Annotated in this window: 39 protein-coding genes and 1 other annotated feature; of the genes, 12 read left to right on the top strand and 27 right to left on the bottom strand. The window is 30.9% G+C overall.

Annotation, left to right across the window (positions count from 1 at the left end):
• Positions 1 to 344: 344 nt before the first annotated feature.
• From argB to BR82_RS0106790, 7 genes are all read right to left on the bottom strand, one after another.
• Entirely contained in the window at positions 345 to 1,208 is an 864-nt protein-coding gene (argB, locus tag BR82_RS0106825) for an acetylglutamate kinase (RefSeq protein ID WP_024721288.1), read from the bottom strand.
• A 12-nt stretch (positions 1,209 to 1,220) separates the two neighbouring features.
• On the bottom strand, positions 1,221 to 2,444 hold the full coding sequence (argJ, locus tag BR82_RS0106820) for a bifunctional glutamate N-acetyltransferase/amino-acid acetyltransferase ArgJ (protein ID WP_027089574.1): 1,224 nt from the start codon (positions 2,442 to 2,444) through the stop codon (positions 1,221 to 1,223).
• A 12-nt stretch (positions 2,445 to 2,456) separates the two neighbouring features.
• Positions 2,457 to 3,494: an N-acetyl-gamma-glutamyl-phosphate reductase gene (argC, locus tag BR82_RS0106815; protein ID WP_024721286.1), complete on the bottom strand. Its 1,038-nt coding sequence runs from the start codon at positions 3,492 to 3,494 to the stop codon at positions 2,457 to 2,459.
• Positions 3,495 to 3,538: 44 nt separating this feature from the next.
• Positions 3,539 to 3,752 (bottom strand) — a binding site (T-box leader).
• A gap of 150 nt (positions 3,753 to 3,902) precedes the next feature.
• Positions 3,903 to 5,996 carry a peptidoglycan D,D-transpeptidase FtsI family protein gene (locus tag BR82_RS0106805; RefSeq protein WP_027089573.1) on the bottom strand — a complete coding sequence of 698 codons (2,094 nt, stop codon included), beginning with the start codon at positions 5,994 to 5,996 and terminating at the stop codon, positions 3,903 to 3,905.
• Between the two features lie 106 nt (positions 5,997 to 6,102).
• Positions 6,103 to 7,713, bottom strand: coding sequence for a hypothetical protein (locus BR82_RS0106800; RefSeq protein WP_027089572.1), 1,611 nt, complete (start codon positions 7,711 to 7,713; stop codon positions 6,103 to 6,105).
• Positions 7,706 to 8,419 (bottom strand): ABC transporter ATP-binding protein, encoded by a 714-nt coding sequence (locus BR82_RS0106795; RefSeq protein ID WP_024721284.1) that lies wholly within the window; start codon positions 8,417 to 8,419, stop codon positions 7,706 to 7,708. Before BR82_RS0106795 ends, BR82_RS0106800 begins: the two co-directional genes overlap by 8 nt.
• A gap of 144 nt (positions 8,420 to 8,563) precedes the next feature.
• Positions 8,564 to 9,673, bottom strand: a complete 1,110-nt coding sequence (locus BR82_RS0106790; RefSeq protein WP_027089571.1) for an AI-2E family transporter — start codon at positions 9,671 to 9,673, stop codon at positions 8,564 to 8,566.
• A 160-nt stretch (positions 9,674 to 9,833) separates the two neighbouring features.
• Here BR82_RS0106790 and BR82_RS0106785 point away from each other — a divergent pair, with 160 nt between their 5' ends.
• The 6 genes from BR82_RS0106785 (at position 9,834) to BR82_RS0106755 (ending at position 15,777) form a co-directional block, all read left to right on the top strand.
• Positions 9,834 to 11,045 (top strand): argininosuccinate synthase, encoded by a 1,212-nt coding sequence (locus BR82_RS0106785; RefSeq protein WP_024721280.1) that lies wholly within the window; start codon positions 9,834 to 9,836, stop codon positions 11,043 to 11,045.
• Between the two features lie 40 nt (positions 11,046 to 11,085).
• Positions 11,086 to 12,474 (top strand): argininosuccinate lyase, encoded by a 1,389-nt coding sequence (argH, locus tag BR82_RS0106780; protein ID WP_027089570.1) that lies wholly within the window; start codon positions 11,086 to 11,088, stop codon positions 12,472 to 12,474.
• Between the two features lie 92 nt (positions 12,475 to 12,566).
• Positions 12,567 to 13,259: a VanR-ABDEGLN family response regulator transcription factor gene (gene vanR, locus BR82_RS0106775; protein ID WP_027089569.1), complete on the top strand. Its 693-nt coding sequence runs from the start codon at positions 12,567 to 12,569 to the stop codon at positions 13,257 to 13,259.
• Positions 13,252 to 14,337 (top strand): sensor histidine kinase, encoded by a 1,086-nt coding sequence (locus BR82_RS0106770; RefSeq protein WP_024721277.1) that lies wholly within the window; start codon positions 13,252 to 13,254, stop codon positions 14,335 to 14,337. The genes vanR and BR82_RS0106770 overlap by 8 nt, the downstream gene beginning before the upstream one ends.
• 100 nt (positions 14,338 to 14,437) lie before the next feature.
• Positions 14,438 to 14,962, top strand: a complete 525-nt coding sequence (locus BR82_RS0106765; protein ID WP_027089568.1) for a VanZ family protein — start codon at positions 14,438 to 14,440, stop codon at positions 14,960 to 14,962.
• 113 nt (positions 14,963 to 15,075) lie between these two features.
• Positions 15,076 to 15,777: a C39 family peptidase gene (locus BR82_RS0106755; RefSeq protein ID WP_024721276.1), complete on the top strand. Its 702-nt coding sequence runs from the start codon at positions 15,076 to 15,078 to the stop codon at positions 15,775 to 15,777.
• 71 nt (positions 15,778 to 15,848) lie between these two features.
• Here the strand turns inward: BR82_RS0106755 and BR82_RS0106750 are convergent, their stop codons facing one another.
• The 7 genes from BR82_RS0106750 to hflX form a co-directional block, all read right to left on the bottom strand.
• Positions 15,849 to 16,100 (bottom strand): DUF3781 domain-containing protein, encoded by a 252-nt coding sequence (locus BR82_RS0106750; protein ID WP_027089567.1) that lies wholly within the window; start codon positions 16,098 to 16,100, stop codon positions 15,849 to 15,851.
• 100 nt (positions 16,101 to 16,200) lie between these two features.
• Positions 16,201 to 21,033, bottom strand: coding sequence for an alpha-L-fucosidase (locus BR82_RS15340; protein ID WP_051592773.1), 4,833 nt, complete (start codon positions 21,031 to 21,033; stop codon positions 16,201 to 16,203).
• Between the two features lie 308 nt (positions 21,034 to 21,341).
• Complete coding sequence (locus BR82_RS0106740) at positions 21,342 to 22,160, bottom strand: MurR/RpiR family transcriptional regulator (RefSeq protein ID WP_027089566.1); 819 nt, start codon at positions 22,158 to 22,160, stop codon at positions 21,342 to 21,344.
• Between the two features lie 3 nt (positions 22,161 to 22,163).
• Positions 22,164 to 22,907: a metallophosphoesterase gene (locus BR82_RS0106735; protein ID WP_051409448.1), complete on the bottom strand. Its 744-nt coding sequence runs from the start codon at positions 22,905 to 22,907 to the stop codon at positions 22,164 to 22,166.
• A 330-nt stretch (positions 22,908 to 23,237) separates the two neighbouring features.
• Positions 23,238 to 24,227, bottom strand: a complete 990-nt coding sequence (gene argF / locus BR82_RS0106730; protein WP_027089565.1) for an ornithine carbamoyltransferase — start codon at positions 24,225 to 24,227, stop codon at positions 23,238 to 23,240.
• Between the two features lie 54 nt (positions 24,228 to 24,281).
• The gene (locus BR82_RS0106725; RefSeq protein WP_024721270.1) at positions 24,282 to 24,467 is read right to left on the bottom strand and encodes a hypothetical protein; all 186 of its coding nucleotides are present in this window, start codon (positions 24,465 to 24,467) and stop codon (positions 24,282 to 24,284) included.
• A 13-nt stretch (positions 24,468 to 24,480) separates the two neighbouring features.
• Positions 24,481 to 25,707, bottom strand: a complete 1,227-nt coding sequence (gene hflX, locus BR82_RS0106720) for a GTPase HflX (RefSeq protein ID WP_027089564.1) — start codon at positions 25,705 to 25,707, stop codon at positions 24,481 to 24,483.
• A 124-nt stretch (positions 25,708 to 25,831) separates the two neighbouring features.
• Between hflX and BR82_RS0106715 the strand changes: the two genes are divergently transcribed.
• The 4 genes from BR82_RS0106715 (at position 25,832) to BR82_RS0106700 (ending at position 28,758) form a co-directional block, all read left to right on the top strand.
• Complete coding sequence (locus tag BR82_RS0106715; RefSeq protein ID WP_027089563.1) at positions 25,832 to 26,746, top strand: nucleoside recognition domain-containing protein; 915 nt, start codon at positions 25,832 to 25,834, stop codon at positions 26,744 to 26,746.
• A gap of 108 nt (positions 26,747 to 26,854) precedes the next feature.
• Positions 26,855 to 27,244, top strand: coding sequence for a Fur family transcriptional regulator (locus BR82_RS0106710; protein ID WP_024721268.1), 390 nt, complete (start codon positions 26,855 to 26,857; stop codon positions 27,242 to 27,244).
• 24 nt (positions 27,245 to 27,268) lie between these two features.
• Positions 27,269 to 27,853: a rubrerythrin gene (gene rbr / locus BR82_RS0106705; protein ID WP_034864345.1), complete on the top strand. Its 585-nt coding sequence runs from the start codon at positions 27,269 to 27,271 to the stop codon at positions 27,851 to 27,853.
• 206 nt (positions 27,854 to 28,059) lie between these two features.
• On the top strand, positions 28,060 to 28,758 hold the full coding sequence (locus BR82_RS0106700; protein ID WP_027089561.1) for a restriction endonuclease: 699 nt from the start codon (positions 28,060 to 28,062) through the stop codon (positions 28,756 to 28,758).
• On the opposite strand, the gene BR82_RS0106695 is transcribed toward BR82_RS0106700, so the two are convergent.
• From BR82_RS0106695 to aroE, 4 genes are read right to left on the bottom strand one after another with little or no spacing between them, the layout of a single operon-like run.
• Positions 28,748 to 29,398 carry a TIGR01906 family membrane protein gene (locus BR82_RS0106695; protein ID WP_027089560.1) on the bottom strand — a complete coding sequence of 217 codons (651 nt, stop codon included), beginning with the start codon at positions 29,396 to 29,398 and terminating at the stop codon, positions 28,748 to 28,750. The two genes, BR82_RS0106700 and BR82_RS0106695, sit on opposite strands and share 11 nt — an antisense overlap.
• Positions 29,388 to 29,897 (bottom strand): tRNA (cytidine(34)-2'-O)-methyltransferase, encoded by a 510-nt coding sequence (locus BR82_RS0106690; RefSeq protein WP_027089559.1) that lies wholly within the window; start codon positions 29,895 to 29,897, stop codon positions 29,388 to 29,390. Before BR82_RS0106690 ends, BR82_RS0106695 begins: the two co-directional genes overlap by 11 nt.
• Positions 29,897 to 30,484, bottom strand: coding sequence for an RdgB/HAM1 family non-canonical purine NTP pyrophosphatase (gene rdgB, locus BR82_RS0106685; RefSeq protein WP_027089558.1), 588 nt, complete (start codon positions 30,482 to 30,484; stop codon positions 29,897 to 29,899). The genes BR82_RS0106690 and rdgB overlap by 1 nt, the downstream gene beginning before the upstream one ends.
• Positions 30,481 to 31,353, bottom strand: a complete 873-nt coding sequence (gene aroE, locus BR82_RS0106680) for a shikimate dehydrogenase (protein WP_027089557.1) — start codon at positions 31,351 to 31,353, stop codon at positions 30,481 to 30,483. The genes rdgB and aroE overlap by 4 nt, the downstream gene beginning before the upstream one ends.
• Before the next feature lie 125 nt (positions 31,354 to 31,478).
• On the opposite strand from aroE, the gene BR82_RS0106675 reads away from it, so the two are divergent.
• Complete coding sequence (locus BR82_RS0106675) at positions 31,479 to 32,294, top strand: Cof-type HAD-IIB family hydrolase (RefSeq protein WP_027089556.1); 816 nt, start codon at positions 31,479 to 31,481, stop codon at positions 32,292 to 32,294.
• A gap of 37 nt (positions 32,295 to 32,331) precedes the next feature.
• Here the strand turns inward: BR82_RS0106675 and BR82_RS0106670 are convergent, their stop codons facing one another.
• The 3 genes from BR82_RS0106670 to BR82_RS0106660 all read right to left on the bottom strand — a co-directional run bounded on the left by BR82_RS0106670 (position 32,332) and on the right by BR82_RS0106660 (position 35,142).
• Complete coding sequence (locus tag BR82_RS0106670; RefSeq protein WP_027089555.1) at positions 32,332 to 33,084, bottom strand: MurR/RpiR family transcriptional regulator; 753 nt, start codon at positions 33,082 to 33,084, stop codon at positions 32,332 to 32,334.
• A gap of 13 nt (positions 33,085 to 33,097) precedes the next feature.
• The gene (locus BR82_RS0106665) at positions 33,098 to 33,832 is read right to left on the bottom strand and encodes a metallophosphoesterase (protein WP_027089554.1); all 735 of its coding nucleotides are present in this window, start codon (positions 33,830 to 33,832) and stop codon (positions 33,098 to 33,100) included.
• Between the two features lie 551 nt (positions 33,833 to 34,383).
• Positions 34,384 to 35,142, bottom strand: coding sequence for a formate/nitrite transporter family protein (locus tag BR82_RS0106660; RefSeq protein WP_027089553.1), 759 nt, complete (start codon positions 35,140 to 35,142; stop codon positions 34,384 to 34,386).
• A 236-nt stretch (positions 35,143 to 35,378) separates the two neighbouring features.
• On the opposite strand from BR82_RS0106660, the gene BR82_RS0106655 reads away from it, so the two are divergent.
• Positions 35,379 to 37,283 (top strand): NAD(+) synthase, encoded by a 1,905-nt coding sequence (locus BR82_RS0106655; RefSeq protein ID WP_027089552.1) that lies wholly within the window; start codon positions 35,379 to 35,381, stop codon positions 37,281 to 37,283.
• A gap of 231 nt (positions 37,284 to 37,514) precedes the next feature.
• On the opposite strand, the gene BR82_RS15335 is transcribed toward BR82_RS0106655, so the two are convergent.
• The 6 genes from BR82_RS15335 to BR82_RS15330 form a co-directional block, all read right to left on the bottom strand.
• Positions 37,515 to 38,000, bottom strand: a complete 486-nt coding sequence (locus tag BR82_RS15335; protein WP_051592772.1) for a hypothetical protein — start codon at positions 37,998 to 38,000, stop codon at positions 37,515 to 37,517.
• A gap of 1 nt (position 38,001) precedes the next feature.
• On the bottom strand, positions 38,002 to 38,289 hold the full coding sequence (locus BR82_RS16785) for an ImmA/IrrE family metallo-endopeptidase (RefSeq protein WP_084300738.1): 288 nt from the start codon (positions 38,287 to 38,289) through the stop codon (positions 38,002 to 38,004).
• Positions 38,290 to 38,298: 9 nt separating this feature from the next.
• Positions 38,299 to 38,601: a hypothetical protein gene (locus BR82_RS0106640; protein WP_147590221.1), complete on the bottom strand. Its 303-nt coding sequence runs from the start codon at positions 38,599 to 38,601 to the stop codon at positions 38,299 to 38,301.
• Between the two features lie 454 nt (positions 38,602 to 39,055).
• Positions 39,056 to 40,675, bottom strand: coding sequence for a chaperonin GroEL (gene groL, locus BR82_RS0106635; RefSeq protein ID WP_027089550.1), 1,620 nt, complete (start codon positions 40,673 to 40,675; stop codon positions 39,056 to 39,058).
• A 12-nt stretch (positions 40,676 to 40,687) separates the two neighbouring features.
• Positions 40,688 to 40,948, bottom strand: a complete 261-nt coding sequence (locus BR82_RS0106630; protein WP_024721253.1) for a co-chaperone GroES — start codon at positions 40,946 to 40,948, stop codon at positions 40,688 to 40,690.
• A 204-nt stretch (positions 40,949 to 41,152) separates the two neighbouring features.
• Positions 41,153 to 41,825, bottom strand: a 673-nt coding sequence (locus tag BR82_RS15330) for an LPXTG cell wall anchor domain-containing protein (protein ID WP_034864342.1), incomplete at its 5' end; no start/stop codon positions are given.

Raw genomic sequence — 41,825 nt, 5'->3', positions numbered from 1 at the left:
CAATCAATATACGAGCAGGTAATAAGCGATTACGAGTAAAATTTGAGATTGGATCATGGCAGAAGCACTGAATCCCTTCAAGAGTAAAATCGATAGATTGATTGAGAATCTTTTTGATCTTTTTTGGTGAATAGTAGATGTTTGAATTTGAATGTTTCATCATATGTAATACCTCCTAAAAAATACATCTACTAAAAAGGGCTAGTAATGAATATTTTGCTATTCATTACTAGCCACACGATTCTCACTATTTGTCAATAGCTAAATAAAAAAGTCTCTTTAAATTACATTAAAGAGCTTTTTCAGTATTTTAATGCCTAACTTAATGACATTGTCTGATGAGATTACTTTTTTATTTCAGTTCCAACACCATTAGTAGTAAAAATTTCAACTAACAAACTATGTTCCATTCTACCATCTAAAATATGGACTTTATTTACATCATTTTGTACTGCATCAATACAGTTTTGTAACTTAGGAATCATTCCTCCTTGAATAATTCCTGATTCAAATAATACTTTTGCTGAAGCGGTATTAATTTTAGAAATCAAAGTTTTAGGATCATTAGGGTCTTTCAATACCCCTTCAATATCAGTTAAAAAGACTAGTTTACTCGCCTTTAAAGCACGAGCAATAGCAGTTGCCACATCATCAGCGTTAATATTATAAGCATTATATTTTTCATCTAAACCGATCGTTGAAATAATTGGAGTATAACCATTCATCAATAACGTTTCAATCAAATCAGTATCAACTGCTGTGATCTTACCTACCCAGCCAATATCTTCACCTTTAGAAAAATGTTTTTCAACAGTAAGCATATTACCATCTTTACCTGATAACCCGACAGCATGCGTACCAATTCTTTCCATATGCTGTACCAGTCCTTTATTCAACTTTCCAGATAGTACCATTTCTGCAACTTCTAAAGTTTCTTTAGTAGTAACTCTTAAACCATTTTTAAATTCACTTTCAATACTAACCTTATTTAACCAAGTATTAATATCTTTTCCCCCACCATGAACTATTACCGGCTTGATTCCAACTGATTTTAATACTGCGATATCTTTTAATACTGACTGTTTGATAACTTCATTTGTCATCGCACTGCCACCATATTTAATAACAACTGTATCTCCAGCAAATTTTTGAATATAGCTTAGCGCATCAACTAATACTTGAGCTTTATTTTGTTCTCTTGTATGCACTTAAATTCCCCCTTACGAACGATAATCAGCATTGATCTTAACATAATCATAAGTTAGATCACAACCCCATGCTGTTGCTTTAAAATCACCATTATGAATATCAATAATTGCTTTAACTTCACTACTTGATAATATCTTGGTTGCTTTTTCTTCACTATAATCTGTTGCCATTCCCTTAGATACTAACTGCAACTGACCAAATTCACTAGCAACACTTAAGTCCACATCATAAGGATCAAATTCTTCACCAGAATACCCCATTGCACATAATAATCTTCCCCAATTAGCATCATTACCATAAACAGCTGTCTTTACTAACGGTGATGTACAAACACTTTTAGCAATCACTTTAGCCTGTTTAATACTGCTGGCACCATGAACTTGTACCTCCAATAATTTAGTAGCTCCTTCGCCATCACCAGCAATAGCTTTAGCTAGATATTCATTAACATAATATAAAGCTTCTTTAAAAATTTGATAATCTTCATCTTCATTAACGATTTCTTTATTATTAGCTAAACCATTAGCTAATAATAAGACAGTATCATTTGTTGAAGTATCCCGATCTACAGATACCATATTAAAAGTATCAGGAATTACTTCTTTTAAAGCCTTATTTAATAACTCTTTAGAAATATTACAATCAGTTGTAATAAACCCTAACATCGTCGCCATATTAGGATGAATCATCCCTGAACCCTTACAACAAGCACCCAAAGTAACTTTCTTTCCATCAAGTTTAATTTCCACTGCAAGATGCTTTGGTTTTGTATCTGTCGTCATAATTGCTTCAGCTACGATCATACCAGCCTCTTCACTATCACTTAACAATGATTTTACTTGTGGTATACCCGCGATAATTTTATCCATCGGTAACTGTTTACCAATTACCCCAGTTGAACAAATCAAAACTTCTTCTTTTTCAAAACTAAAATTATCAGCTACGCTTTTAGCGAACTCTTCATTATACTTCATTCCCTCATCACCAGTACAAGCATTAGCAACACCACTATTGATTGCAACAACTCTTGCATGATCATAGTTCTCTACGATCATCTTATCCCATACTACCGGTGCCGCCTTAACAATATTTTGTGTAAATGTACCGACTGCTTTAGCATCGACTTGACTATAGATCAACGCTAAATCTTTTTTCTCTTTTTTTATACCAACATGGGCTCCTGCTCCAAAAAAACCAATTGGCGAAGTCACTGTTCCATTATCAATTATTTTCATTATCAAATCCCCCTATAATACCGCAGGCGCTAAAAGCAACCCAGCTTTTTCATCAAGTCCAAACATGATATTCATATTTTGAATTGCTTGACCAGCCGCCCCTTTTACTAAGTTATCCATTGCTCCCATCATAATAATTCGATTAGTCCGAGAGTCGATCTTATAATTAATATCAACAAAATTACTAGCTTTAACATTTCGAACTTCTGGTAAAACTCCAGAATTTAAAACTCTTACAAAATACTCATCATCATAACATTGATAAGCCTTAGCTACATCTTCTTTACTAACTCCGGCTTTTAATTTTGCATAAGCAGTTACTAAAATACCACGATTCATCGGAACTAGATGAGGCGTAAAGTTCAATAATACTTCCTGATTACAAGCATAACCTAACTGTTCTTCAATTTCTGGGGTATGACGATGACTCGCAACCCCATATGCTTTAATACTTTCATTTACTTCACAATATAAGTTAGCCACTTTAGCGCCACGTCCCGCGCCACTAACACCACTTTTAGCATCAATGATCAATGTATCCATATCGATCAATCCTGCTTTGGCTAACGGATAGATTGTTAAGATCGAGCATGTTGGATAGCAGCCTGGATTTGCAATCAAACGCGCTTTTTTTATTTGTTCACGATTAATTTCACACAATCCATATACAGCTTCTTTGATAAATTCTGGAGAAGCATGTTCGATTCCATACCACTTTTCATAAGTATCTACATTTTTAATTCGATAATCAGCACTTAAATCAATCACTTTTACTTTACTTAAAACATTTTCATTAACCATCTTTGCACACACTCCCTGAGGTGTTGCAAAAAACACAACATCAACATCATCTAAATAATCTTCGATGTTTTCATCAACACATTTTTGATCTAACAGCTTAAAATAACTAGCATAAACAAAACTATATTCTTGATCAGTGTATGTCCTTGATGAAACCCACTTAATTTCAACTTCTTTATGTGTTAATAAAAATCGCACTAACTCACATCCCCCATATCCGGTTGATCCCACAATTCCTACTCTAATCATTTTTTAGTCCTCCACTTTCTTTAATATAAAAAAACGTCTCTTAAACAAGAGACGAAATTAACCGCGTTACCACTCTATTTATCATAAGTTGACCCTATGATCTCTTTCATCGTTAAGGGTGATTGCCCGAAAGTGATACTCTAAGTTCCCACTTTCCTCTCGTAAATGCGCTTCATTTTGATTAGACTGCCAATCTTCCACCCACATCAGCTCGCTAAAAATCGTCATCAAAACTACTCTTTTAGTCATCGAGTTTGGTTACTATTATATTACTAAAAAATATTTTGTCAAATAAAAATTGAATTTCTTTCTTGATTTAAAATAATTCTTTAACTCTAATAAAAAAAACTTATTATTTATAAATGTGAAGATCCTTGATATATAAGAATCTTCACATTATTCTAAAACTTAATTTAAACCATACTTTTCTACATATTTATCAATTATCTGCTGTGAAATCAACGGTGCTGAACTGCTGCCTCCATTCGATGCTGTCGTTTGTCGTATCGCGATACAGGCAAAGGCTACGATTGGTTCAGAGTTTTCATCTGCCTGGATATATCCGATCTGTAAATGGTTTGGATAATCGGTCTCTCCTGTTCCTGTATAATCTTCAGCAGTCCCCGTTTTTGCATATGTCACATAGGATTTACTGCTCCAGTAAGAATTACATGTCCCGTTTGTTCTTGTTACACAGGCTCTCATTCCCTGTTTGATTTGGCTAAAAGCCGTCGTTTGACTAGATACATCATCTAACACTTCTGTTTTAACTGTATAGTTGGCATTTGCCAATCCATCAGCATCTGTTACATATGAATCTAAAAATAAATGTGGTTTGATTCTCTTTCCACCGTTTGCTAGTGTGCAGGCATACTGTGCTAACTGGATATTTGTATATGTATCATATTGTCCAATCGAAGCATCTAATAAATACCCTCCAGTTCGCTTGCTTCCTCTATATCCAAACGCTTCGTTAGGAATATCGATCCCTGTCTTTACTCCCAAGCCTAATTCTCCAAGATCTCTTCTTAAGGTTTCAAAAGCTTCATCATTGATCTTTAGCGGTCCATCATATACGTAGTTTGCTCCTCCTAACAGCATCGCTATTCTAAACATATAAACATTTGATGAGTATGCTAGAGCATCTATTTCATTGATCAGTCCTAAATCTCGATGTGATTTCTTCTCTTTCGTTCCTTTGATCTTGATTGGTTCATCCATAAAGGTCGTCCCTGGTGTTATCACCCCTTCTTTGAACGCTGTATAAAGAGTTCCTCCTTTGATCGTCGATCCAATCAAATTGGCATCTAAATAGTTTCCCGCTGCATAATCTGTTACTTCTCCGGTTTCTTTATTGATGATTTTCCCAGACATCACGATGATCTCACCCGTGTAGGGATCCATCAGTGTAAAAAACATCTTATTAAAGAATTTATTTTGACTGTTCATCTTGACCAGTTCTTCTTCTATTATCGAATCGGCAAACTGCTGCAGCTCCCAATCGATCGATAGACGGATATTTGATCCGGCTGTTCCTGATTTGGTACTTGTAACAATTGGATTTCCACTACTGTCATAATTCAATGTATAGCTGCTGTCGCTTCCTCTCAAGATATTTTCATACTGTGCTTCTAATCCAGATACCCCGACTCTGGAATCGTTTTGATATCCTAAAGCTAACAGTTCATTTTTCATTTCCGAAGGCAGACCCTGTTTTTTCGTCGTTACTCTGCCCAGTACCTGACTGAATTCCCGGTCGTAAACATACTGCCGTGACCAGTCTGTCGTTACATCGATTCCTGGCAGGATATCGATGTTTTCTCCAATGATACTTGCTTCTTCTTCACTGATCCCTTCTGCTAGTACTGATGATCCGCTTGAACAGCTCTTCATCAAATAATAAAAGTGCGTATATTTTAATGTGTTTTCATCCATGTATTCTTCAAGCATCTCATCAGTGATCCGTTCGATCTGAAGATTTAATAAGGCACTGTCATAATTATTCTGCTCTTTAAGTTTAGCCTTTTCTTCATCACTGACTAATTCATCAGCTAGATCTGGATATGCAATAATGAAATAATCTTTTTTATTACGGGTTGAAATAGAAGAAGTATCTAGATTTATCGTCTTCGCTAAAAATTTAGCCGATGTTTTCAACTGTTCATCTTTGATCTTTTTAGGTGCATAATAAGTTGCACAGATAACATTAGTATTTTGTACCAGTTTAACATAATTACGATCGACGATTTCACCTCTAGGGGCATCGGTTGAATATGTAGCAGTACCGTATTTTTCTAATTTAACAGCTAATTCATCGCTGTCTTTAAACTGAATCAAAGCTAGTCTAGCAGCCATGACTGATGTAATAGCAACAATGAAACAAAGCAAAACGATCAACCGCCTGCTGACTATATTATCCTGTTTATTTTTCTGTTCTCGTTCTTGTTCTAAGGCTCCATAAAAACGAACTTTATGAATTTTATTTTTAAAATTAAATGCCATCTTACTACCCTCCCTCTTTATTATAAAACAGCAGCTTAAATATGTATATTAAAAAAATCTTAAATCATTGTTTTTGACGATAAAAAAGCTAGAATTGAATTCTAGCTTATAACTCTTCAAACCTTCTAATTCCCCATGTATTTAATAAATAATAAAGACCCAAATCAATAATAATAAATATAACTAATAGCATATTTACATACATTTTAGCACTCATAAAATCACTAAAGAAACCAATATAACAAATACCTATCAAGATTACTAAAGCCATTGTTGAAAATAACGTTATCATAATTGAAGCACTTTGCTTTACAACAACTGTTTCATTGACCCAATCAAACTTTGGTTTCCATAAGTTCACTAACAAACCAAATAACGCTTCAAAGATCGTAAAAACAACAGGGACAATTATCACAATTAAACAATCAATAATATTTAATGAAAAGACGATACTTCCAATAATTGAAAATAATAAACCTGGGGGAATACATAAAGCTAAATGTAATGCTACCTTACTTTCTAGAATATCTTTTGTTTTGATTGGTAGTGATTTAATGATCCATAAACGATTCCCTTCTAAAGAAATTAAAGCTGCGCTAATTATATTCATAGAACTTGTGGCAATAACGGCAATCGATAACAAAGGAACAATAAACTCATTTATCATACTTCTATATTGTCCTGGAATAACCTCTAACATATCTAATAATTCTGTTCCTTTAATAAGCAGTGCTCCAGCTAATACAACCGTAAAAGCAATTCCTAAAGCAGCATTCAACATTACCATTGGATTAGAGGTAAAATGTTTTAATTCCCGCTTAAATAATGCCATTTTTTGATTAGATGTTTTAATATCAGAATCTTTTAGTTTAACTTTTTTAGATATCGGTTTACTTGTTGCAATACTAATAAAATTCTTTGAAAGTAAATAAATCACTAATGCAAATGGTAATAAGACACAAAGTAAATATAATATTAGACTAACTGCATTTGTTTTACTAATTGCAATTGACAAATGATAAATTGGAAATAAAGTATTTCTAATTGCTTCACCGATAGTTTTCCCATTAGCAATCAATGAGATTAAATAATCTGGTAATTTATTGATTACATAGAAATATAATCCTAAAAAACCTAAGGAAATGATCATTGTAATAATCGTTTTATTTCTAATTTTTTTCATGATCATTGCCATCAGCCAGCCAAAGATACATGATAAAGTCAATGCCAATAAGGGTAAAGTAATAATAACGATGATAAAAAACAATAATTTAATAATATCAAAAGGTGTTTGACCAAAATAAACAATAAAACACGGTAAAGCCACTAAAGCTTCATAAACATAATTAATAATCAAAACTACAAAGATCCGACTAAGTAAAATATCTTTTGTTTTGATCGGCATCGCTAAGAGCAGTTCATTATCCTTAGCCCCATATATTTCTTGTTGTGTCGTAAAAACACTGCCAATGAAACACAATAAAACAACCAAAACTGCCATGATTCCAAAATATAGCCATTCAAAGCCGATCATTGTAAAAGGTTTTAAAATCTGATCAAACATATAACCAAACATCGTTCCAAATATAAGTGCTATATAAGCCAGGATAAATAACATCAAAACTATTTTACCAGCAGTAATTTTTTGTTTTTTACTACCTTTCATTGAACGCATAAAGATTCCCTGTAATCGAATCTTAATTAATGATCTAAGCATTTTCATCCTCCAATTCTAAAAATACATCTTCTAAAGATTCATTTCCAATGACTTCTTGAGTATTTCCAGATATGACAAGTTTACCTGCTTTAATAATCGCAATTTTATTACAAAGCTTTTCAGCAACTTCCAAAACATGAGTAGAAAAGAAAATCGCCCCACCTTGATCACATATTTCTTTCATCAAACCTTTTAATAAATGTGATGCTTTAGGATCCAAACCGACAAAAGGCTCATCCATAATAATTAATTTAGGATCATGGATCAAAGCTGAAATAATCGCTAATTTTTGTTTCATTCCATGTGAGTATGCACTGATCGGTTCTCCCAAAGAGTCACTCAACTCAAACATATCCCCATATTTTTTTATTTTCATCTTACGATCTTCTTGACTAATACCATAAACATCACTAATAAAATTTAAATACTTAATACCAGTCAAATATTCATATAAATCAGGATTATCAGGAATATACGCCATAATCGCTTTGCAAGCAAGAGGATCTTTCTTAATTGATTTACCATCAATATAAATATCTCCCTGGTCAAATTCCATAATACCTACAATAGATTTTAAAGTTGTTGTTTTTCCAGCCCCATTATGACCAATAAAACCGTAAATCTGTCCCCTTTCTATATGCAGTGATAAATCATCTACTGCCTTTTTACTTCCAAAAGTTTTCGTTAGATTTTCAATTCTTAACATTTTGATCTCCTCGTTTCATAAATAAATTATTTTTATTATTTATATTATTATAGTAGCTCTATATCCATATAATTGCAAGATATTTTATAATTATTTAAATCCAAAAAATATCCTGTAAAATAATTACAGGATAAAACAAATCTTTTAAACTGAATTTACATGTTCCTTTATTAAAGCATAGATTACCGATAAGACTGGAACACTAAATAAAACGCCAACAATTCCCCATAAACCACCACCAACAGTAACGGCAAACAAAACCCAAATCGATGGAAGACCAACTGATGATCCCACAACTCTTGGATAAATCAAATCACCTTCAAGCTGCTGTAAAACAACTAAATAAATGATAAAAAATACTGCCTGCATCGGATCGACCGTCATGATCATAAACGCACCGATTCCTCCGCCAATAAAAGCACCGACAATTGGTACAAATGCAGTTATTCCAACTAAAGTTCCTACCATTGGAGCATACGGGAATCCTAGTATCTTCATTCCAATTGCACATAAAGAGCCTAAGATGATTGCTTCAATCGTCTGACCAATAATAAAATTCGTAAAAGTTGTTCGTGATAATCTCGCAATCTTAACTAATTTTGCAGAAACTTTTGCAGGTAGATACGTCTTTATTAATTTATGAGATTGTCGTTTTAATGTCTCTTTGCTCATTAAAATATAAAAGGCAAACACAAATCCTACAACCACATTAACAATGCTGCTCATTAGGATTGAAAGAATATCAACTGTTGACCCTAAGACTCCTGTAAATCCCACTTTTAAAGCATTACTAAATTCTTTTGTAATTGCGTTCAAATCAATGTTATTTAATAATTCTTCTAACCGTGGTGAGATTCCACCATTGCTTTTACTCCATTGCTGCAGATCTTCAAATACTTCTGGTAAACTTTTGACAATCAGCTTTATCGCACTAGATATTTCAGGAATAACAAGATTTATTATTAATGTTAAAACCCCAATCAATATTAACATCGATAAAATAATGCTTATAATTCTTTTACAACGATCAAACCATTTTCCCTTAAAAAACATTTTTAGTAATTTTTCAACTCTGATCATTAAAACATTTAAAATAAAAGCAATGATAAAGCCAATAATAAAAGGCATGATTACTGATAATAAGTTATTAAAGGTCGCAAAAATTATTTCATAATTATTAAGTCCCCAATAACAAATTATCGCAATTAAGACTATTTTTAAGATTTTTTGATAATCCAGCTTATTTTCACTCATAAAGATCCCCCTATTTATACTGTATACTTTATTTTATTACTGTTGCTCAAATATGAACATCCAATAAAATTATCGCATAATTGCGATAAAATATTGCAATTATTTTTTCTATAGTTTATGATAATGATAATTTAATAGTTATTATAAGGGGGATTAAATGATGAAAGAAAAAGTTGTTCTTGCTTATTCCGGGGGACTTGATACTACTGCTATTATTCCTTGGTTAAAAGAAAATTATGATTATGAAGTTATTTGCTGCTGTATCGATGTTGGACAAGCTGATGAGTTAGATGGCTTAGAAGAACGTGCAAAAGCATGTGGTGCAACTAAACTTTACATAAAAAATGTCGTTGATGAATATGTTAAAGATTATATTATTCCAACTGTCCAGGCTGATGCTGTATTTGAATATAAATATTTATTAGGTACTGCTACTGCAAGACCATTGATTGCTAAAGTATTAGTTGATGTAGCGCGTCAAGAAGGTGCGACTGCAATATGTCATGGAGCAACTGGTAAAGGTAATGATCAAATTCGTTTTGAACTAGGAATCAAAGCATTAGCTCCTGATTTAAAGATCATTGCTGCTTGGCGTGATCCTAAATGGACGATGGATTCAAGAGAATCTGAAATCGAATATTGTAAAGCTCATGGAATTAATTTACCATTCTCTGCAGATTCTAGTTATTCACGTGATCGTAATATTTGGCATATTTCACATGAAGGACTAGAACTTGAAAATCCTGAAAACACACCAAATTATGATCATTTATTAGTTTTATCAACAGCACCAGAAAAAGCACCTGATAAAGCTGAACATGTTCAAATCGAATGGGAAAAAGGTGTTCCTGTTAAGTTAAATGGAAAAGAAATGCCTTTAACTGCTATTCTTGAAGAATTGAATGAACTTGGTGGTAGACATGGTATCGGAATCGTTGATATCGTTGAAAACCGTGTTGTAGGAATGAAATCACGTGGTGTGTATGAAACACCAGGTGGTACTATTTTAATGGAAGCTCATCGTCAGTTAGAAGAATTAGTATTAGATCGTGAAACTTTAAAATATAAACGTTTAGTTTCTGTGGAATTTGCTGAATTAGTATATGCTGCTAAATGGTTCTCACCATTACGTGAAGCTTTAACTGCTTTTGTTGATAAAACTCAAGAAGTTGTTAGCGGTACTACTAAGTTTAGATTATATAAGGGAAATATTATCAAAGAAGGTACAACTTCTCCATATTCTTTATATGATGAAGATATTGCTAGCTTTGCAACAGGTGATTTATATGATCATCATGATGCTGAAGGATTCATTACTTTATATGGTCTTTCAACTAAAGTTAGAGCAATGAAATTAAATAATAAAAAATAAAAAAGGGCTTTAGCCCTTTTATTATACAGGAGGTAAGAAAATGAATTTATGGGGTGGCAGATTTACCAAACCAACTAATCAATTAGTCTATGATTTTAATGCATCGATTGAATTTGATCAAACTTTTTATCAACAAGATATTCAAGGAAGTATTGCTCATGTAAAAATGTTAGCTAAACAAGGCATCTTAACTAAAGAAGAAGGTAACCAGATCGAAACTGCTTTAAAGCAGATCTTAGCAGATATCGAAAGTGGAAAACTTGAAATCGATAATTCACAAGAAGATATCCATAGCTTTGTCGAATCTACCTTGATCGACCGAATTGGCGATACAGGTAAAAAATTACATACTGGTAGAAGTAGAAATGACCAGGTTGCTTTAGACATGCGTTTGTATACTCGTGATCAGGTTGTAATGTTAAATACATTGGTTCACAATCTTTTAACAACGATCAATGATCTTATGAAAGAACATTTAGATACGATCATGCCAGGCTTTACACATTTACAAAAAGCACAACCAATTACTTTAGCTCATCATCTTGGTGCCTATTTTGAAATGTTTAAACGCGATAGCAGCCGTCTTGAAGATATCTATGATCGAATGAATATATGCCCATTAGGTTCTGGAGCTTTAGCAGGAACAACTTATCCGTTAGATCGTAATTACACTGCTGAATTATTAGGGTTTGATGGTCCTTGTTTAAACAGTATCGATGGTGTTAGTGATCGTGATTATTTAATTGAATTATTAAGTGCTATGGCTACCATGATGATGCATATGTCAAGAATCAGCGAAGAAATTATTATTTGGAATACTAATGAATACCAATTTGTGGAATTAGATGATACTTTTTCAACTGGGTCATCAATCATGCCACAAAAGAAAAATCCTGATATTGCGGAATTAATTAGAGGTAAGACCGGTAGAGTTTATGGCGCTTTAACTAGTCTGCTTACAACCATGAAAGGTATTCCATTAGCTTATAATAAAGATATGCAAGAAGATAAAGAACTTGTTTTCGATGCTTTAACGACTACTAAAGGCTGTTTACAATTATTAAATGATATGTTGAAATCAACAACTTTTAATAAAACAAAAATGCGTAAATCAGCAACTGGTGGTTTTACTAATGCTACTGACGCTGCTGATTATCTTGTCAATAAAGGCGTACCATTTAGAGATGCTCATGGAATCATCGGACGTCTAGTTCTTTATGCAATTGATCAAAATAAAGATTTAGATGATTTAAGTATTGCTGAATTTAAAGCTATTTGTGATGTTTTTGATGAAGATATTTATGAAGCAATCAATGTTGAAACATGTGTAAATAAGCGTAATACGATTGGTGCTCCTGGTATTAAAGCAATGAAAGAAGTAATCGCTTTAAATGATAAATATTTAAATAATAGCATGGGGTTAAAATAATTTAACCCTTTTTTCTTACAATTTTCTTAAAAAAACACGATAAATTTGTCTTTTTAAACAAAATAGGCTAAGATGAAAAGTGAGGTGATATTATGGCTTACAATATCTTAGTAGTTGATGATGAACAATCAATTGCTGATTTAGTTGAATTATATTTACAAAACGAAAATTATCATGTTTTTAAATACTATCACGGGCAGGATGCTTTGGACAGTTTACAAAAAAATCACTATGATCTTGCCATTTTAGATGTGATGATGCCAGATCTTGATGGTTTTAGTTTATTAAAAGAAATTCGTAAAGATTATTTTTTCCCCGTGATCATGTTGACAGCAAAAAATAATGATCTTGATAAGATCAATGGTTTAACATTGGGAGCTGATGACTATATAACTAAACCCTTTAATCCTTTAGAGTTAGCTGCGCATGTCAAAACCCAATTAAGACGCTATCTTCGTTATAATACTAGTGAAACAACACCTAACCAGCAAATATACGATTTCAATGGTCTAATGATCAATAATGACAATCATAAATGTACTTTATACGATCAGCCTTTAAATCTTACTCCTTTAGAATTCTCAATTTTATGGTATTTATGTAGTAAAAAAGGCAGTGTGGTAACATCAGAAGAATTATTTGAAGCTGTTTGGCAGGAAAAATATCTCGACAACAATAATACCGTCATGGCCCATGTAGCTAGATTGCGAGAAAAAATGCACGAAAATGCTCGTAAACCTAAATTTATCAAAACTGTTTGGGGAGTGGGTTATACAATTGAATAATTCTCATTTCAAAAAAAGTTTAACGGCTAATCTTTTAAAAAAAATAGCTGTTACAATTGGGATATCGATCATTACTTTTATTATCCTATTTGTTTATTCTTATGAAGTCTATCATCAATATGTTTGGCAAGAATATGATCTGGTTTATCAGTTGGCTCAATTGATCAAAGATAACTTACCAGCTATATCGATCAGTCTTATTGCTCTTGATACTATCATTATTTTTTGGCTTCGATACCGAGAATCCTTACAGTATATCGAAAAGATGTTAGAAGCGGGAAAAATACTTGTAGAAGATAGCGAGCGATTAATCAGTCTTCCTTTTGAACTTAAAGAAATAGAGGATCAAATGAATCAAATCAAAAAAGATTCATTAAAAAACAGAGCTGCTATTAAACAGGCTGAAAAGCAAAGAAATGATTTATTGTTGTATTTAGCTCACGATTTAAAAACACCTTTAACATCAATTATTGGCTATTTAGATTTATTAAAAAGCCAAACTAATTTATCTTTAGAAGAAAAAAGCAATTATACAAAAATTGCTTATGATAAATCGCTTCGTTTAGAAGAACTGATCGAAGAATTCTTTTTGATCGCTAAATATAATTTAAGCGATATCACGTTAGATAAACAGCAAGTAAATTTATCAATCATGCTAGCGCAAATATCATATGAATTCATGCCTTTATATCGAGAAAAAAATCTTGAATGTGTTAACGAGATCGAAGATAACTTAATTGTATCGATCGATATAAACCAATTTGAACGTGTTTTTGATAATCTTATTCGTAACGCCATCAATTATAGCGATAAAGATTCAAAAATTAATATTAGTGCTAAAAAAGAAAATGATCATATTATCATAAAATTATCAAATTCTGTTAATTTTGTTGATAAGAATAAATTAAATCATATTTTTGAACCCTTTGTCCGTTTAGACGAATCACGAAGTAGTAAGACCGGTGGTTCTGGATTAGGGCTAGCGATAACTAAAAAGATCATCGAACTTCATCACGGGACAATTCGTGCTGATTTAAATAATAAATTAATTATCTTTACAGTTAAATTACCATTGTAAGAAATTTGTAAGAATTTCTTTAGTAAATGTCAATACATAACCTATTTTATCTTGTTATGATAACAATATAGAATAGGTTTTTAGATTGGAGGTAATATTTATGGCATTAAAAAAACCACATCTATCCAATTTTGTCCTGGGGTTTTGTTCTCTGATTTATTTTTGGATGTTAATTAAGATCATTTTACTTAAAAATGGTTTTACTAATCAAGGTTATAAAATAAATTTTATATTATTTGATTTTATTAACCAGTATTATGATCATGGATTAAGCCAAACTTTATTGATTAATATTTTAGGAAATATTGCATTATTTATTCCTCTAAGTATTATTTTATTAAATTATTTTAAATCCCTTACTTACAGTAATGTTATTTTTACAAACTTTATAACTAGTCTATCATTTGAATTAATTCAATTAGCAACAGGATGGGGAGTTTTTGATGTTGATGATATTTTTCTAAACACTTTAGGTGGTATTATCGGTTTAGTCATATACCATTTAATTACTCACAAAAAACGTAGTAAATTACCTTCAGCAATATTTCTCGTTAGTTTTGGCATGATTGGTTATCTTTCACTTCATGAGTTCTATCCTGTTCTATTACCATCATTTATACTATAAAAAGGAGCTAAAATTATGGAAAAATTATCTATTAAAGAAAAAGCAATCATCGTTATCATTCTTGGAGCAATTGCCATCTTTTCAATTGCTATTAAATACTATTCAATGACATTATGAAATTAAAAAAAGCACCTGCATTTATTTGCTTTATTCTTGTTCTAGCAATTGGCTATCTAGGTATTCAGATAGTTCCTCATTTCTTATATGATAATAACAATGATTGCCCTCAATATATCGAAGAATTTGTCAAAAATAACCCTCAGGCAATAGAATTAAAAACAAATTATCAAAGCGAAGAAAACGACGATCCGATCACTTTAGAAATCAATGATAAGATCCCCTTATTTATCCAGTGGGATAAGCGCTGGGCATATACTCCCTATGGTGATGAAATCATCGGAACTGCTGGCTGTGGTCCTACCTGTATCGCGATGGTAGCTGTCGGTCTTACTGGCAATACTGATTACAATCCTCGTTTTGTTGCTAAATACGCTAGTGAAAATGGTTATTTAGAAGGCAGTAAAACAACCTGGACTTTTATGGAAAAAGGATGTCAAGCTTTTAATTTAAAAGCCTCAGCCGTTCCCTTGGACAAAAATTCTATGATCAATCAACTAAATCAAGGAAATCCCATTATCTGTAGTGTTAAACCAGGTGATTTTACAACAACCGGGCATTTTCTAGTAATAACTAAAACTATTGATGGTGAATTCTATCTCAATGACCCCAACAATAAGGAAAACAGTCAACGTTCATGGACATATGAAAGACTTGCATCACAAATAAAAGCGATGTGGTCATACTCTCTTATATAATAAAATTTCAACAACACAGCATTTAAAATCTGCTGTGTTTTTTATTCTTTTCATAAAATACTACAATTCAACTAATTATTTATTATGTGCGCTGTAATAATCGTATAACTAGATGAATTAATCGTTATTTTAAGATTATCAACTTCACAGTACCAGTTTTTACCTTGTCTATAAATATTACAAGTTTCTTTCAAAACTTTATTTTTACAATATTCAACTACATCAATTTGATCTATTTTTAAATTTCTTTTAATTCTCTCAATTCCCATTTCCGTCGTATGAATTTTATCAATATTATCTAACAATATTTTTCTATCTTCCATTATTTTATCCTCCTATAAATTTCGATTTATTATGACATAATATATTTCATCCCATAATAAAAGTCAACCTAAGATACTATCTTAAGTTGACTTCACTTCATTAATCTTCTTTTCGTTTGCTTACTAAAACCGTAACCATACTTATTAATCCTAATCCCGCAAATACTCCAGTTAAAGTATCATCACCTGTTTTAATACTTACTGTTGAATCTCCAACTTTGACTGGATTACCTGCTTCAATTACTTCTAATCCGGCCATTGCCTTAGTTAAAGTATCTTTAGCATTATCAACCTGCTCTTGACTTGCTTCAGAATTATTTAACACTGCCTGTACATTGTTTAATGTTTCTTGTAATACATTCCATGATTCAGCACTATAACTTGCTGCATTTAAGCTGTTTGCTTTATTGATCAACCCTTGTAATAGGTCCTTATTTGGAATCAATCTTAAGTTTAAGTATGCTCTTATCAATGCCTCATATGCTGCATCTACTTCTATTTGTGTCGCATCTGGATCTTCTAATACTACTATTGCATCATTTAATGCTTCATTCATTACTTCCCATGATGCTACTGTATAATTTGCCTCATTTAATCCATTTACTTTATTGATCAAAGCACTTAGTAAATCCTTATTTGGTTTTAATCTTAAGTCTAAGAAAGCTTTTACCAATTCTATATACGCTTCATCTATTTCTTCCTGCATTGCATTCTCGTTACCTAGTACATCATTTGCTTTATCTAACGCTGATAACATTGCATTCCATCTAGATTCAATGTATTTATCTGCTTCTAAACCATTGATCATATCTACTTGTTTTTGTAATGCTGTTTTATCACCTTTAAAGAATTCTAACATATGCATAGCATTCGCTAGTCGATCGAAAGCGTTATTTACTTCAACTTGTGTAGCTTTAGTATTATCATATACTTCTTTAGCATTTTCTAAAGCCTCATTAAATTCTGTTACTACAACTGGTAAGACATATTCTAAATTTACATCTTCAGCCATTTCAATAGCAATTTGTAAAGCTAATTTATCTGTTTCAATTACTTTTTCAACTAAAGCTTCTATAGCTGCATTTAAATTTGCTGCTGCAATATCAATTTCTTCTTGAGTCACATCTTCTTTAGCTACAACAATTTTTGCATTTGTTAAAGCATTTTGCATTACAGTCCAGCTTTCTGTCGTATAATCAGCTTCGTTTAAATTTTCAGCAACAATGATTGCCTCATTCAATCCTGCTTTATCTAAAATTTCGACATATACGATTTCAAATTTATCAAGCTGTGGTGATCTGCCTGCTGGTCCTGTAAACACTAATATTCCCTTACCAGCTTCTTTTACATTTAAGTCAAATTCTGCAATATGTGTTGCTGCTGTACTGCTAGCTCCAGCTGACACACTGCCACTTTCTATTTTTCCGCTTTCTTCTGACCATGCTAAAGCATTTGTCGTTGATCCACTTCGATAATATGCTTTTACATGATATATTCCAGCTTTTATCGCATTATAATTATATTTAACGACATCACCATGATTGATAGCATCAATAAATTTTCCATTACTTGCCCATGAACCTTCAGTAACGACACAAGGCCAGCCATTATCATTGCTTGGATCGTTGATGATCTCGCTTGCATATTCAGCTTCAAGAACTATCGTATCGTTTCCTTCAGGGAAAACAAATGGATTATTCTCTGTATATTTACTAAATACAAATATTACTTCAATTTTAGCGTTTGCACCAATATTTTCAAAAGTATAAGAATCAACTATACCGACAGATTTGCCATCTACAAGAACATCTTTGATTTCATATCCTTCATCAGCAATAATATTATATGTTTTACTATCACCTTCAGTAACCTCAGTTATACCTTCGTCACTAATTGTACCACCAGCACTGGCAATTGCTTCAATATTATATGTACTCAATTCAATATCACCAGGCGTAAAAACTAATTTATCAAGCTGTGGTGATCTGCCCGCTGGTCCTGTAAATACTAATACCCCATTACCAGCTTCTTTTACATTTAAGTCAAATTCTGCAATATGCGTTGCTGCTGTACTGCTAGCTCCAGCTGACACACTGCCACTTTCTATTTTTCCGCTTTCTTCTGACCATGCTAAAGCATTTGTCGTTGATCCACTTCGATAATATGCTTTTACATGATATATTCCAGCTTTTATCGCATTATAATTATATTTAACGACATCACCATGATTGATAGCATCAATAAATTTTCCATTACTTGCCCATGAACCTTCAGTAACGACACAAGGCCAGCCATTATCATTGCTTGGATCATTGATGATCTCACTTGCAAATTCAGCTTCAAGTACTGCTGATGTCTCTTTTTGCCAAGGGAAAACAAAAGGATCTTCTTGAGTATATTTTTCTCTTTTAACTAATCCATTTTCAGCAATTCTTAGATCCTCAATTGCTTTTTCAATTTCAGAAATAGCAGCATCTGATTTTTCAGCAATTTCTTGTGCATATATCAATGCAGCTTTAAACTGTACCCAACCTGATATATACCAGTCTTCAATCTTTTGTTTTCCTGATTCAAGAAGCATATTCAATGTTTCTAAAGAACTCGTTTCAGTATCTTTAATAGTAATATTTGCTTTATCATTAAATCCTAAAATCAAACCACTACTTGGTTCTGTTAATTCGACACTAAATACTCGATCACCTGTTGCATTAGTATTTCTTCTTGTTTCTACAGGAGCATAAGTTTCATTAACACCATCTTCCATTACGATATTAGTAATCAGTTCAGTATTAAAATCATCTTGAATCGCACTTCCTGGATTAGGTTGTAATTTTGCAGTTATTGTCCCTTTGTTGCCACCAACCCGAACTATTTTAACATTGATTCTCTCATTTTCATTCATTGTATAACTAGATTCTTCTAATCCAATCATACCTTTGCCACCATTGTTAATAACATATGCAGCTTCGATTCCAATCGCTTTTGAATCTACACTTAATGTTAAAGTATGTTCGCCATCTTCTAAATCTTTTGAAGCATAAATTATTTGTCCAGTTGCCCGTGAACTAGCATTTGTATCTATTTTTTCTGCTTCACCACCATCTATTGTAATAGTAGCAGTACCATGATTTGGATCCTTTGTACCCATCAGATAAACTTTGCTGCCTGTAAATGTAAGGGTTAAGGATGCCCCCGCATTAGCATAACGGTTTGTCCCATTAATACAAGTTGTAATATTTTCTTTATACCATGTACCATTAAATGTATAACCCATTCCATCTGAAATATCAGTATCCTCAATATCAATAACATCCATTCCTTCAGGAGCCATACCCGCTAGCTCAAATCCTTCGCTAGCTTTATATACACCTACTTCACTGATGATCGGCACCGCATCGCTTTTGTTTGTATCGACTGTAATTCGAATCTGATCAGCTCTTACAGTTGCTGTCCGGACTAATCTTTTAGCTCCGATCGTTTCCCCTTCATCCATGACTTTCCATTCGCTATTTTCGCCATTACGATATTCAACTTTATATTCATTGATACTTTGACCAAACTGAATGGCTTCTTCGATAGAAACAACATCAAATGATTTTGTTGAACCTAAATCTATTAACAGAGTACCTTCTTGTATCCCATCATCAACCGTCCAATATGTTTCATCATTTCCATCAATGACATTTCCTGGACCATAGGTAATGTCGTCACCACGCACACTTGAGGCTTTTACTGAGGCATTTGTTGAAGCTGCTAAATTATTATTAAATGTTTCTTCAATATTTTTCCCAAATTCAGCTAATCTATCTAATATTGCCTGATCAACTGTTCCATCTGAGTTTGGTGGTACATTTAATAACAATGGTGCATTATGACCAACTGAATTAAAATACATATTTCCTAAATCGGCAAGACTTTTAGGGGTATTCTTTCTTGTCCCCCAGAACCATCCTGATGTAATCCGCGCATCAGCTTCAGGTACTGTCCATTTATTGCCATTTTCATATCCCAATGAATAACTTCCCTGGACATTATCATCACATGTATCAGCTTCGATATCAACATTTGATTTTGACCAGGTATTTTTTGAAGCAAAACCATTTTCATTTCCAATCCAGCGAACTGTCGTATTAGCACCACATTGGAAAATCATGCATTCACTATCAAAGCCAGCTTCTAATCCTTCTTGTGTTTGAATCGTCTCATACCAACGTTTAAAATCATATTTTTGGGCATTGGCACCACTTCCTTTAGCGCCATCCATCCAAATTTCTGTAAAATGACCATTATTACCATATTTATCATTTCCTAAAATTTCATTTAACTGATTTACATAATAGTCATTATAATCTAACACATCATTTTCTTCAGTTGTCGCATTACCATTTTCATCATAATAACCATAACTAGAATCATGAATATCCCATGGTGATAAATACAATCCCATATCAATATCATATTTTGTACAAACTGCTGAAATTTCTGCCAAGATATCACCGTTACCATTTTTATAGCTTGTATTTGCAACATCATAATCTGTATATTGACTATTCCAAATACAAAAACCGTCATGATGTTTAGCAGTTACAATGATCTTCTTAAATCCAGCATCTTTAAATGCTTTTACCAATGTCTCGGCATCAAAATCATTTTCTAATTTAAATATTTCGTCTGGGGTTTTATTCCCATAATTTTCTCCCCATTCAATTTCATTGAAAGTATTAGGTCCAAAGTGAACAAAACCTGCTAATTCTTCTTTTTGATAACGATACTGCTCATTTGTCGGAGTAACTCCCCAAGGTTCTGGAGCTGCCACCTGCATAGTTGATAAATCACTATCACTAATATAACTTTCAGCTGCATTTATATGGTTTATTCCCGGTACCAGAGTCATGATCATCGTTAGTGATAACGCTATTTTACTTAACTTCATCATTTTTATCCTTTCATTTAATATTCTTTTCCCATAATTATCTTTTTAATTAAAATTCGTCTTATTATTTTATTTATCGCCTCCTCGTTTTAAATTCTATTTATTAACAAAACCGTTTTACTTAAACACAATAAAAATAGTATATTACTTGATCATGTGATGTAAACGGTTTCATAAATTTATCGTATCTTATTTATATAAAAACGTATTTAGTTTTTTAAATATATTTTTTGTCTTTTTTAATTTAATAATAAAAAATGATGATAACTAATTCACATAATAGTTTCATCATTTAATTTATCTATATTCTACTTAAGATCCTTAGTCCCATATTTAAGATGATACAGTGCTTCCAATACCTCAAAAATATACGTAATAGAAAACTTACCAATCAAAGACTGGTGATCTGTTCCTACTTGTAAAATCATATCTACTGAATTACTATATACAAACTCATCTAATTGCGTTATTACAATTTTATAAGCTGGAGATTTAGAAATCGCACGCATCACATCAGGATGATCGATCATAAAACCACCAGCAATACTCGATACAATAATCACATCATTTTTCGTTAACTGTTCAATTACTAAAAGCTGCTGCGATAAAGGATACATCCCGCTACATTCTTTTCCTAAATAAGAAAGTTCGATCTGTAGCTGCATGGAAACAGACTGCGTAAAAAAATTGCCTGCGAAACAAATTTTATTAGCACTATGGATCTTATCAACAATAAACTCTAGATCTTCATAATCGATATTATCGTAAGTTGCTCGTAAATTATCAATGATATTTTCAAAGTGTGCTTTAAATACTTCTTTACCTTTATGTAAATATTTCCGCTGCGGTAATTGATGATCAAACTGCAGTCTTAGAGCATCACGATTAAAATAATTAAGATTCATTGTAATATCCAATTTAAAATCAGCAAAAGATTCATAGTTAAGTTTTCGACATAATCTAGAAATCGTCGCTGTTGAAACAAAACAAAAATCAGCAACATCAGTTATCGTACTTTGAGGAATCAAATAAATATTCCGTAAGATCATCCTTGCGGCATTTGCATAAACGTCATTAATATTAGCTGTATTAATAAAATTAACTAAATTATAAAAAGCACTTCGCATCACTTATCCTCCCTTATGAATCACTGTAATTTGACCATCATTCAAACATAAACAATTTAATTGTCCAACTGTTCCACAAGCTAAACCACCATCAATTCCAATCTTATTATGATGAACTTCATCAAGCCAGATATTAAAACTATAATCCTTATTTAATAATGCCGTTGGTGTATGTCCAAAAATATAAATTTTAGTCAAATCACCACGTTGTAAATAAAATCCTTCCCTGATCCAAAGCAAAGTATCTAGATCCTGCTTATCTAAAGGACGTTTTACGTCAATTCCTGCATGGACTAAAACATAACTTTGATTATTAACTTCTATTTCTAAATATTCTGGTAAATTGTTTAAATATTCATATAAATTCTTTAAAAATGCACTTCTAACCACCCGATAATCCTCATGTTTTAATTTATCTTTTTGAAGATACTCGCGAATATTCTCCATCGTTGTATTTCCGCCATTAGCAATCCACAATTTAAAGGCTTTTGAAGGATAATCAATATCATCATAATAAACCCCATAATACAATGCCTCTTGCATCATATATTCATGATTTCCTTTAATTAAAATTATATTATCATGTTCTTGAATATAAAATAAGATCTTTAAACTATCTGGTCCTCGATCACATACATCACCAATTATATATAATAAATCAAATTCACTAAATGAGATTTTTTCTAATAATTTAATAAACAAATCATAATAACCATGTAGATCACTTATGACATAAACACGTCTCATTATTTCACCACCCACAAATATAATAACATAAACAAAGCCAAAATTTTTGATTATTTTCTTATCTTATCAGATATAACCACATTTATAACCACATTTTTAGCTCTTTTAACATTTTCCCTAATTATAATTTTGATCATAAACCCATTTGCTTTTTATACATAAAATCTTATCCCTTTATAGCTAGTCAGCTCAATAAGAGTCTTTTATCATAAGCATATCAAAATATTAGCATACTCAAAATCCTTTTTCACGAGATTTATTCCAATTTCAAACTTATCATTTTTACCTAAGATTTATCTTTTTATAAAAATAAACGAAGCATTGCTTCGTTTACTCTTTTCCTAAAGTTGCAACCATTACTGCTTTAATTGTATGCATTCTATTTTCAGCTTCATCAAAAACAACTGAATTAGCACTTCTAAATACTTCATCTTCTACTTCACGAATATCAATACCTTGTTCATATTTTTCTTTTGCCACAGTCGTTTCAAAATCATGGAACGAAGGTAAACAATGCATAAATAAAGTTTTTGGATTACCTGTTTTAGCCATCATCTCTTGTGTTACTTTATATGGTGATAAAAGCTTTACTCGTTTTGGATAAAGCTCTTCGGCTTCCCCCATTGATACCCAAATATCAGTATAGATGACATCAGCATCTTTAACAGCTTCATCAACATTGCTAGTAATTGTTAAACTTCCACCAGATTTAGCTGCCTCTTCCTTGCAATAAGCAACTACTTCAGGATCCATTTTTAATTCATCTGGTCCTAAAGCCACAAAATGCATTCCCATTTTAGCAGCTCCATACATTAAACCATAACAAACATTATTACGGATATCACCTGTAAAGACAAACTTCACTTCATTTAAAGGTTTGTCTAAATGTTCTTCGATCGTTAAAAAGTCTGCCAATGTTTGGGTTGGATGATCAACATCTGTTAAGCCATTCCATACTGGTACGCCAGAATAATCACGCAATGCTTCTACAGTACTTTGTTCAAAACCTCTAAATTCAATTCCATCATACATTCTTCCTAATACTTTAGCTGTATCTTCAATTGATTCTTTTTTTCCCATTTGTGAGTTAGATAAAAAAGTTACGTGTCCACCTTCATCTAATGCTGCTACTTCAAAAGCACATCTAGTTCTTGTTGATGTTTTTTCAAATAACAAAACAATATTTTTTCCGGCTAGACGATTACCTAAAATTCCTTTTTTCTTGTCTGCTTTTAATTTGTGAGCAAGATCCAGCAAATATCTTATTTCTTCTTTTGAGTAGTCTTTAAGTGTTAAAAAACTTCTTCCGTGTAGATTCATTTCTAATTCCCCCTTTATTCTATAGATTTTAACAAAAACAAAAGCAATAATCAACTAATTGATTACTGCCGGTTTTTCTTCCTTTTCAAACATTTCTTTAATATTGTCTTTAGATTGAATTATTAATTCTCGAACTTGTTTTAATGTTTCATCAGTTACTAAAATATCAAACGCTTCTTTAGCTGAATTTGCCTCAACAGCAATCGCTAAATCTAATCGAAATAATTTCTTTTCGTCCATGATAAAACCTCCTTCAATTTTTTAATAAGTATTTACTATATTTAGCTATTTGACTAGGATGCATCTCTATTTTTAAATAAATACTATCTTCTAAATACTGAAATTCTAGCACTAAACTATGTTGATGTAAATACTTAAATACTTCACCATCTTGATAAGGAATATTTAAATCATAAATTGCATAATCTTTAAAAAGGATACTGCTGATAACTGTTTCTAACTGATCTAATCCAATTCTCTCCTTAGCCGAAATAAACACATATGGTTCTATCGGTACAATAAAACCATATTTATTTAAATCAACTTTATTATATGCATAAATCATCGGGGTATCCTTTACTCCCAATTCATTCAATACTTGATTAGTCGTTTCAATATAAGCTTCATAATTAGGATTTGAAGTATCAACTACATGTATCAATAAATCAGCCTCAACAACTTCTTCAAGCGTTGAACGAAAAGCCTGAATCAAATGATGAGGTAAACGATCGATAAAACCAACTGTATCTGTAAGTAAACAGGCATGTTTATTTATTAACACATTACGAGTAGCTGTCTGCAAGGTTGCAAATAACATGTCCTTTTGCAATACCTGCTTGTTTTTATTAAGACAAAAAGCATTCATCAAGGTACTTTTGCCACTATTAGTATATCCAACTAAAGCAATAACTTTCATCTCATTATTCTTACGTCTTTTTCGTTGATTCTGACGCTGTTTAACAATTTTTGCTAATTGTCTTTTAGCCTGCGCTATTTGATTAGAAATAAGTCTTCGATCTAATTCTAACTGCTTTTCACCACTACCGCGAAACCCCGAACCACCTTGTTGACTATACAGATGTTCTTTCATCCCAGCTAATCGTGGTAATAAGTATTGTCCTTTAGCTATTTCTACTTGTAGCTTAGATTCTTTGCTTTTAGCTCTTACTTCAAAGATTCGCAAAATCAAATCTGTACGATCAGTTACCTCAACATCTAAAATATCTGTTAAATTTTTTACTTGTAAAGGTGATAATTCTTCATTAAAAATAACAATATCGATACCATCTAACTGTGCTTTGATTTCTTGTACTTTTCCTGTTCCAATATACAATGATGGATTGATCCTATCTAAATTCTGAATACATCTTTTAACTACCTGAATATTACACGCTTTACATAATTCTTCTAATTCAATCAATGAATTATCCAAATCATAATTCATTTCTTTATATTTAACACCTACAATTAAGGCACCCATTTTTTCACCTCATCTAATTTTACCCTATCTTATTCAATATTACTAGAAGGAAAATGTTGAAAATGAAATTTGTTGTTTATTAAAAATCAATAGTATTTAAATAATAATAGAAATGGAGGAAGACATGAAAAAGTTAAATTATTATTTTACTTTAGTTTTAGTCGCATTTATTACTTTATTTTCCTTTTTTAATATGTTTCAAATTGTTTCTCTTTCTAATAATGTGATTAAAATAGTTATTAATAATCTCCTTCCCTCGCTTTTACCTTTTATGATTTTAATATCACTATGCTTATCACTTGGTCTACTAAATTTATTTAGTTATTTAATTCAATGGATATTCAAACCATTATTTAAATTATCACCGATCATGTCTTCAATATACTTTATTTCTTTCTTTTGCGGTTACCCGACAAATGTTAAAATGATCAAAGAAGCTTATGAACTAAACTACATTAATCAAAATGAATTACAGCATCTACTCTCCATTGCCTCTTTTGCATCAATTTCTTTTATCTTTGTATCATTAAATTTAGAAAATCCCGCAATTATTTATTTTTGCCATTTACTTCCTAGTATTATTAAAGCCCTATTTTATCATCAACATTATCAGTTCCAAACTCTTCAAGAATCACTTACTAAATTAAAACAACCCCATTTGAACTTTGTTGAAGCCTTAAAGCAAAGTATTCTTAGCTCCTGTTATGCTTTTATTTTTATTTTAGGTTACATGTTAGTTTTTCAATTTATTGGTTATGCTTTATCACATATTATTAAAGACAGTTTTATAAACGCTATTATTCAAGGTATTCTTGAATTTAGTTCTGGCAGTTTACAGTTATTAGAATTTAAGCATACACCGCTTGTTTATAGTTTAATATGTTTTAATTTATCTTTTAGTGGCATTAGTGTAATGATGCAAACAGATAATTTATTGTATGGCATCGAATATAGTTTTAAAGAATATTTTATTGCCCGTTTATATCATGGTATTTTTTCATTTATGATCTGTTTAGTTTTATATACATTTATTTTATGATATTTATTGATTTAGTCTTATTAAGAATAATTATCATTAGTGTTGACTGTTTTAAAATAATATAATATTATAATAGTAATCATTACTATTATAAAAAGGAGTAAGCATATGACAAAAACCAGATATTCAAAACAACGGGAACTTATATATGAAAATCTAAAAGCCAGATGTGATCATCCGACTGCCGAAACAATTTATACAGAATTAAAAAAAGATAATCCTGGTTTAAGTTTAGGAACAGTGTATCGTAATTTGAATTTTTTAGCGGAAGCTAAATTAATAAGGAAATTGGATGTGGGTCAAACTACTGTACACTTTGATGCTGATCTTTCAGCGCACCATCATTTTATTTGTAAAGAATGTCAACAAGTATTTGATATTATTTATGATGATGAACGTATTAGTAATGATGTACAAAAGGAAACTGAACATCAAATTGAAAAAATCGACCTTGTTTTCAGTGGAACTTGTAAAAATTGTTTAAAAACTAAAAATTAAAAGACTTATGGAGGAAAACAAATTATGACACTTAAAGGAACAAAAACAGCAAACAACTTAATGCATGCTTTTGCTGGCGAAAGTCAAGCACGCAATCGTTACACTTATTATGCATCAATCGCTAAAAAAGAAGGATACGTACAAATTCAAAATATTTTCTTAGAAACTGCTAACCAGGAAAAAGAACATGCCAAAAGATTAATGAAATTAATGAATAAAGATTTTGCTGGTGAAAGTTTATATACAGATGGCAGCTTCCCTGTATTACTTGGAAATACTGCTGAAAATTTAAAAGCTGCGGCAGCTGGTGAAAATGAAGAATACACTGAAATGTATCCAAGCTTTGCTAAAACAGCACGTGAAGAAGGATTTGAAGATATTGCAGCTATTTTAGACAGCATCGCAATTGCTGAAAAACATCATGAAGAAAGATATTTAAAATTATTGGCAGCTTTAGAAAATGGTACAACATTTAAAAGAGAAACACCTGTAGTTTGGAAATGTAATAACTGCGGATTTGTTTATGAAGGTTTAGAAGCACCTGAAAGATGTCCAGCATGTGATCATCCTCAAGCTCATTTTGAAGTAAATACTTTCTTTTTAGGATAAAAGCCTTGCTATCAAGGCTTTTTATTTTGAAAAATATAATTCGATACTAAATTCAATTATTTCTAGTAATTCCTTGATTTTATTCATTGCTATCACCTCGTATTTTTAGCATACACCTGTAATAAATGAAAAACCATCGAAGTAAATTACATAATCTTACAATTTTGTCATTTATCATGTTATAATGTCCAAATGGAGGTGTATGAATGAAATTAATATTTGTCTGGTTGATCAATAACATCATCATCCTGCCTTTTAAAATAATAAATGCCATCATTAAAGTTATTTATCACATTATTAAAAATATTTATTTTAATAATTTTGATCTTGAATATATCAATAATCTTGATGGCTACCAATTCGAATCTTTTACTAAACTACTATTAGAAAAAAATAGTTTTAAAAATGTATCAATATCAAAAAGCAGCAATGATTATGGTATTGATGTCATTGCTACAAAAAATAATTATACTTATGCAATTCAATGCAAACGTTATAATAAACCTGTTGGAATCAAGGCTATCCAGGAAGCTATAAGCGGCTGTACATATTATAATTGTGATATTCCCGTAGTTTTTACTAATAACACATTTTCTAAAGCAGCCATAAATCTCGCTAAAAATAATGAAGTAGAGCTATGGGATCATGAAACGTTATGTTATTTTTTGAAAAAATCTAAATTACTAACTAAATCATTACCATTCTATTATCCTCTTATTTCATTATTGATAACCCTTTTATTGTTTTATGGAACAATAAAAAAAGAATCTTTTTTGATTCCTTTACTAATTAGTTTATTTTTCTTTATTAGCATTATCATTAAAATTATCAAAGATAAAACAAAGGCTTCGTTAAAAACAAAGCCTAAATATCTCATCCATGATTACCACGATACTATAGATTAGTATCGTTTATTATTTGCTTTTGTTTATACTTATAAAAAAGTAAACAAAATAGTGCCAGCATAATAACAATTACAACGATCAAGATAAAACAGTGCATAAAAAACGTTTCGGGTAAAATCTTAATTACCGGATCGCTTCGATAATCAAATATCCAAAAATCATTTCTAAATACTATTTTATGAAATATGACAAAAGCACGATCAAAATCTAATGCTACCACAAATCCTAACATCGCCGGAATGATGATCGTCAACATCCCTGTCAATTTAAAAAAGCGATACTCTTTTTCCTTTAAACGCCTAATCATCATCAAAATAGCTATTGAGCCACTGATAATCATTGTAATTTGAATCACTTCAAAAATAACTTTAACTTCTTGAAAATGAATTTTTCCACTAGCTGACATCGTAAAATCAGGTAAGCTTAAAGCCCCCTGATAAAAAATAGACTGGTAATTGATCAAAATATCATAATTTTCTTTGATCACCTTTTCACTCATACCACTGAGAGTATCAATATGCAAATAATCAATATCAAAATAATATAACTGTTTAAAAAAGACTGTAAAGACTATTGCTAATGTAATAATAAAAAGCATTAACATGATTGATAAAAAAATATCTTTTTTACTATAACTCATATAAAAAGTCTTCTCCCTTTTGAACCTCTACTTTAGAAAGATCGGGATAATTTTGCTGTCTTAAAACTTCATATATACAAATAGCCGCACAATTTGATAAATTCAAACTTCTAACTTTATCACTCATTGGGATTCTTAAACAACGCTCTAAATGCTTAGTCAAGATTTCCTTAGGGATTCCATCATGTTCATGACCAAAAAATAAGTAGTGCTCTTTGCTGTTATCACTAAAGTCCTGATCAGTGAAACATATATTTGAATAACGGGTAAAAAAATGATATTCACCAGGGTTATTTTGTTCAAACTCTTCATAACTGTCATAAACATGTAGATCTAGATCTTTAACATAATCCAAACCAGCCCGTTTCATTTTTTTATCATCTAAATCAAAGCTCATTGGTTTAATGATATGAAGACTAGTGTTTGTAGCAACACAAGTTCGCATGATATTTCCCGTATTTTGAGGAATTGCGGGATGTACTAAAACAATATGATTCATTATAATATCTCCTTTAAAATTGTATATAACTTTTTTAAAGCTTTTGCACGATGTGAGTGTTTATTTTTTTCTTCCATTGACATCATCGCAGAAGTCATCTTACAAGGAGGGAAATAGAAAATTGGGTCATAACCAAAACCATTTTCACCTTCTATTTTATCATTGATCATTCCTTCCATTGTCTCTTCGATTAAAATCGGTTCTTGACCAGGAATCACTAAAGCCATTGCACAAACAAAACGAGCTTTACGATCTTTATCTTTAACAGCATCGATAATATATTGATTTTTTATCTCGTAACTAGTATCGGCACCTAAAAAACGAGCTGAATATATTCCCGGCTGTTTATCTAAAGCATCAACTTCTAAACCACTGTCATCAGCTAAGACTGGTTTATTTACGATCTTGGCAATCGTACTCGCTTTGATCAAGGCATTTTCTTTAAAAGTTGTGCCATTTTCTTCAATTTCAATATCATCATCTAAAACATCATTCATTGCTAATACTTCAATATCGATATCTTTCAACATTGCTCTAATTTCTTTGATTTTTCCTTGATTTGTTGAAGCAACGATTAACTCTTTCATTCTTTTACCTCGATTCCTAAAACTTCTTTAACTTTGTTGATTGGCATATCCTGCCCCGTCCAAATTTTAAAAGACTCCGCACCCTGATACAATAACATCAATTCTCCATTCATTATTTCACAGCCTTTATTCTTAGCCATTTGCAGCATTTTTGTAACTGCTGGCTGATATATAATATCAGCTACTTTTAAACTGGGAACAAAATATGATTCATCAGGAACAACTGATCGATCAAGCATCGGTTCCATTCCTACTCCGGTAGTATTAATAAACAAATAGCTATCATGCATATCTTGTTTTAAGGCATTTAAATCACTTAATGATTTAAATGTAATCTTACAATTAGTTTCTTCGATCGTATTATTGATGATTTCTATAAATTCAGGCCGTTGACTACGATTATAAATAACGATCTCTTTTGCTCCATCCATAGCCATTTGAACCATGATCGCAGTAGCAGCGCCACCAGCTCCAACCATTGTAATTTTGTTATTTTTAATTGACCAGTTTTGTTCTTCCAAGCTTTTAATAAAGCCAACACCATCAGTAATAGTACCGTAATATTTATCATCTTCTAATTTAATTGTATTAACAGCATTACATAATCTCGATACTGTTGAAATATTATCTAAATAAGGAATGATCGTCTGCTTATGTGGCATCGAGACATTCGCCCCTTTTACTTTTAAAGCTTTTAAACCTTTAACAGCTGCTTCGAGCACTTCACTTTTAATATCGAACGCTAAATAAACGCTATCAATATTTAATTCTTTAAAAGCGCAATTATGCATCGCTGGTGATTTAGAATGATGAGCTGGACTCGCAATAAAAGCATATAAACTAGTTGTTGCACTTATTTTTGATTTCATGGTATTCCTCCGTATTTTGTGGTTATTATAGCATATCTGTAACTAAGTTTGCAGTTTTAGAAAAAAATATATCTTATTTTTCTTATCTATTATAATATAAATTATCAGAAAGGGGAAATTAATATATGTCTAATTATGAATTGATTGCTTTGGATATGGATGGCACATTACTAAATAGTCAAAAAAAGATTTCAAAACAAACTATCACAGCAATAAAAAAAGCAACAGCCTTAAATAAGTATGTTGTTTTATCAACAGGAAGAGGTTTAGCTGAATTAAAAGATTATGAAAATGAAATTTGTGATATCCAATATGGGGTTTTAGAAAGTGGCGCTTTAGTCTATGATTTAAAAAATAGAAAAATAATTCACCAGGAATATATACCATTTAATATAGTTGATAAAATAATGGCGATAGCTAATCAAAGTGATATAATGGTTCATCTTTTTAATAATGGTTCTTCTATTGTTTCTAAAAAGAATCTTAATGAAATGGCAAAATATCAGATGGAAATATATCAGCCAATGTTTCAACGAGTTACTACAACTGTCGACGATATTTATAGCTTTTCTAAAGATAAAATGATTGAAAAAATCAATCTTTATCACCCAAACGAAGAAGCACGCAAAAAAAGTTATCAATTATTAAAAGATCTGCCACTTACATTTGCATTAGCTGAAACAACATCTTTAGAAATCTCACCTTTAAATGTTACTAAAGCAAGTGGATTAATTAAATTATGTAATTATTTAGATCTTAAATTAGATGAAACTATTGCTGTAGGTGATGCTAATAATGATTATGATGTTTTAAAAGCAGCAGGCTTAGCAGTTGCAATGCAAAATGCCAATGATAATATTAAAGAAATTTGTGATGTTATTGTAAATGATAATGATCATGATGGCTGTAAAGAAGTAATTGAAAACTATTTGATTCGATAAAAGGTTTTTACTAAGATCAGTAAAAACCTTTTTAACATTATAAATAATATTGTTGATAATAGTGGACTCTAAGCAGATCACAAATCGTCATGATCTGATAATTAAAATCAATTCCATCAAACTTACCTGGAACCTGGATTACATAATCTGCAATTTTATGTTTTCCAAAAGCATAATTCTTATTTTGAGTTATAAGAATCGATGTTGCTAAATCAACATCTTCTTCTTTTTGAATTTGCATAAAAGAATTCATCGCCCGTCCAGTAGCCGAGATAAAAATTATTACATCTTCTTGATCAAATTTAATATTTTGATCAAAACTATGATATTGAATTACTGGTTTACCAAAACTAACTAAATCAGTTTGAAATTCAACTGCAATCGACATTGGATATAAAGCTCCAATCAAAATAACTCTTTTTGCTTTAAAAATTGCTTCACAAATAATTGAAATATATTCTTTCATAGTTTCATTTGAACATGATTTTTCCATTCCTGCAATTAATTTTTCACTACTTACACCTAACATTCGCGCCCTAATTTGATCCAAACGAATCATATGATCTCTAATCAAACGCGATTTAAACTCCTCATAATTATTAAACCCTAGTAAATCACAAAAACTTAAAACATCTGCTTCACTAATGCCGCTTTTTTCAATCACTTCACTAAAAGTCATATCTTCTAATTCTAAATAATTATAAATAACGAATTTACAAAAACGATAATGCTGATCATATATCAATGCTCCATTTAAATATGTTAATATTCTACTCAATAATAAATTCATAATCTTCCTCCCATTACAGCTCACTTTTTTTAATCACAAAAACTTCCATCGTATTTAAACATATACAATTTAACTGTCCATTTTCAAACGGTCCTAAACCACCATCGATCCCAATCTTATCTTTAAAAACTGGATCATACCAAACATCAAAACAATCACTATTTTGCCGGATATAGCATGTTGGCGTATGACCAAAAATAATAATCTTATCATCCAGTCCTTTGGACATAAAAAAATATTCTCGCATCCAGGCACATTCTTCTTCTGTTTGTTCATATAAACCTTTTTCAGGATTAATTCCTGCATGAATCAAAACATAATCCTGATCATTACAATTAATCTCAATAAAAGACGGACAACTATCTATATATTCAATCATCATTTTATAAAAAGCCGCTTTTAAAACTTTATAATCATATTCATCAAAAGCCTTTTTATGTAAGTATTGATGATAACTTGTACAAGTTTTATTACCACCATTTTGAAACCACATTCTTCTTTGCGAAGAAGCAGGATCATCAACTTTAAAAGCATCACGCATCATAATTTCATGATTTCCTTTAATCAAATGCATATTTTTAAATTTTTGAATATATAAATATATTTTTAAACTGTCAGGTCCCCGGTCACAACAATCACCTAAAATATACAATATATCATCTTGACAAAATTTTATTTTTTTCAACATTTTAATAAATATGTCATAGTGACCATGCAGATCTGAAAGGACATAAATATTTTTAGGCATACAATCACCCCTTCTTATCTTAAGTTTATCATTATTCTTATTTTTTTTAAACTCCATCTTTTTATCTTTTAAGATTAAAAATAATCCAAATTTTAAAACCAAGTTCTTGAAATTTCTAAACACTTTCAAAATAAGATAATTGTAAGACAAACATGGAACAAAGTTGAGACAAAAAAACATATCTACCATGATAAAATATAAGCAGGTAGCTGCCTGCTGTTTTAATGGAAGGAGGAAACGTATGGTTAACATATTCCAGCGGGCTTATATTAAAAATAGTAGAGTTTCCAATTATGGAATACCTAATAATATTATTTCTAATTTTATATCTAATTAAGTCTAAACGGATTTAATTAGAATAATAGCCCGTAAAACAGCGAAAAGGAAGAGTCGCACCTCTTCCTTTTCTTTTAGAATACCTAATTTACAAGTATATTCTACTCAATTATAAAAAAAAATCAAGAAATTTTATCATTTTATTTACCTTATATTCTTACTCCATCAATAATTGATTATCTTACTACTAAAAAATCTCCAGTTAACCTGAAGATTTATTTCTTTGGTTTTATCATCATATATAGCGGGAATCCTAATAATATTCCTCCACCAACAATATTACCTAACGTTGCAATCAACATATGTAAAGGTAATAATGACCAGTCAAAACTTGTTCCTAATCCTGTTATTCCTAATGTAAAATATCCCATATTAGCAATACTATGTTCAAAACCTGGTAAAACAAACGCCATTACAACAATCATCATAATAATTGTTTTAGCTGTATCATCCTGCATCTTCATTCCGACATATGCCCCAACACAGACAATAAAATTACATAAAACACCTTTAATAAATAATTCTAATACATCAAATGTTAACTTACCACTAACAATACTTTCAATATAAGTAATAAATAAATCGTGATTGCTGCCACTTTTAACAAATAAGAAACAGATTAATGCAATCCCAATAAAATTCCCGATATAACAAATGATCCACATAGGAATGATCTGAGTAAATTTTAACTTTTTACCATACACTGGTATCATCGTTGTAAAACAATTTCCAGTAAATAACTCAGATCCTAAAATAACAATGATAACTAGTCCGATTCCAAAAGATGCTGCTACAGCAATCTTAGAAGCAATTAAATTACTTTGAAACAATAATGTTCCTAAAGTAACTGATAAAATTGTTGCTAGCCCTAAATAAAGACCAGCTACTATCGAACGCGCAAAAAAACGTCCTGGTTCATCACGACACATTTCATATTTTTTTATCCCTAAATTTGATAACATTTCAAAACTCATAGAAAAGCCCTCCAAATATATATAATTATAAACCATATTTCCCCTAAATTCAACAAACCATCAAGTCTTAGCTATGCTTTAAAATTATGGGCTTATATATAAAATTAAATATATCTTAATTTTAAACAATTTCCCTGGAAATATTATCTTTTTATCTACCATTTTCTTAAAAAAAACAATTATTCATTGTTAAGAAATAAGATAAAGTGTACAATATAAGCATTGGAGGAGATATAATGAAAGACGGATATATACGTGTAGCTGCAGCTTCATTTGATACAAGCATTGCTAACGTAAAAAATAATAGTTTACAGATTTGTAAATTAATCAATCAGGCTTATGAAAATAGCACTAAAGTTTTAGTATTTCCAGAATTATGTTTAACGGGATATACTTGTGAAGATCTATTTAACCAAGATCGGTTATTAAATGAGGCAAAAAGACAATTAACAATCATTATTGATGAAACAATCAATAAAGATATTATTGTTGTTGTTGGAATGCCTTTTCAGCATATAAACAGTTTATATAATGTAGCTGCAGTTATTCACCAGGGTAAGTTATTAGGATTAGTTCCTAAAACACATGTACCTAATTATCAAGAATTTTATGAAGCTAGACGCTTTGAACCTGCACCGGAGGAAAATACGACAATTATTTTTAATAATCAAAAAATTCCTTTTGGAAAAAACTATATTTTTGCTTCTACAACTAATCCCGAATTTAAATTTGGAGTTGAAATTTGTGAAGATTTGTGGTTACCAAACGCTCCTAGTATTAATTTAGCTTTAAACGGTGCAACTTTAATTTTAAATCCTTCAGCTAGTAATGAAGTTACTAGTAAAAAAGATTATCGCCATTTATTAGTAAATTCTCAATCAGCTCGTTTGATTTGTGGATATGTATATAGTAATGCCGGTAATGGTGAAAGTACGACTGATGTCGTATTTAGCGGTCATCATATTATTAGTGAAAATGGAACGATGATCAAAGAAAGTCATGGTTTTGATAGTGAAATCATTTATGGTGATCTTGATCTAAAAAAACTATCTAGTGAAAGACGCAAAATGACCACATTTAAATCATTAAATACTTATGAAACTATTTACTTTGAATCAACTAATATCGACCTAAATACAACTTATTACTATGATCCTCATCCTTTTGTTCCTAGTGATTTTAGGTTAAGAGAAAAACGTTGTAAAGAAGTATTTGATATTCAAACACGTGGTTTAATGCAAAGATTACAAGCAACTAATATTAAAAAAGCAGTAATTGGAATATCTGGTGGATTAGATTCAACATTGGCTTTGCTTGTTTGTACGATGGCATTTAAAAAGTTGAATTATGATACTAAAAATATTATTGCTATTACGATGCCATGTTTTGGAACAACATCAAGAACTAAAAACAATGCTTTAGGTTTAATGGAAGAATTAAATGTTACTAGCTACGATATCGATATCACTGAATCTGTAAGAGTTCAATTTAAAGATATCAAGCAAGATGAAAATATTCATGATGTGACATATGAAAACGTCCAGGCAAGAACAAGAACTGAGATTCTAATGAATAAAGCTAATCAAGTTGGTGGTTTAGTTATTGGAACCGGTGATTTATCAGAAGTAGCATTGGGGTGGTCTACATATAATGGCGATCATATGAGTATGTATGCTGTCAATGTTTCAGTACCAAAAACTTTAGTTCGTTATTTAGTCGATTATGTTGCTAGTTTATATCACGGTCAAAAATTGGAAACAATTTTAAAAGATGTTTTAGATACGCCAGTTTCTCCTGAGTTATTACCTCAAGAAAATGACAAGATCGTACAAAAAACAGAAGATATCGTTGGTCCTTATGAATTACACGATTTCTTTATTTATCACATGGTTCGTTTTGGTGATGAACCACGTAAGCTATTTAGAAAAACTAAACTTGCATTCAAAGACAAATACAATGATGAAACGATCAAAAAATGGCTTACTAAATTTTACTGGCGCTTCTTTAGTCAACAATTTAAACGCAGCTGTATCCCTGATGGTCCTAAAGTCGGTACTGTTTCTCTATCACCACGTGGTGACTGGCGAATGCCTAGTGATGCTAATGTAAAAGAATGGATCAAAGAAATTGAAGAATTATAATACTAAAAAGGTAGTCGTTTGTTTAACAACTACCTTTTACTAATTTCAATTCTTCCTTATTTTTAGTTACCCATTATCGAGTAAGAACCTCAATTGAAGTTGTTCCTATAAAATAATTTTTACATTTTTTAGGTTGTCTCTTAAATTTCAGCGGTCTTTTTTTAAACCCCTAAAGTTGACCTCAAAATAATTTGACTTTCCCCTAAATTATTTGGTTACCTCATTCAACTCTTAAGTATTATTCTCTTTTTTTCTTCTTTCTCTTATATCATCTCTAACATTTTTATCATATTCTTGAATATTTTTTATTATTTCTATAATTCGTTGTGTTTCCTCATTACTAAATAAATATTCAATAATTTTTGTTGGTACAATATATATTGCAGATATAGTCGTTCCTATAGCTGTAATAAAAGCAACTAAATTTTCTATCTGACTCAAATCTTTAGAAACAATTATTATTAAAACAATGCCAAATATAAGAATTGGTATAAGCAATATCCCTATTGCTCCCCAAAACATTGCATTTCTTTTTTCTTCTTTAAAATCAAGCATATTATCTATATATAAATAATATCTCTCTAAAATTCTTGTATATGACTCATTTCTCTTCTTGATTTCTAATCTATCTACTTTATCTGCTGTAGCGTCATCCGAATAATTTTCTTGTTCTTCTGTATCCTCAAAAATATTTTGCCCTGCATTTGGCACTTCCATTTTATAAAACCTCTAATATTCTTTTCTCTACAGCTCTAGGTGATACAAGAAATTTTTCAGCCAACATACTTTCAATTTCTTCTTTATCTTTTATACCTAATTCTTTCGTCAAATAATCATATTCTTCTCTAAAACGTCTTCTTGGCATTAAAAAAGCTGCGGCAAATCTATTTGCTCGATGTTCTTCAGGATTATTAGATGAAAAATTATTTTCATAATAGTCATAATATGGAACTTGAATATCTTTAAAATAATAATCAAAAATTAAATGTGAAATTTCATGAACAATAGTAAAACGTTAATGCCCTTGTGTATTGTTTTTGTTTACTTTTATTACTTTATCTCTTTTATATCCTTCTAAAGTTAGCATTGAATTTATTGCTAGTGCTCCACCAATGTGATTATCTTCATTATTTTTAAATTTTACTGTTAATAATTGCAATCCCATTTTTTCTGCAACTTTTACAATATTTAAAGGAAATTTATATATATTAAATTTATTCAATAAAATTTCAGCAGCCTCTTCTATTTGATTATCATCCAAATTATGTATATCATATCCTTTGTTCATCAACTCATTTTTTAATCCTGTGATTTCCATACACATCCATATCACTCCTCTCACCTCCCTAGAATGCGTTCGTCCATTCTAGAGTACCACAGTAATAAAGCAAAAAACGTCAGTTGACGTAAAAAACCACCTCGATAGAGTTGTTACAACGTTTCCAGGTGTTTAAAATGAGATATTATGTAAAAATAATTTTTATTGTATATTTAGTTTTTTGTACTGTTTTATCTATTTTCTCATTTTTCTACTCTACTCTTTTTTATAATAACATTCTCTCCAAAAAAGTCAATAAAGTAAAAAAAGTTATTGACATATTATGACAAAAATGTATAACTACTCAGCGATGTAAATCACCTTATTCATTTCAGTTTGAATGAAAAATCATATATTTAGAATTATATCATGAATTATTAATATTCTGTATAAAAAAGAGAATTAGTAACGTTAACTAATTCCCTTTCGTTTATATTTATAATTATTTCTATAATTAGTACATTCCACCAGGCATAGCAGCAGGAGTTTCTGGTTCATCAGACTTAATTTCTGCAACTCCAACTTCTGTAGTGATAAATAATGCTGAAATACTAGCAGCATTCAATAATGCACTACGTGTTACTTTAGTTGGATCAATGATACCTTCTTCAAACATATCAACCCATTTACCAGCTTTAGCATCAAAACCAATGTTTTTAGCAGCATTCTTTTGTCCATCAACGATATCTTCTGAGTTATATCCTGCATTTTCAGCAATTTGACAAATTGGTGCTAACAATGCTTCCATTACAATATTGATACCTTTTTGAACATCTACATTTTCATTTTTTAATACTGGTTTTAATTCATTATAAGCTTCTACTAAAGCAGCTCCACCACCGATAACGATTCCTTCAGCAACTGCAGCTTTGGTAGCATTTAAAGCATCTTCGATTCTTAACTTCTTTTCTTTTAATTCACTTTCTGTAGTAGCTCCTACTTTAATTGTAGCTACGCCATTTGTTAATTTACCAAGACGTTCTTGATATTGTTTTTTATCATAATCACTAGTTGTATTAGCAATTCTTGTTTTGATTTCTTCGATACGTTCTTTCAATTCATCGCTAGCATCATTACCACTGATCATTGTTGTATTATCTTTAGTAACAATTACTTTTTTGATCGTACCTAATTCTTCCAACTTCATTTCTTCTAATTTCATGTTTAATTCTTTGTTATAGAATTTTGCATTTGTTAACGCAGCAATATCTTGAAGCATTTCTTTTTGATTATCACCAAATCCAGGAGCCTTAGTAGCAACTACATTGAAAGTACCTCTTAGTTTATTTAATACCAATGTTGAAATAACTTCATTTTCAAAATCTTCAGCAATTAATAATAGTGGTTTATTAACTTGAAGTACTTGTTCCAAAACAGGCAAAATTTCTTGAATATTACTAATTTTATGGTTAGTTACTAAAACATAAGGATTTTCCAATTCTACTTGCATCTTTTCACGATCAGAAACCATATATGGAGATACATATCCTTTATCATACTGCATACCTTCGCTGATTTCTAATTCATTATCAAAACCATTACTTTCATCAACGTTTATAATTCCATCACGACCAACTTTATCCATTGCTTCAGCAATTAAATCACCAATTTCTTTGCTACCCGCAGATATTGTCGCAACACTCGCTACGTCATTACTTGTTTCTACTTTACGTGAGTTCTTTAAAATAGTTTTAGCAACTTCTTTACTTGCATATTCAATTCCTTCTCGCATTAATACTGGATTACATCCTTTATCAACTGCTTTGATCCCATTATTGATCATATTACGAGCAAGAATAGTTGCTGTAGTAGTACCATCACCAGCAACATCATTAGTATTATTGGCTACTTCATATACTAATTTAGCACCCATGTTTTCAAATTTATCTTCTAATTCAATTTCTTTAGCAATACTTACACCATCATTAGTAATTAATGGTGAACCATAGCTTTTTTCCAAAACAACATTACGTCCCTTAGGTCCTAAAGTAACACATACAGCATCCCCAAGAATATTAACACCTTTCAACATTGCCTTACGGGCATCACTCGAAAATCTAACTTCTTTACTCATAACTATTACCTCCTAAGCAATATAAGCTAAAATATCTTTTTCACTAATTACAATATAATCTATCTCATCAATCTTAATATCTGTTCCTGAATATTCTTTATAAACTACTTTATCATTTTCTTTAATTTCTGCTTTACATTCAGGTCCTACCGCAACAACAGTTGCTACACTTGGAATTTTTTTAGTTTCGGTTGTTAAAATAATCCCACTTGATGTCTTATTTTCTACTTCTTCTTTTTTTAAAATAACATTATCATGTAATGGCTTAATCATTTTAATCACTCCTTTTTTAGCACTTGCCATTCCTAAGTGCTAAAACCATTATACTCCTTTTTAGCACTTTGTCAACACAAGTGCTAAAATAATTTAAAAATTTTTTATTTATTTAATCTATTATAAAATTATTCAAAATATACTAAATTAAGATCTAAAAATTATAATCAAAATAAGGTACCTTAATATAGGTACCCTAAATTATTAATCTTTTTTTTCTTTCTTTTTCTTACTTCCGTAGAAAACAATAGATGCTGCTGCCAATCCTGCAAGTGGATATAACATATTTATTGTATCTCCAGTAGCGACACTTGCTGTTGTATCACCGGCTTTGACTGAATTACTTGTTTCCAATCCCGCAATTGCTTTTGCTAAAACTTCTTTAGCATTATCAACTTCTGCCTGACTTGCTTCTGGATCATCTAGTACCGCTTTGGCTTCTTCTAAAGCATCTTGCATTACATTCCATGTCTTCGCACTGTAATTTGTGGCATTTAGTCCATTTGCTTTATTAATTAAGTCTTGTAATAGATTCTTATTTGGAATCAATCTTAATGATAATTCTGCTCTTATTAACTCTGCATATGCATTATCGACTGCTTCTTGAGTTGCATCTGGATCATCTAATACTGCTTTGGCATTTGCCATTGGTTCAACCAATTTAGCTACACTTGCTTCTGTATAAACACTCTTATCTAAGCTGTCTAACTTATCATATTGTGTTTGTAATCTTGTCTTATCAGCTCTTAAGATTAAGTTTCCAATTGCTTCTGTTAAGTTATTTAACGCTTCTGTTACATCACTTTCTAATGCATTTTCATCATTCATGACTTCAGTTGCTGCTTCGATTGCTTCTTGCAATGCTGTCCATGAATCA

This window comes from Thomasclavelia saccharogumia DSM 17460, from assembly GCF_000686665.1.
Classification (GTDB): domain Bacteria; phylum Bacillota_I; class Bacilli_A; order Erysipelotrichales; family Coprobacillaceae; genus Thomasclavelia; species Thomasclavelia saccharogumia.
This window is presented reverse-complemented; position numbering and strand designations above follow the sequence as displayed.

Excerpts from the sequence above, each read along its gene's own strand:
- BR82_RS0106630 (WP_024721253.1), bottom strand. The coding sequence starts at position 40,948 with ATGATTAAGCCATTACATGATAATGTTATTTTAAAAAAAGAAGAAGTA.
- BR82_RS0106695 (WP_027089560.1), bottom strand. The coding sequence starts at position 29,398 with ATGAGTTATAGTAAAAAAGATATTTTTTTATCAATCATGTTAATGCTT.
- BR82_RS0106785 (WP_024721280.1), top strand. The coding sequence starts at position 9,834 with ATGAAAGAAAAAGTTGTTCTTGCTTATTCCGGGGGACTTGATACTACT.
- BR82_RS0106700 (WP_027089561.1), top strand. The coding sequence starts at position 28,060 with ATGAAATTAATATTTGTCTGGTTGATCAATAACATCATCATCCTGCCT.
- BR82_RS0106710 (WP_024721268.1), top strand. The coding sequence starts at position 26,855 with ATGACAAAAACCAGATATTCAAAACAACGGGAACTTATATATGAAAAT.
- argF (WP_027089565.1), bottom strand. The coding sequence starts at position 24,227 with ATGAATCTACACGGAAGAAGTTTTTTAACACTTAAAGACTACTCAAAA.
- BR82_RS0106795 (WP_024721284.1), bottom strand. The coding sequence starts at position 8,419 with ATGTTAAGAATTGAAAATCTAACGAAAACTTTTGGAAGTAAAAAGGCA.
- argC (WP_024721286.1), bottom strand. The coding sequence starts at position 3,494 with ATGATTAGAGTAGGAATTGTGGGATCAACCGGATATGGGGGATGTGAG.
- BR82_RS0106660 (WP_027089553.1), bottom strand. The coding sequence starts at position 35,142 with ATGAGTTTTGAAATGTTATCAAATTTAGGGATAAAAAAATATGAAATG.
- rdgB (WP_027089558.1), bottom strand. The coding sequence starts at position 30,484 with ATGAAAGAGTTAATCGTTGCTTCAACAAATCAAGGAAAAATCAAAGAA.
- vanR (WP_027089569.1), top strand. The coding sequence starts at position 12,567 with ATGGCTTACAATATCTTAGTAGTTGATGATGAACAATCAATTGCTGAT.
- argJ (WP_027089574.1), bottom strand. The coding sequence starts at position 2,444 with ATGAAAATAATTGATAATGGAACAGTGACTTCGCCAATTGGTTTTTTT.
- aroE (WP_027089557.1), bottom strand. The coding sequence starts at position 31,353 with ATGAAATCAAAAATAAGTGCAACAACTAGTTTATATGCTTTTATTGCG.
- rbr (WP_034864345.1), top strand. The coding sequence starts at position 27,269 with ATGACACTTAAAGGAACAAAAACAGCAAACAACTTAATGCATGCTTTT.
- BR82_RS0106690 (WP_027089559.1), bottom strand. The coding sequence starts at position 29,897 with ATGAATCATATTGTTTTAGTACATCCCGCAATTCCTCAAAATACGGGA.
- BR82_RS0106715 (WP_027089563.1), top strand. The coding sequence starts at position 25,832 with ATGAAAAAGTTAAATTATTATTTTACTTTAGTTTTAGTCGCATTTATT.
- hflX (WP_027089564.1), bottom strand. The coding sequence starts at position 25,707 with ATGGGTGCCTTAATTGTAGGTGTTAAATATAAAGAAATGAATTATGAT.
- BR82_RS0106665 (WP_027089554.1), bottom strand. The coding sequence starts at position 33,832 with ATGCCTAAAAATATTTATGTCCTTTCAGATCTGCATGGTCACTATGAC.
- BR82_RS0106675 (WP_027089556.1), top strand. The coding sequence starts at position 31,479 with ATGTCTAATTATGAATTGATTGCTTTGGATATGGATGGCACATTACTA.
- BR82_RS0106800 (WP_027089572.1), bottom strand. The coding sequence starts at position 7,713 with ATGCTTAGATCATTAATTAAGATTCGATTACAGGGAATCTTTATGCGT.
- BR82_RS0106735 (WP_051409448.1), bottom strand. The coding sequence starts at position 22,907 with ATGAGACGTGTTTATGTCATAAGTGATCTACATGGTTATTATGATTTG.
- BR82_RS0106805 (WP_027089573.1), bottom strand. The coding sequence starts at position 5,996 with ATGGCATTTAATTTTAAAAATAAAATTCATAAAGTTCGTTTTTATGGA.
- BR82_RS0106755 (WP_024721276.1), top strand. The coding sequence starts at position 15,076 with ATGAAATTAAAAAAAGCACCTGCATTTATTTGCTTTATTCTTGTTCTA.
- BR82_RS0106725 (WP_024721270.1), bottom strand. The coding sequence starts at position 24,467 with ATGGACGAAAAGAAATTATTTCGATTAGATTTAGCGATTGCTGTTGAG.
- BR82_RS0106655 (WP_027089552.1), top strand. The coding sequence starts at position 35,379 with ATGAAAGACGGATATATACGTGTAGCTGCAGCTTCATTTGATACAAGC.
- BR82_RS15335 (WP_051592772.1), bottom strand. The coding sequence starts at position 38,000 with ATGGAAGTGCCAAATGCAGGGCAAAATATTTTTGAGGATACAGAAGAA.
- BR82_RS15340 (WP_051592773.1), bottom strand. The coding sequence starts at position 21,033 with ATGAAGTTAAGTAAAATAGCGTTATCACTAACGATGATCATGACTCTG.
- BR82_RS0106765 (WP_027089568.1), top strand. The coding sequence starts at position 14,438 with ATGGCATTAAAAAAACCACATCTATCCAATTTTGTCCTGGGGTTTTGT.
- BR82_RS0106670 (WP_027089555.1), bottom strand. The coding sequence starts at position 33,084 with ATGAATTTATTATTGAGTAGAATATTAACATATTTAAATGGAGCATTG.
- BR82_RS0106740 (WP_027089566.1), bottom strand. The coding sequence starts at position 22,160 with ATGCGAAGTGCTTTTTATAATTTAGTTAATTTTATTAATACAGCTAAT.
- argH (WP_027089570.1), top strand. The coding sequence starts at position 11,086 with ATGAATTTATGGGGTGGCAGATTTACCAAACCAACTAATCAATTAGTC.
- BR82_RS0106640 (WP_147590221.1), bottom strand. The coding sequence starts at position 38,601 with ATGGAAATCACAGGATTAAAAAATGAGTTGATGAACAAAGGATATGAT.
- BR82_RS0106790 (WP_027089571.1), bottom strand. The coding sequence starts at position 9,673 with ATGAGTGAAAATAAGCTGGATTATCAAAAAATCTTAAAAATAGTCTTA.
- BR82_RS0106750 (WP_027089567.1), bottom strand. The coding sequence starts at position 16,100 with ATGGAAGATAGAAAAATATTGTTAGATAATATTGATAAAATTCATACG.
- groL (WP_027089550.1), bottom strand. The coding sequence starts at position 40,675 with ATGAGTAAAGAAGTTAGATTTTCGAGTGATGCCCGTAAGGCAATGTTG.